51 protein-coding genes and 1 riboswitch (2 of these 52 cut by a window edge) are annotated in these 57,671 nt (G+C 53.8%); of the genes, 21 read left to right on the forward strand and 30 right to left on the reverse strand.

The annotated features are described in order from the left end of the window. From C1N59_RS19245 to soxR, 3 genes are all read right to left on the reverse strand, one after another. A protein-coding gene (locus C1N59_RS19245; protein ID WP_033738992.1) for an NCS2 family permease crosses the window boundary here: on the reverse strand, positions 1-962 show its 5' portion. It extends 388 nt beyond the left edge of the window; the window shows 962 of its 1,350 coding nt (coding positions 1-962); its start codon is at positions 960-962; its stop codon lies off the left edge, out of view. Positions 963-1,307: 345 nt separating this feature from the next. Continuing rightward, entirely contained in the window at positions 1,308-1,973 is a 666-nt protein-coding gene (locus tag C1N59_RS19250; RefSeq protein WP_033738991.1) for a glutathione S-transferase family protein, read from the reverse strand. Positions 1,974-2,012: 39 nt separating this feature from the next. Beyond that, positions 2,013-2,498: a redox-sensitive transcriptional activator SoxR gene (soxR, locus tag C1N59_RS19255; RefSeq protein WP_006121571.1), complete on the reverse strand. Its 486-nt coding sequence runs from the start codon at positions 2,496-2,498 to the stop codon at positions 2,013-2,015. Between the two features lie 155 nt (positions 2,499-2,653). On the opposite strand from soxR, the gene soxS reads away from it, so the two are divergent. After that, positions 2,654-3,079, forward strand: a complete 426-nt coding sequence (soxS, locus tag C1N59_RS19260; protein WP_006121570.1) for a superoxide response transcriptional regulator SoxS — start codon at positions 2,654-2,656, stop codon at positions 3,077-3,079. Positions 3,080-3,322: 243 nt separating this feature from the next. Further along, the gene (locus C1N59_RS19265; protein ID WP_006121568.1) at positions 3,323-3,604 is read left to right on the forward strand and encodes a YjcB family protein; all 282 of its coding nucleotides are present in this window, start codon (positions 3,323-3,325) and stop codon (positions 3,602-3,604) included. 52 nt (positions 3,605-3,656) lie between these two features. On the opposite strand, the gene C1N59_RS19270 is transcribed toward C1N59_RS19265, so the two are convergent. Both C1N59_RS19270 and C1N59_RS19275 read right to left on the reverse strand, forming a co-directional pair. Beyond that, positions 3,657-4,607, reverse strand: coding sequence for an ATP-grasp fold amidoligase family protein (locus tag C1N59_RS19270; protein WP_039339061.1), 951 nt, complete (start codon positions 4,605-4,607; stop codon positions 3,657-3,659). Between the two features lie 8 nt (positions 4,608-4,615). After that, positions 4,616-5,872: an oligosaccharide flippase family protein gene (locus tag C1N59_RS19275; RefSeq protein WP_033738990.1), complete on the reverse strand. Its 1,257-nt coding sequence runs from the start codon at positions 5,870-5,872 to the stop codon at positions 4,616-4,618. Positions 5,873-6,395: 523 nt separating this feature from the next. Here C1N59_RS19275 and C1N59_RS19280 point away from each other — a divergent pair. Further along, positions 6,396-6,791, forward strand: a complete 396-nt coding sequence (locus tag C1N59_RS19280; protein ID WP_033738988.1) for a transposase — start codon at positions 6,396-6,398, stop codon at positions 6,789-6,791. 902 nt (positions 6,792-7,693) lie between these two features. Here the strand turns inward: C1N59_RS19280 and C1N59_RS19285 are convergent. Next, positions 7,694-8,674 (reverse strand): DMT family transporter, encoded by a 981-nt coding sequence (locus C1N59_RS19285; protein ID WP_039339063.1) that lies wholly within the window; start codon positions 8,672-8,674, stop codon positions 7,694-7,696. A gap of 71 nt (positions 8,675-8,745) precedes the next feature. Continuing rightward, positions 8,746-9,579, reverse strand: a complete 834-nt coding sequence (locus tag C1N59_RS19290) for an AraC family transcriptional regulator (protein ID WP_054634663.1) — start codon at positions 9,577-9,579, stop codon at positions 8,746-8,748. Between the two features lie 126 nt (positions 9,580-9,705). Here C1N59_RS19290 and C1N59_RS19295 point away from each other — a divergent pair, with 126 nt between their 5' ends. Together C1N59_RS19295 and C1N59_RS19300 are read left to right on the forward strand one after the other, a co-directional pair. After that, on the forward strand, positions 9,706-10,224 hold the full coding sequence (locus C1N59_RS19295) for an isochorismatase family protein (RefSeq protein WP_039339066.1): 519 nt from the start codon (positions 9,706-9,708) through the stop codon (positions 10,222-10,224). Between the two features lie 93 nt (positions 10,225-10,317). Next, positions 10,318-10,890 (forward strand): DUF1349 domain-containing protein, encoded by a 573-nt coding sequence (locus C1N59_RS19300; protein WP_054634664.1) that lies wholly within the window; start codon positions 10,318-10,320, stop codon positions 10,888-10,890. A gap of 261 nt (positions 10,891-11,151) precedes the next feature. Here C1N59_RS19300 and ssb1 read toward each other — a convergent pair whose 3' ends face one another. Further along, the gene (ssb1, locus tag C1N59_RS19305) at positions 11,152-11,694 is read right to left on the reverse strand and encodes a single-stranded DNA-binding protein SSB1 (protein WP_006121517.1); all 543 of its coding nucleotides are present in this window, start codon (positions 11,692-11,694) and stop codon (positions 11,152-11,154) included. Positions 11,695-11,918: 224 nt separating this feature from the next. Here ssb1 and uvrA point away from each other — a divergent pair, with 224 nt between their 5' ends. Further along, positions 11,919-14,747 (forward strand): excinuclease ABC subunit UvrA, encoded by a 2,829-nt coding sequence (gene uvrA, locus C1N59_RS19310; RefSeq protein WP_033738980.1) that lies wholly within the window; start codon positions 11,919-11,921, stop codon positions 14,745-14,747. A 227-nt stretch (positions 14,748-14,974) separates the two neighbouring features. Then, complete coding sequence (locus C1N59_RS19315) at positions 14,975-16,039, forward strand: NAD(P)-dependent alcohol dehydrogenase (protein ID WP_033738979.1); 1,065 nt, start codon at positions 14,975-14,977, stop codon at positions 16,037-16,039. A 38-nt stretch (positions 16,040-16,077) separates the two neighbouring features. On the opposite strand, the gene C1N59_RS19320 is transcribed toward C1N59_RS19315, so the two are convergent. From C1N59_RS19320 to dnaB, 6 genes are all read right to left on the reverse strand, one after another. After that, positions 16,078-16,401 carry an MmcQ/YjbR family DNA-binding protein gene (locus C1N59_RS19320; RefSeq protein ID WP_006121520.1) on the reverse strand — a complete coding sequence of 108 codons (324 nt, stop codon included), beginning with the start codon at positions 16,399-16,401 and terminating at the stop codon, positions 16,078-16,080. A 2-nt stretch (positions 16,402-16,403) separates the two neighbouring features. After that, entirely contained in the window at positions 16,404-16,820 is a 417-nt protein-coding gene (locus C1N59_RS19325) for a secondary thiamine-phosphate synthase enzyme YjbQ (RefSeq protein WP_033738976.1), read from the reverse strand. Positions 16,821-16,944: 124 nt separating this feature from the next. Beyond that, complete coding sequence (locus C1N59_RS19330; RefSeq protein ID WP_133745551.1) at positions 16,945-18,138, reverse strand: amino acid aminotransferase; 1,194 nt, start codon at positions 18,136-18,138, stop codon at positions 16,945-16,947. Between the two features lie 42 nt (positions 18,139-18,180). Then, the gene (locus C1N59_RS19335; RefSeq protein WP_006121564.1) at positions 18,181-18,795 is read right to left on the reverse strand and encodes a YitT family protein; all 615 of its coding nucleotides are present in this window, start codon (positions 18,793-18,795) and stop codon (positions 18,181-18,183) included. Between the two features lie 183 nt (positions 18,796-18,978). Continuing rightward, a complete protein-coding gene (locus tag C1N59_RS19340; RefSeq protein ID WP_058702337.1) occupies positions 18,979-19,470 on the reverse strand; it encodes an Lrp/AsnC family transcriptional regulator in 492 nt (163 codons plus the stop codon). A gap of 126 nt (positions 19,471-19,596) precedes the next feature. Then, the gene (gene dnaB / locus C1N59_RS19345; RefSeq protein ID WP_006121562.1) at positions 19,597-21,003 is read right to left on the reverse strand and encodes a replicative DNA helicase; all 1,407 of its coding nucleotides are present in this window, start codon (positions 21,001-21,003) and stop codon (positions 19,597-19,599) included. Positions 21,004-21,099: 96 nt separating this feature from the next. On the opposite strand from dnaB, the gene C1N59_RS19350 reads away from it, so the two are divergent. After that, positions 21,100-22,083, forward strand: coding sequence for a quinone oxidoreductase (locus tag C1N59_RS19350; RefSeq protein WP_394550098.1), 984 nt, complete (start codon positions 21,100-21,102; stop codon positions 22,081-22,083). Positions 22,084-22,264: 181 nt separating this feature from the next. On the opposite strand, the gene pspG is transcribed toward C1N59_RS19350, so the two are convergent. The 3 genes from pspG to C1N59_RS19365 form a co-directional block, all read right to left on the reverse strand. After that, positions 22,265-22,531: an envelope stress response protein PspG gene (pspG, locus tag C1N59_RS19355; RefSeq protein WP_006121560.1), complete on the reverse strand. Its 267-nt coding sequence runs from the start codon at positions 22,529-22,531 to the stop codon at positions 22,265-22,267. A gap of 161 nt (positions 22,532-22,692) precedes the next feature. Beyond that, positions 22,693-23,688, reverse strand: a complete 996-nt coding sequence (dusA, locus tag C1N59_RS19360; protein WP_394550099.1) for a tRNA dihydrouridine(20/20a) synthase DusA — start codon at positions 23,686-23,688, stop codon at positions 22,693-22,695. Between the two features lie 99 nt (positions 23,689-23,787). Next, on the reverse strand, positions 23,788-25,059 hold the full coding sequence (locus tag C1N59_RS19365) for a conjugal transfer protein TraF (RefSeq protein ID WP_033738961.1): 1,272 nt from the start codon (positions 25,057-25,059) through the stop codon (positions 23,788-23,790). Positions 25,060-25,482: 423 nt separating this feature from the next. Between C1N59_RS19365 and zur the strand changes: the two genes are divergently transcribed. Further along, a complete protein-coding gene (gene zur, locus C1N59_RS19370; protein WP_033738958.1) occupies positions 25,483-26,004 on the forward strand; it encodes a zinc uptake transcriptional repressor Zur in 522 nt (173 codons plus the stop codon). 71 nt (positions 26,005-26,075) lie between these two features. Here the strand turns inward: zur and C1N59_RS19375 are convergent, their stop codons facing one another. The 4 genes from C1N59_RS19375 to C1N59_RS19390 form a co-directional block, all read right to left on the reverse strand. Continuing rightward, positions 26,076-26,288: a CsbD family protein gene (locus C1N59_RS19375; protein ID WP_006121556.1), complete on the reverse strand. Its 213-nt coding sequence runs from the start codon at positions 26,286-26,288 to the stop codon at positions 26,076-26,078. 171 nt (positions 26,289-26,459) lie between these two features. Beyond that, positions 26,460-27,782: an MATE family efflux transporter DinF gene (gene dinF / locus C1N59_RS19380; protein WP_394550100.1), complete on the reverse strand. Its 1,323-nt coding sequence runs from the start codon at positions 27,780-27,782 to the stop codon at positions 26,460-26,462. A gap of 109 nt (positions 27,783-27,891) precedes the next feature. Next, positions 27,892-28,506 (reverse strand): transcriptional repressor LexA, encoded by a 615-nt coding sequence (gene lexA, locus C1N59_RS19385; protein WP_006121554.1) that lies wholly within the window; start codon positions 28,504-28,506, stop codon positions 27,892-27,894. A gap of 106 nt (positions 28,507-28,612) precedes the next feature. Continuing rightward, positions 28,613-28,981 (reverse strand): diacylglycerol kinase, encoded by a 369-nt coding sequence (locus C1N59_RS19390; protein WP_006121553.1) that lies wholly within the window; start codon positions 28,979-28,981, stop codon positions 28,613-28,615. A 128-nt stretch (positions 28,982-29,109) separates the two neighbouring features. On the opposite strand from C1N59_RS19390, the gene plsB reads away from it, so the two are divergent. Further along, positions 29,110-31,536: a glycerol-3-phosphate 1-O-acyltransferase PlsB gene (gene plsB, locus C1N59_RS19395; protein ID WP_394550927.1), complete on the forward strand. Its 2,427-nt coding sequence runs from the start codon at positions 29,110-29,112 to the stop codon at positions 31,534-31,536. Between the two features lie 102 nt (positions 31,537-31,638). On the opposite strand, the gene ubiA is transcribed toward plsB, so the two are convergent. From ubiA to psiE, 3 genes are all read right to left on the reverse strand, one after another. After that, positions 31,639-32,505 carry a 4-hydroxybenzoate octaprenyltransferase gene (gene ubiA, locus C1N59_RS19400; protein ID WP_191091184.1) on the reverse strand — a complete coding sequence of 289 codons (867 nt, stop codon included), beginning with the start codon at positions 32,503-32,505 and terminating at the stop codon, positions 31,639-31,641. Between the two features lie 29 nt (positions 32,506-32,534). Next, on the reverse strand, positions 32,535-33,047 hold the full coding sequence (ubiC, locus tag C1N59_RS19405) for a chorismate lyase (protein ID WP_006121550.1): 513 nt from the start codon (positions 33,045-33,047) through the stop codon (positions 32,535-32,537). A gap of 83 nt (positions 33,048-33,130) precedes the next feature. Then, positions 33,131-33,541 carry a phosphate-starvation-inducible protein PsiE gene (gene psiE / locus C1N59_RS19410; protein ID WP_006121549.1) on the reverse strand — a complete coding sequence of 137 codons (411 nt, stop codon included), beginning with the start codon at positions 33,539-33,541 and terminating at the stop codon, positions 33,131-33,133. 574 nt (positions 33,542-34,115) lie between these two features. Between psiE and C1N59_RS19415 the strand changes: the two genes are divergently transcribed. Next, positions 34,116-34,928, forward strand: a complete 813-nt coding sequence (locus C1N59_RS19415; RefSeq protein ID WP_172913015.1) for an alkaline phosphatase family protein — start codon at positions 34,116-34,118, stop codon at positions 34,926-34,928. Positions 34,929-35,308: 380 nt separating this feature from the next. After that, positions 35,309-36,934: a Na/Pi cotransporter family protein gene (locus C1N59_RS19420; protein ID WP_006121547.1), complete on the forward strand. Its 1,626-nt coding sequence runs from the start codon at positions 35,309-35,311 to the stop codon at positions 36,932-36,934. Between the two features lie 39 nt (positions 36,935-36,973). On the opposite strand, the gene panS is transcribed toward C1N59_RS19420, so the two are convergent. Together panS and lysC are read right to left on the reverse strand one after the other, a co-directional pair. After that, positions 36,974-37,906 carry a ketopantoate/pantoate/pantothenate transporter PanS gene (gene panS / locus C1N59_RS19425; RefSeq protein WP_039339079.1) on the reverse strand — a complete coding sequence of 311 codons (933 nt, stop codon included), beginning with the start codon at positions 37,904-37,906 and terminating at the stop codon, positions 36,974-36,976. A gap of 115 nt (positions 37,907-38,021) precedes the next feature. Continuing rightward, positions 38,022-39,374 (reverse strand): lysine-sensitive aspartokinase 3, encoded by a 1,353-nt coding sequence (gene lysC, locus C1N59_RS19430; protein ID WP_006121545.1) that lies wholly within the window; start codon positions 39,372-39,374, stop codon positions 38,022-38,024. A gap of 110 nt (positions 39,375-39,484) precedes the next feature. Further along, positions 39,485-39,678: riboswitch (Lysine riboswitch) on the reverse strand. A gap of 399 nt (positions 39,679-40,077) precedes the next feature. On the opposite strand from lysC, the gene pgi reads away from it, so the two are divergent. The 6 genes from pgi to iclR all read left to right on the forward strand — a co-directional run bounded on the left by pgi (position 40,078) and on the right by iclR (position 47,388). Then, positions 40,078-41,724: a glucose-6-phosphate isomerase gene (gene pgi / locus C1N59_RS19435; protein WP_006121544.1), complete on the forward strand. Its 1,647-nt coding sequence runs from the start codon at positions 40,078-40,080 to the stop codon at positions 41,722-41,724. A gap of 558 nt (positions 41,725-42,282) precedes the next feature. Continuing rightward, a complete protein-coding gene (gene yjbE, locus C1N59_RS19440; RefSeq protein ID WP_006121543.1) occupies positions 42,283-42,528 on the forward strand; it encodes an exopolysaccharide production protein YjbE in 246 nt (81 codons plus the stop codon). 192 nt (positions 42,529-42,720) lie between these two features. Next, on the forward strand, positions 42,721-43,368 hold the full coding sequence (locus tag C1N59_RS19445; RefSeq protein ID WP_006121542.1) for a YjbF family lipoprotein: 648 nt from the start codon (positions 42,721-42,723) through the stop codon (positions 43,366-43,368). Beyond that, positions 43,365-44,108 (forward strand): capsule biosynthesis GfcC family protein, encoded by a 744-nt coding sequence (locus C1N59_RS19450; RefSeq protein ID WP_058707819.1) that lies wholly within the window; start codon positions 43,365-43,367, stop codon positions 44,106-44,108. Before C1N59_RS19445 ends, C1N59_RS19450 begins: the two co-directional genes overlap by 4 nt. Then, positions 44,108-46,198: a YjbH domain-containing protein gene (locus tag C1N59_RS19455; protein ID WP_110268085.1), complete on the forward strand. Its 2,091-nt coding sequence runs from the start codon at positions 44,108-44,110 to the stop codon at positions 46,196-46,198. Before C1N59_RS19450 ends, C1N59_RS19455 begins: the two co-directional genes overlap by 1 nt. 359 nt (positions 46,199-46,557) lie before the next feature. Beyond that, on the forward strand, positions 46,558-47,388 hold the full coding sequence (gene iclR, locus C1N59_RS19460) for a glyoxylate bypass operon transcriptional repressor IclR (RefSeq protein WP_039339083.1): 831 nt from the start codon (positions 46,558-46,560) through the stop codon (positions 47,386-47,388). Positions 47,389-47,478: 90 nt separating this feature from the next. Here the strand turns inward: iclR and C1N59_RS19465 are convergent, their stop codons facing one another. Next, entirely contained in the window at positions 47,479-48,657 is a 1,179-nt protein-coding gene (locus C1N59_RS19465) for a serine hydrolase domain-containing protein (RefSeq protein WP_394550101.1), read from the reverse strand. Between the two features lie 586 nt (positions 48,658-49,243). On the opposite strand from C1N59_RS19465, the gene C1N59_RS19470 reads away from it, so the two are divergent. From C1N59_RS19470 to uxuR, 3 genes are all read left to right on the forward strand, one after another. After that, positions 49,244-50,773 (forward strand): MFS transporter, encoded by a 1,530-nt coding sequence (locus C1N59_RS19470; protein ID WP_394550102.1) that lies wholly within the window; start codon positions 49,244-49,246, stop codon positions 50,771-50,773. 104 nt (positions 50,774-50,877) lie between these two features. Beyond that, positions 50,878-52,140 carry a glucuronide uptake porin UidC gene (uidC, locus tag C1N59_RS19475; protein WP_394550103.1) on the forward strand — a complete coding sequence of 421 codons (1,263 nt, stop codon included), beginning with the start codon at positions 50,878-50,880 and terminating at the stop codon, positions 52,138-52,140. Between the two features lie 207 nt (positions 52,141-52,347). Beyond that, positions 52,348-53,118: a Uxu operon transcriptional regulator gene (gene uxuR / locus C1N59_RS19480; RefSeq protein WP_054634681.1), complete on the forward strand. Its 771-nt coding sequence runs from the start codon at positions 52,348-52,350 to the stop codon at positions 53,116-53,118. Here the strand turns inward: uxuR and aceK are convergent. The 3 genes in view from aceK to aceB are tightly spaced (at most 58 nt apart) and all read right to left on the reverse strand, a layout consistent with a single transcriptional unit that may run on beyond the window. Beyond that, complete coding sequence (gene aceK, locus C1N59_RS19485) at positions 53,076-54,896, reverse strand: bifunctional isocitrate dehydrogenase kinase/phosphatase (protein ID WP_394550104.1); 1,821 nt, start codon at positions 54,894-54,896, stop codon at positions 53,076-53,078. The genes uxuR and aceK overlap by 43 nt on opposite strands. A 58-nt stretch (positions 54,897-54,954) precedes the next feature. Further along, complete coding sequence (aceA, locus tag C1N59_RS19490) at positions 54,955-56,256, reverse strand: isocitrate lyase (RefSeq protein WP_394550105.1); 1,302 nt, start codon at positions 56,254-56,256, stop codon at positions 54,955-54,957. A 17-nt stretch (positions 56,257-56,273) separates the two neighbouring features. Further along, on the reverse strand, positions 56,274-57,671 hold the 3' portion of the coding sequence (gene aceB, locus C1N59_RS19495) for a malate synthase A (protein WP_394550106.1). Its footprint extends 201 nt past the window's final position; only the last 1,398 of its 1,599 coding nucleotides appear in the window; its start codon lies off the right edge, out of view; the stop codon is at positions 56,274-56,276.

A 57,671-nucleotide genomic window follows, 5' to 3' on the forward strand; every position in this document is an offset into this window, starting at 1 on the left:
ATATATACCGCGGCGGGCGACGCGCCCACCAGTCCGGCAAACAGGCTGCTCAGCGAATCCGTGGTCAGTGCCCGTCCGCCGTTAATAATCTGCCCGTCTTTATCGAGTAAATTGGCCTGTCCGGCCACGGCGCGAATCGTGCCGGTCGCATCAAATACCGCCGTCATCACTAACGCCAGTACGGTGGGCAAGACGGCAGGCTGCAACGCGCCCATAATGTCGAGGCTGAAAAACAGCGATGTCCCCTGCGCATCACGCAGGCTCGGCAGCGCAAACAGCCCTTGCCAGCGGACGGCGGGATCGAAGGCCAGGCCGAGAGCAGAGATCACGATGACCGTCAGCAAAATACCGCCAGGCACCCGGCGCTTCTCCAGACCAAAAATCGCCGCCAGCCCCAGCAAAGACATGAGGACGGGGAAGGAGGTAAAGTGCCCCAACGCCACCGGTAAACCTGAGCCAGGGTTTCTGACCACCAGCCCCACGTTGTCAGCGGCAATCAGCAGTAAAAACAGGCCAATCCCGATGCCCGTACCGTGTGCGACGCCCATCGGCAAATTACGTAAGATCCAGGCCCGAATCCCGGTGGTGGAAATCAGCGTAAACAGCAGCCCCATGAGGAACACAGCGCCAAGCGCGACCGGCACGCTGATGTGCTGACCCAGTACAAGACTGAACGCTGTAAAGGCCGTCAACGAGATTGCACAGCCAATCGCCATGGGTAAATTGGCCCACAGCCCTATCAGGATTGACCCGAAGCTTGCCACCAGGCAGGTGGCAACAAACACCGCCGTAGGAGAGAACCCCGCTTTACCCAGCATACCGGGAACCACGATCACCGAATAGACCATGGCAAGAAAGGTCGTCAGCCCGGCCAGGATTTCCTGTCGCACGCTGCTGCCACGGGCCGAAATGGCGAACCAGGCATCCAGTCTTCCACTGGTCGGGCGTGATTCAATTGACATAGTTAAGCCTCAAAAATTTTTATTGTGTAATTCACGCGGTCACCGTTCTGCATTCCCTGAATATGTCTTTACCCACGGGCAACCGACAAAAGGCAAACGTTTACTTCGCCACGCAGAACGGGTGTAACAAGCACCACCAGACTGAAGGGGGCAGATTATCCGGTCTTTAACCGCCGCTTTTCAACCGTTCAGAGGGAATTACTGCGTATAAAGATCAGGTTAGTAACATCAGGAACGTGCTGGAAACCTGCCAGTAACATTCTTGCAGGCAGCGTGGCCGGTCGATGAAAGAGGATGTTGGTGGAAGAGAGATGACGCCGGACGGCGTCATCAGAGCGCATCGCCTCAGCCCGGCAGAGTGAGTTCACCGCCCTGTTGAATGGCCCGTTGCCATGCGGCGCGCTGCTGAACGGTGGTTAACCATTTTTGCGTGGCGGGCGCATTGTGCAAGCCGGCGCGCTGGCTCAGCGCCAGAACAGGAAAACTCATTTGCACATCGGCGATGCTGAATCGTTGACCGGCAAACCAGGGATTGGCCGAGAGATGATCTTCGATCATTTGCCTGTGGACGTGGAGCTGTTTGTCCAGCCAGGCTTTTTGTACGCCTTTCCCCAGCGCGGCACCCACGGGACGCAGCAACCAGGGCACGGGCGCGCTGCCCAGCCGGCCAAACACCAGCTTCATGACCAGCAGCGGCATCAGGGAACCTTCAGCGTAATGTAACCAGTAACGCGCCTGGAGGCGCGCCTCTTCGTCGGTAAGCTGTAATCGCTTCTCGCTGTCGTACTTTTCTTCGAGGTATTCCAGTATGGCCCCGGACTCCGCCACCACCCGATTGCCATCTGTGATAACCGGCGATTTGCCTAAGGGATGCACTTTTTTCAGTGCTTCCGGTGCCAGCATGGAGGCTTCACGCTGATAACGTTTAACCTGATAAGGCACTTCCAGCTCTTCCAGCATCCACAGCACGCGGTGCGAACGAGATTGTTCCAGATGGTGAACAGTAATCATCATGATTCCCTGCGAATGAATATGCAGACAGTATAGACGTCACTTCACCTTGTGCAGAGAACCATCCTGCTCGGGATCCAGCAGGACCGCACCTGATCCCTGCTGTCCCAGCCGATCGCCGGGGTTACGGAGCGGACAGTCACGCATGGATAAACAGCCGCAGCCAATGCAGCCATCCAGGTCGTTACGCAGGCGCGTCAGGGTTTCGATGCGCTTATCCAGTTCATCCCGCCAGTGCTGCGTCAGATTGCCCCAGTCCTGCGCAGACATGCGTTTATCCGCAGGCATGTTTTCCAGACTGTCGCTGACGCTGGCGAGCGGAATGCCGATGCGCTGGGCGATTTTAATGATCGCCACACGGCGCAGGACATCACGGCTGTAGCGCCGCTGATTGCCGGGATTGCGCGTGCTGGAAATCAGCCCTTTGCTTTCATAAAAATGCAGCGCTGATACGGCCACGCCGCTTCGCCGCGCGACTTCCCCCGGTGTCAGCACCGGTTTTGGATAATTGCGATCTTTTTTCATCTGGCACTTTACCTCAAGTTAACTTGAGGAATTATACTCCTTTCCCATCAGAACAACACCCGCCCTGACGACGTCACGCCCCCTGCAGGCTGATTATCAGCCTCACAAACTGCGGCATGCACGGTGACGGGGACATTCACCAGAAGGATGAGGCCATGATACAAGAAGAGATCATTCATTCACTGACCCACTGGATTGACCAGAACCTGGATAAAAGCCTGTCAATCGATGAGGTGGCCGCGAAGTCCGGTTATTCGAAATGGCACCTGCAACGTATGTTCCGTAGCGTAACGAAACAGACGTTGGGTGGTTATATCCGCGAACGCCGGCTGACGCTGGCCGCAGAAGCGCTGCGTCAGACGCAGCGTCCGGTATTCGATATTGCGATGCAGTATGGCTACGATTCGCAGCAGACCTTCTCACGGGTCTTTCGCCGCCAGTTTTCCCAGACGCCTACGGCGTATCGTCACTATATGCGTCGCCAGGCGGTTCAGCGTCCACGCCTGCTGAGCTTTGACTGTGGGGAAACGATGAGCAGCTTTACGCAGCGTACAACGGGTGAATGTTGTCCGCTTAATTAACAGCCCGCGTGCGCCCGATCGGGCGCACGGCTTTATCCCTCTTTTTTACCCTTCCGCTGGCTTGACACTGCGCTGACAAATCAAACAAATTCTGTACAAAAATTGAGAACCAGATGATATAATGTGACCCACATCACATTATGACGTTTGTTGCCGACGAAAGAGCCCCACCTGACAGACTTTTCCGCCGACGTGATGTTCGCAGACAGTCAGGCGTCCTTTCCGATTTTGAGGTCAAAATTGATGGCTACCCTAACCACCAGTTTTCTTGTTATGCGCTGGGAATTGCTGAGCGCTGTAATGATGTTTTTCGCCAGTACACTGAAAACCCGCCTTCGCCAGGACAGCCATCATGTCATGGCCTTTCTCTGTGGCGGCGTGGGCGTTGGTCTGTCGTGCTGGTTTGTGACCGGTTTAATGGGCATCACGCTAAGCATGGAAAACGTGCACCATTTTTTGAGCGTCTCTAAAGAAGTGTTCATTGACATGATGAGCCGTGCGCCTGCGAACTGGCCAATGCCCTGAATGACCAATAAAAAACCCCGCTTTGCGGGGTTTTTTATATTGCTGTGTAAAGTCAAATTTTCTTCAACATGACAGGAATGGCGACATCCTGTACGTCAACGTCCGGTCTCTGCGTTCCGCGACGTTCCTGAATCCACATTTCACCCATCATTTTGTCTAAGCCACGATCCAGTCCGGTTACCATGCCTGCGCCAGGCGTAAACGTCAGTTCACCAAAATAGATGTGCTGGTCGTGGATATACCAGTCGACTCGCACGTAGTCAAAGTCACTGGCCAGCGTTTTGCTCAGGGCTAGTGCCCGCTCCAGTGAGGGCATGATCGGGGAAACATCCAGGCCGGTATCGCGAATTTTATGGTAAGCCTCGGAGAGGTTATTAACGTAAAAATTCATCGAAAGCTGAGGCTGACAGCGGTTGTAGATGACCTGAAGAACATACTCAAAATTGCCATCGCGCTTATTGAACATATGAAACTTGTAATCAACCGGCGCGCTTTTACCGTCACCAATATACTGCTCAACCAGAATACGTGGCTTGATATAGCGATAGTGGATCTCACGCGCTTCGTTGGCGAAATCGGTTTTTAACCACGAATAGCAGTTATGAATGATTTGCTGCTTACGAAGCGCATCCGGTTCTTCCAGCACGATCTCTACCATGTTTGAAGCATGATTCGGTTTGATAACCGTGCCCTGCCAGCGCGTAAGATCATTCAACGTGGTGGGATCGGTGGTGTCGTGGAGCAACGGAATCAGATAGTCATTACCAATCTTTTCCGCAATATAGTCGCGCACCGAATACTTATCGGACAGGCGCGCATACAGCTGGTAATCACCATGGATAAACTTGCGATACAGCACTTTTTCGTTGAAGACCTTGGGCTCACGCAGATTCGGGAGCTTTCTGAACTTGCGGAAGTAATAAATACGATCCTGATAAGTCCAGGGCATCTTCTTAATAAAGTACTGCAAACTTCTTCTGAGCTCTTGCTTCAACCTGAGCATATTTGACCTCATTTGTAGGTTTTGTAGTTAAGTGAGGAAACCTGAATTTTTTGAATCACGCCGCGTTTAAAGAAGTAATTCATGACGGTGAGGGACAGGAGCTCAGACAGAAAAACGCTCCAGGCGGCCCCCATGATGCCGTAGCCCTGAATTAGCCACCAGGAAAGCGGGATGCTGATGAGCACCAGACAAATGATTTTCTTCAGTAAATAATCAAAGCCCCCTTCTTTCACCATAAAACGGTACGCGACGGTTCCCATTGCCGAAAAACTGGTCGCCAGGGATAACAGCGTGATGAGGTTGCCTGACTGCCTGTAGGCCGGGCCATATAACGCCACAATAATGTGCTCACCCCACAACGCGACGATAAACAACATCAACAGCGACACGGCCATCACGTAGCCATTGAGCCGGGCCGTCAGCCTGACGGCTTCGTCTCCACGCGCACGAAAAATCTCGCTGAAACAGGAGGTAATCAGCGCCACGGGAATAAAAATCCAGGACGCGGCAATCGTATTGGCAGCAGCGAATAAACCCAGCTCGCGCGCCGAGGCGATGCCGGCCAAAAACATCTGCGCGGTTTTGACCTGGACAGAAATAAAAATGCTGGAAATGGCCAATGGCAAGCCCGCATACAGCAGATAACGCAAATACAGGGTGCGTGTTTCCCGCGGGGGAAATTGCTCCTGATGCTGTTGGTAAAAGCAGTAGCGTTTAATGACATACGGCACCAGCGTTACCGTGATAACTGACAATGTCAGCCACAGCGGATTCAGGCGTAGCCAGGCAATAGTGAAACTCAACGCAAAACTCACCAGCATGCCGACGGCATTCGCCACGGTATTCAGCTTTGATGCCAGACGTGCATTGTTATAAACGCTAAACGTATCCTGCGTGACAAAAACAGAGGCAACAAATGAAGCCAGCGCAAATGCCAGGAAATTTTCCTGCATGTTGTACCAGACCCAAATTAACACTGGTGCCGAGGTAATAAGTAATAAAACCATACGCAAAGTACGTGCAATACGCATTAAGCGCAAACCTTTGGTGGCATTTTTGCTGACACGTTTAAACAAAATAGTTTCAGTGCCAAATAGGGCTATGGTTTGCACCATGGCAAATAACGATGTTGAAAACGCCATCTGCCCAAATAGGGTTGGGCCAAAGGATTTAGCCACGTAAGACGTCACGAAAATGACGCCAAAGACGGAGATAATCTTTTCAGACATCATCCAGGCGGCATTAGACATTACGCTAAATTTCATCGACTGTTCCTTAGTAATACTCAACATCTACCGCTTCGGCACGCCCATCCGTGGGCGAATTAATAAGCGCTTAAATTTCAAAGCGAAATGATAATCATCAAGCCAACCCGGCTCGAAAATGAGAATCCGATTATATTTTAATGAAAGAATTCAGGAGAATTCTGATTATATCTGGCACGAATGCCGACTACTGGAAACGATTTCAAAATGAAATCATTAATGTTAACAAAAACCGTCATTCCTGAATAAAACGGATGCGGAGGCGTCAACCAGCCAAATTACAGTCATTTTTTATCTTTGGGGTGCGATGAATTTATATCAAAAAACCCATACCAGGAAGGCGCGGCATCCCGATCAGAATAAAATAAGATTTATCCCATGATGATATTTATTCTAAATATCTTAATTTAACCCACGTGATTTAACGTCCGTATTTAAACACGGCATTCCACACACTTTTACAGTACCAAAGGTTAATAAAGTAATCCTCATCCATTAATTGATAAGAAAGGTAAGAGCATTTATGAGAAAGTCACGATATAGCGAAGATCAAATCACAAATGCCATTAAAGCTTCTGAATCGGGCGTTAAGGTTAAAGAGATTTGTGAAGAGCTTGGCATCTCTGAGGCAACCTTCTATAGCTGGAAGAAGAAGTTTTCTGGGTTAGCCTCGGAAGAAGGTAGAAAAATCAAGGAGCTGGAAGAAAAGGTACAGTTACTGACGCGCGAACTGCATGCACTTCATTCCGATAAGGAGATGCTGCAAAGCGTTCTGAAGAACTTCTTTACTACGCACGAGAAGCGTCAGGCCGTCAACTTCCTGCAGGACACATTCGATGTCGGCACGCGCCGCAGCTGCCGTTTGCTGGATATTAGCCGTAGTGTTTACCATTACCCAACGGGATCAGAAAACCGTTAATACTGAGAGCATTGCTTTTGATAGCTACCTCGCTGAGATTTGTTCTTACCAGAAGAGATGAAGAGCATTTAACAGGACATTAGGATGGCGCGCCTCGCCCAGTCCGTAATTAATGAATGGATTTGCGGTTACGCTTCCTTTTTTGCGGTAAAATTGATTTACAACAGCAAAAGTCTCTCAATCTACACCACTTTTATCCCCCCAGTCTCATTTCGGTGAGACTGGACCTTCCTTTTTTTTCATTAGCTCGTCTAAAAGAAACTGCCGCTGTTCCACTTTTTCGTTTAATCCCAGTAATCATATTTTGATTTCTCCGTACATTTCCTTAGCACCGACTGGTCCTGAGAAATGTTTTGCCGATCGTCAGATTATGCGTAATCGCATAAAAAGATAAAAATGGCCCAGAATAATCTCAGATTAACAGTTTATTGATACTTAACACTTTCATCCGGTAGCGCACAATTGATAACTATTTCTGCCTGCTATTGATGTCTGCTGTTAAACAGTAAATATAAGCGAAGCGCAGTCTGATTCTGCTGAAATTAAGGCTGCCTGAAGTAAAAGGTGGTTTCTGATAAGGATTTCTCTTAGCCAAACGGTATGTTTTCACCGTTTTTTAAACATAAAAGCTGGGTGCGGGTTAGCGCTTTACCTTCATCTGTCCGCTTTTTGAGGAATAAACGCGCTTTACCCGGCCGTTTTCTGGCTATTTATTGAACAATATGTGCGATTATCTTGCTGTTAAGGGGGCGGAAGCCGCCTGTGTGGATAAATACGGCATGGCTGAGTGGCGGTTTTGAGGAAGATTTAAACCCGGCAGATTACCGAGGCGGCTTTATTTCGCCGTTTTACACCTCGGTATAATCCGAAAAAGCGTGAATATCACTCCCAGTAATTATTCATTATCCGGGACGTTCAGATGATTTCCTGTTCAGGGCGGTCACGCGGGGTTGTGGCTTGATGCGCATCGCCCAAATCACGCCAACGATCAGGCAAACAATACCGATCATTGTCAGAACAGGTGGCCAGTGTTGATACCAGATAAACGTCCATAGCAAGCCAAAGAGAATCTCAAAGACGATGAGTGGCCCCATCAATACGGTAGGCAGTCGCTGGCTGGCCGCATTCCAGCATAACGTTCCGGCCCATGAGCACAGCAGGCCAATCGTCAGCATTAATGCAATAAACACCAAAGGCCGGGGGCCGAAAGGCAGCGCAAAATCAGGCTGTTGCCACGCCAGCTGTATGCTGACCAGCGCATACATGATAAGTGCCAGCGGTAAGGTCACAATGCCCTGCGCGGTGGCCCAGGTCGCGGCCTTAAGCTGAGGATGGTTGCGTAACCAGCGCGCATTGCGCAACGGATACCAGGTCCAGCACACCACCGCCATCACCGCCAGGGCAATGCCGGTCAGATAACGCTGGCCGTTGAGCGTTGCCCCCTGGAGTTGCCATTCCGCCGCATTAACGCAAACCAGGCCTGCGCCCGTCACCAGCAGTGCCGGGATAAGCCGTCGCCATGAGAGCCGTCCTTCAAGATGGCCATAACAGAGGTTTGCAGTGACAGCGATGACGATCGGTAAGGTACCAATGATCATCGTGGAGACCGGAGCCCCCGTTCGCTGAATCGCATTGGCGAGAAACGCGTAATAGAAGAGATTGCCAACCAGCGACAGCTTTAATGCTTCCCGCCAGTGGGCGGCGCTCAGTTGGCGCAGTCGGAAACGATCGTGCCAGGCAAGCGGCAACGCAACCAGGCCAAACGCGACATAGCGCCCGGCTGACTGCAACGCGCCCGGATAATCCGGGACGATGACCGGTCCAACAAAAATCAGCCCCCACATCATGCCTGCGGCAAGGGCAAACATTATTCCTGTCAACATGGCTTTTTCCTGTCTGTCTTTTTGCTTCAGTGTGAACCAAACAGGTAAGCATGCCTTGTAGCAAATTGCGGTCAGGACCTGTGTGGCGCGATCTGCTTTTGATAGCGGCCCGGTGTAATGCCGTAACGTTGGGTAAACGCACGGGTCAGATGCGCCTGATCGGTCAAGCCTACCGCTGCCGCGACGCTGGCTATGGCCTCACCCCTGGCAAGCATCTGTTTGGCTTCATAAAGCCGGTAAGCCATTAACATTTGCTGGGGCGTGACATGGAAATGATCGCGGAAGGCGCGTAAAAAATGCCACGGTGATAACGACGCTAATGCCGCCAGCGTGTCCAGCCTGACCGGCTCCCCAAGATGGGCGCGCAGGTAGTCGCGCACATCATCAAAACGGTGTCTGGCATCGACTTTACGCGCTGAGGCCATACGGGCCTGTGGACGGATGCGCACCAGCAGGTCTGACAGCAGACTATAACGCGCCAGGGCCGTATCGGCCTGCCACAGCGCCGCCAGACACTGCGACACAGGCTGCGCAAGTCGCACGTCCGTTCGCAGCGCATCCCCGAACCACCAGCCACGGTCGCCACTCAGCTCATCCATACAGTCGGGCTGGATGTAGATCATTTGATAACGCCAGCCCGTTTCGCAGGCCGATTCCCCAGTGTGCAGCTCATCAGGATTCATCATGACCAGAGAATGGACAGGGGCAGTGTAGTGCGTACCGCGGTAACGGAAGCGCTGTGCCCCGGCCTCGATGGTGCCGATGCCAAAGGCTTCGTGCGTATGCGGAGCAAAGGCATAACGGGAAATATGCGCCTGGTAAAGTTCCACGCCCGGCAGTTCAGGCAACTGCCGAAACAGCGCACGATCTTTTTCACAAGGAAAAACAGCTGGAACGCCTTCCACGTTATCGCTCCTTATCCGGTTGGCAGAATCTGCAAGCATGCCGTTAAAAGGGGATGAAATGCAAAGATTGTCATCCCCGGTTGAATACATGACACTGCGTAACAGGTGTATTGACGAGGAAACATCATGCAGCGTGTTGTAATGGTAGTTGATATGCAAAATGGCGTATTTACCACGCCGCGTTTCGATCGGGCTGGCCGGGTCAGGCAGATTAACCGCCTCATCGAACAGGCTGATCTTACGCTGTTTATTCAGCACAGCGAAGGCGACATGGTGCCAGGCAGCCAGGCCTTTGCGCTGTTACCCGAGATGGCTCAATCCCGGAATGCGCACTTTATTACCAAGACAGCCTGCGACAGTTTCTGGCGGACGTCCCTGGCCTCACTGCTGAGTGAACTGGCTATTCATGAGTTTGTTATTTGTGGGTGTGCCACTGATTACTGCGTCGACACCACCATCAAGGTCGGCGCAGGACTGGGCTATCGCATCACCGTCGCCGCTGACGCCCATACCACCGCCGACCGGACCTGTGCCAGTGCGGAACAGTTAATTGGCCAGCATAATGAAGTCTGGGCGGGCTTAAGTCTTCCGGGTAACGTACCACGCGTGATCGATACCGATACCGTGCTGGCCGGGTGGCGTTAAGCGATCACGCTTTCATCCGTATCAGACCATCTGCCTCTTTCTTCATCCTGAGTCGCATCAGCCCGGCCAGTTATGGCCAATTTTGGAGGCGCTATGTTTGAGTCGTTTGCCTGGATCAATGAGCCTGCAACGTGGCAGTGCCAGAACGGTACGCTACAGGTCACCACCGATGATAAGACCGATTTCTGGCACAAGACCTGGTACGGGTTTGAGCGCTTTTCCGGCCATGTCTTTGCCACGGAGGTGGACGGCGACATGACTTTTCAGCTCAAAATCTGCGCAGACTTTACCACGCTGTACGATCAGGCCGGACTGATGCTGATACGCGACGCACAGCACTGGCTAAAAGCAGGAATTGAATATAACGATGGTGCGCCCGCCATTGGCAGCGTGCTGACGCTCGGCCATTCCGACTGGGCAACGGGGATATTTCCTGGCGATCCGCGAGCGTTCTGGCTCCGGCTGACGCGCAAAGGTGACAGCCTGAGACTGCAGTATTCGGCAGACGGACAGACGTGGCCTTTATTACGTCTGAGCTATTTTCCACCCGGTCCGCTCAGGATAGGTGCTATGTGTTGCACGCCGGAGCGTGCCGGCCTGGCGGTCACCTTCCGCGACATGCTTCTGACGCCGCCGCTGGATAAAGCACTGCATGATTTAAGTTAACGGCGGACGCGTCGTCCAGAGATGTGATGACATGTTTTTTGTCGCCCGTGCCCGATCTTGCCCGGGCTTTCAGGATACAGGCCATGTATTTCGGCCAGGTCATGCCCGCCGGGTCATCGCGCCTCCAGTGTCGGCGCTGGATAAACCACGCCAGGGTGTGCGTGAAAGGCGGGATAGTGGTGCAGAGTTAAACCAGACATCCCCAACAAAACAAAAAAGCCCCGGTAATGGGGCTTTCTGCAACAGAGACTGACAGACGGCTTAGAACGGAATGTCGTCGTCAAAATCCATCGGCGGTTCGTTATTGTTGCTGGCCGGAGCGCTGGGCTGCTGCTGCGGACGAGACTGTGCGCCGCCGCTGAACTGGTTGTTATTGCCCTGCTGCGGTTGCTGAGGCTGGCCCCAACCGTTGTTGTTGCCCTGACCGCCGCCTGCTGGCGCGTTACCGCCCTGCTGACGTCCACCCAGCATCTGCATGGTGCCGCCCACGTTGACAACCACCTCCGTGGTGTAACGTTCCTGACCGCCCTGATCCTGCCATTTACGGGTGCGCAGCTGGCCTTCAATATACACCTGAGAACCTTTACGCAGGTATTCGCCCGCCACTTCTGCCAGTTTGCCAAACAGCACGACACGGTGCCATTCGGTAATCTCTTTGTTCTCACCGGTCTGCTTGTCGCGCCAGCTCTCAGAGGTAGCCAGCGTAATGTTGGCGACAGCGCCACCATTTGGCATGTAACGTACTTCCGGATCCTGACCCAGATTCCCGACAAGAATCACTTTGTTAACGCCACGACTGGCCATGTTGCTGTCTCCCGATGAATGATTACGTCAACTCTAAACAATCAATTCTAACACGTCCCGCGCCTGGTTTCCCACTTTCGAGCGGTGTTCCATTTTTAATCATCTGCCGGAAAAAAGCAAAAAACTACTGGATATTTATTCAGTCTATTTTTTGTGCCATAATGATGCGTTTATTCTGGCCGTGTCACAGGGCGCGGTGAGTGCAGCTAATCCGGGAAAGGTGAATGGATAAGATCGAAGTTCGTGGTGCCCGCACCCATAATTTGAAAAACATCAACCTGACCATCCCTCGCGACAAACTCATTGTGGTTACTGGCCTTTCCGGGTCCGGTAAATCCTCTTTGGCGTTTGATACGCTGTATGCGGAAGGTCAACGCCGCTATGTGGAGTCGCTCTCTGCCTATGCGCGCCAGTTTCTGTCTTTGATGGAGAAGCCTGACGTCGATCATATTGAGGGTTTGTCGCCGGCCATCTCCATTGAGCAAAAGTCGACCTCGCATAACCCGCGATCGACGGTAGGCACGATTACGGAGATTCACGATTATCTGCGCCTGCTGTTTGCCCGCGTGGGTGAACCGCGCTGCCCGGATCATGATGTCCCGCTGGCTGCTCAGACAGTGAGCCAGATGGTCGATCAGGTGCTTGAACAGCCCGAAGGTCGCCGTCTGATGCTGCTGGCACCGGTCGTGAAAGATCGCAAAGGTGAACATACCAAAACGCTGGAAAACCTGGCGACGCAGGGCTACATCCGCGCCCGGATCGACGGCGAAGTGTGCGATCTTTCCGATCCTCCTAAGCTGGAACTGCAGAAAAAACACACCATTGAAGTGGTTATCGATCGCTTTAAAGTCCGCGATGATCTGGCGACACGCCTGGCGGAATCCTTTGAAACGGCGCTGGAACTCTCTGGCGGTACCGCGATTGTGGCCGATATGGACGACAGCGCGGCAGAAGAGTTGCTCTTCTCCGCGAACTTTGCCTGTCCGGTTTGCGGATACAGCATGAGTGAGCTGGAACCGCGCCTGTTTTCGTTTAACAACCCCGCCGGTGCCTGCCCGACCTGTGACGGTCTGGGTGTGCAGCAATATTTCGATCCCGATCGCGTAGTGCAAAATGCAGAGCTGTCGCTGGCAGGCGGCGCCATCCGTGGCTGGGACCGTCGTAACTTCTATTACTTCCAGATGCTGCGCTCACTCGCCGATCATCTCGACTTCGATATAGAAGCGCCGTTTAACAGCCTCAAGGACAGCGTGCAGAAAGTCATTCTGTACGGTTCCGGCAAAGAAACGATTGAATTTAAATATATTAATGACCGTGGCGACACGTCTGTGCGCCGCCATCCGTTCGAAGGCGTGCTGAACAATATGGAGCGCCGTTATAAAGAGACGGAATCCTCAGCGGTACGCGAAGAACTGGCGAAATTTATCAGCAATCGCGCCTGCGCCAGCTGTGAAGGCACGCGTCTGCGTCGTGAAGCGCGCCACGTCTATGTCGAAAACACCACGCTGCCGACCATTTCAGACATGAGCATCGGTCATGCCATGGCGTTTTTTGAAAATCTGAAACTCAGTGGTCAGCGGGCTAAAATCGCGGAAAAAGTGCTGAAAGAGATCGGCGATCGCCTGAGTTTTCTGGTCAATGTTGGCCTGAACTACCTGTCGATGTCGCGTTCTGCAGAAACATTGTCGGGCGGTGAAGCCCAGCGCATCCGTCTGGCAAGCCAGATTGGCGCCGGTCTGGTCGGCGTGATGTACGTACTGGATGAACCGTCAATCGGCCTGCACCAGCGCGATAACGAGCGCCTGCTGGGCACGCTGATTCACCTGCGCGATCTGGGTAATACCGTGATTGTGGTCGAGCACGATGAAGACGCGATTCGCGCCGCCGACCACGTGATCGATATCGGTCCCGGCGCGGGCGTGCACGGCGGCGCTATCGTCGCGGAAGGTACGGTTGAGCAGATTATGGCGGAAGAGGCTTCGCTGACCGGCCAGTTCCTCAGCGGCAAACGCGCAATCGCCGTGCCTGAAACGCGCGTGAAGGGCGATCCCTCGAAGGTCCTGAAAATTACGGGCGCGCGCGGTAACAACCTGAAGGACGTCACCTTAACGCTGCCTGTTGGCCTGTTTACTTGCATCACCGGCGTCTCCGGGTCAGGGAAGTCGACGCTGATCAACGATACGCTGTTCCCTATTGCCCAGCGCGCGCTGAACGGGGCCACCATTGCTGAGCCAGCACCGTATCGCGATGTCGCCGGTCTGGAGCACTTCGATAAAGTCATCGATATCGACCAGAGCCCCATCGGCCGCACGCCGCGCTCTAACCCGGCCACCTACACCGGTATTTTTACGCCGGTTCGTGAACTGTTTGCCGGCGTGCCTGAATCACGTTCACGTGGTTATAACCCAGGCCGTTTCAGCTTTAACGTGCGTGGCGGACGTTGTGAGGCCTGTCAGGGCGACGGCGTGCTGAAAGTGGAAATGCACTTCCTGCCGGATATTTATGTGCCGTGCGATCAGTGCAAAGGCAAACGCTATAACCGTGAAACGCTGGAGATTAAATACAAAGGCAAAAGCATTCACGAAGTGCTGGAAATGACGATTGAGGAAGCACGTGAGTTCTTTGATGCCGTTCCTGCCCTGGCGCGTAAGCTGCAAACGCTGATGGACGTTGGATTGTCCTATATCCGCCTGGGTCAGTCGGCCACCACCCTGTCCGGTGGTGAAGCGCAGCGCGTCAAGCTGGCGCGTGAGCTGTCGAAGCGCGGCACGGGACAGACGTTGTATATTCTGGATGAGCCCACCACCGGGTTACATTTTGCCGATATCCAGCAACTGCTCGAAGTGCTGCATCAACTGCGCGATCAGGGCAACACCATCGTGGTCATTGAGCACAACCTCGACGTCGTGAAAACGGCGGACTGGATTGTCGACCTGGGGCCGGAAGGCGGCAGTGGCGGCGGTGAAATTCTGGTGGCAGGCACGCCAGAAACCGTGTCCGAATGTGAAAAATCACATACGGCCCGCTTCCTTAAGCCCTTGTTGAAAAAATAAAATTGCAGGCCCGCATCACGCGGGCCTTCTTACAGGGATTGCACAATTTACCCTGAAAAATGCAGGATCAGGCAAGATTCAGACACATATAGGCATATACGCTTTTCTCTCCCCTGACTATCCTTAATTCGTTCCCCTTTGGTACGCCCCTGGCGTCACCTTCTTGCTGCGCGCGTTATGCTGCGGCGTTGATCGAAAAATCACGACACACTTTAACTGGAGACACCATGAACATTACCCATGCGTATGCTGCTCAGGATGCAAAGTCCAAACTGGCACCGTTTGATTTCAAACCGCGTGAGCTTCGTGCTCATGACGTACAGCTTGACGTGCTGTTTTGTGGCGTTTGTCATTCTGACTTGCATCAGGCGCGCAATGAGTGGAAAAACACCATTTTTCCTGTGGTTCCGGGACACGAGATTGTTGGCCGCGTGACCGCAGTCGGCCCCGAGACGCAGAAGTACAAAGTCGGCGACCTGGTCGGCGTTGGCTGTATGGTTGATTCCTGCCGCAGCTGTCCAAGTTGTCAGGAAGGCCTGGAGCAGTACTGTGAAAATGGCTTTGTCGGCACGTATAACGGTCAGGATCGCCAGACAGGGGCTATCACCTACGGTGGTTACTCCACCTCTATGGTAGTGGATGAAAGCTTTGTGCTGCGTGTTCCAGAAAACCTGGAGCTGGCCGGTGTGGCACCGCTGCTGTGTGCCGGTATCACCACCTATTCACCGCTGCGTCACTGGAATGTCGGCCCGGGTAAAAAAGTCGGGATCGTGGGGCTGGGTGGACTGGGGCACATGGGCGTAAAAATTGCTCACGCGATGGGCGCGCATGTCGTGTTATTCACCACCTCACCGTCAAAAATCGAAGACGGAAAACGTCTGGGCGCAGACGAAGTGGTCATTTCGAAAGATGCCGACCAGATGGCGCAACATGCCAACAGTTTTGACTTCATTCTTAACACAGTGGCGGCGCAACACGACCTTAATCCGTTTATCACCTTGCTGAAGCGTGACGGCAATATGACTCTGGTCGGCGCGCCTGAACACGATCATCCCGCGCCACAGGTTTTCAATTTGATCTTTAAACGCCGCAGCATCGCTGGCTCGCTGATTGGCGGTATCGCTGAAACCCAGGAGATGCTGGATTTCTGTGGCAAACACGGCATCACGTCAGATATTGAGCTGATCGCCATGGATCAGATCAACGAGGCTTACGAACGTATGCTGAAGAGCGATGTAAAATATCGCTTTGTCATTGATATCGATACGCTGCGTAAAAACGCGGCGGCGTAATCCTGTCCTGTGCCCTTTCCCACGCCGGGAAAGGGCCGTTACCGCCCGGTATCTGCCTGCTGAAAAGAGGCATCCACCAGATAGTAAATTTGCGAATCTTTCAGCGTGCCGTCTAAAAACAGCGTGTTCCAGTGTGATTTATTCAGATGTTCACTGGGAAACACATCGCTGTGCTCATCCCGCATCAGTTCAGCCAGCGCGGGCGAGGATTTGAGCGACACCGCCGGACGCCCTTTGACTTCATGCACCATGGCAAACAGCACGCCGTTGCTCTTGATCTGCGTAGCTTTCCAGTCGCTGTGAACGCTCTGCTCTGCGCCGGGTTTGCTCATGCAGTACGTCAGTAAGTCCGAATTATTCATACTCATTCCCCTTGTAAGGTCGCCACAATACGTCGGGCTCCGCCATGAATACGATGTTCCCCCAGCCAAATGCCCTGCCAGGTGCCCAGTACCAGCTGTCCACGCTGCACCGGTAGCATCAGTGAAACGCCCAGCGTGGACGACTTAATGTGGGCGGGCATGTCGTCACGGCCTTCGTAATCGTGTTGATAAGGAGCCGCTTCCGGGACATGGCGCATAAAGTGTTGTTCCATGTCGCTCCGCACTGTCGGATCGCAGTTTTCATTCAGCGTCAGTGAAGCCGACGTATGCTGCAACAGCAAATGGAGTAATCCGGTGTGGATATCACGGAGTGCGGGCAACTGTTGCACAATCTCTTCCGTTACGAGGTGAAAACCCCGCGATTTTGCGCTTAAGGTCAACGTTTGTTGATACCACATACTTTTTTCCTGAATCTGTGAGACACAGTTAAGTGTGCAGAATGTGGCGCAAAGGTAAACCCGATCCGTAAAAATAAAAAAGCCGCCAACAAGGTTGGCGGCCCGGGGAAGATTGTGTGCGGAATTACATTACTGCCGCAAAGGCTTCCGCGACCTGATGCACGTTTTTGCTGTTCAGACCTGCCACACACATACGGCCGCTGCCGACGAGGTAGATCCCAAACTCTTCACGCAGGCGGTCCACCTGCTGCGCACTCAGGCCGGTGTAGCTGAACATCCCGCGCTGCTTCAACAGGTAGTCGACGTTCTTACCGGGTAGCGCCGTACTCATCACCTGTACCAGCGCCTGGCGCATGTCGATAATGCGCAACCGCATGGCTTCGACCTCGGCCAGCCAGTTAGCTTTCAGCGTAGCGTCGTTTAACACGCGGGCCACAACCTGTGCGCCGAAGTTTGGCGGGCTGGAATAGTTACGGCGGACGGTCGCTTTGAGCTGACCTAATACGCGGCTGGCCTCTTCAGCGCTGTCACATACCACAGACAGGCCGCCGACGCGCTCGCCATACAGCGAGAAGATTTTTGAAAAGGAGTTGCTGACCAGCGCAGGCAGACCTGCCGCAGCAACCGCACGCATCGCGTACGCATCCTCTTCCATGCCAGCACCAAAGCCCTGATAAGCGATATCCAGGAACGGGATCAGCTCCTGTGCTTTCAGCACGGCAACAGTTTCGTCCCACTGCGCATTGGTCAGGTCGGCCCCGGTTGGGTTATGACAGCACGGATGCAGCAGCACGATGCTTTGCTTTGGCAGGGTTTTAAGCGTGCTCAGGAAGGCATCAAAACGTACGCCGTTGGTTTCCGGGTCATACCACGGATAGGTCTTCACCTCGAAACCGGCACCGTTAAAGATGGCGATATGGTTTTCCCAGGTCGGATCGCTGACCCAGACGTTGGACTGCGGGAAATAACGCTTCAGGAAATCCGCACCGACTTTCAACGCACCTGAGCCGCCCAGGGTCTGAATCGAGGCGATCTGGCCCGCTTTTAATACGGGATGATCGGCTCCGAACAGCAGTGGCGCTATCGCGTTGCGGTAGGTATTTAATCCTTCCATAGGCAGATAGAGCGAAGCCTGCTGCGGTTCGGCACGTAACTGCTCTTCAGCATCAGCCACCGCCTGCAGCTGAGGGATGATGCCTTGCTCATTGTAATAAAGCCCAATACTCAGGTTCACTTTATGCTCGCGCGGATCCTGTTTAAAGGCTTCCATTAGCGACAAAATCGGGTCGCCAGCATAGGCATCAACGTTCTGGAACACGGTGCAGATCTCCATGATTGTTCTTGAAATAAAAAAGGGCGATTAAACCCTGTACCGCCCGGGACGATGGTTCATTGCGATGATCATATTCAGTATCACCGCGCCCGCAATGGACGCAAGCAACATCGGCAGGCTGACGACAAACAGCGAGGCCAGCACCACGCAGGTATCGACCGCCATTTGCAGTTTACCGGCGCGAATGCCGAAACGGTCTTGCAGCCAGAGCGCCAGGATATTGATCCCGCCCAGGCTGGCTTTATGGCGAAACAACACTATAAACCCAATCCCCATGATGACGTTACCGAACAATGCCGCATAAAAAGGATTCAGTGTGGAAAAATGCATAAACAGGGGATGAAGATGGGTAAAAAGCGACACCAGCCCCACGGCACAAAAGGTTTTTAGCGTAAATTCCCAGCCCATTCGCTTCACGGCCAGCCAGTAGAACGGCAGGTTGATTACAAAGAAAACGCTGCCAAATGACAGGGGCGACAGATAGCTGATGAGGAATGCCAGTCCAGCCGTGCTGCCGGTCAATGCGCCTGCCTGCTTCAGCATGAGCACACCAAACGAGACCATTAAGGTGCCGAGCAGGATAGCCAGCGCATCTTCAAGGCGAGAGTGAGGAATATCGGCGGGTTGTACAATGTTGTCCATAAAGCAGTCTCAGTGCGAATGATGCAGCACCAATGCAATAACTGCGCCAGCCTGTGCAGGCGCTCAGGCATAAGCGTCTTACCGGATTTTACTGCCCCGCCGGGGAGGTCGATTGTGCATTGCCCGACTCAAATACGCATAAAAAACGCATCATTCCGCCACATCATGCACCACCTGCGCGCATTATGCTCTTTTTTGGCGCACAGCCTGCTGCTCGCCCATCATTAATCCGTTCTCTTTGAGTCTGCCCAGTACCACCGATGTTTTGACATGGGAAACGCTCTGGTGACCGGCTAACAGCTGGCTGATTACCGCGCTCAGTGAGGCCAAATCGGCCACGGCGACTTTCAGCAGGTAGTCGGCATCACCGGTGGTTTTATAGGCATCAATAATTGCGTCTTCATGTTCCACCATGCGATGGAAGCTGTCGACATAGTCAGCGGTATGGTTAATGAGCCGCACTTCAATGAGTCCGACAATGCCCAGCCCCACCGCGTCCGGCGACAGCCGTGCGTGATAGCCAAGAATCAGGTTGGCCTGTTCAAGATTGATACGCCGACGTGAACATTGTGAAGCAGAAAGACCGACCAAATCGCTGAGTTCCTGATTGGTCAAACGGCCATTAGACTGGAGCAGAGTAAGGATTTTTAGATCGTAATCGTCTACGTGCGTCATGCTGTTTCCGTCGCGTGTCAGTGTCGCTTTGCTACAGATAACCCGATTCACTGCGACGTTGTCCAACACTATTTTGCACGGTCCTGCCCGCCATGCACAGATCGTGCATGGCGGGCCAGTGACGGATTATTCGTCGTCGTACTGCGGGCCTGCATAGTTATCAAAGCGTGACCACTGACCGTTAAATGTCAGGCGTACGGTACCGATCGGGCCGTTACGCTGCTTACCCAGAATGATCTCTGCGATCCCTTTCAGGTCGCTGTTTTCGTGATAAACCTCGTCACGGTAAATAAACATGATCAGGTCAGCATCCTGCTCGATCGAACCCGATTCACGCAGATCCGAGTTTACGGGACGTTTATCGGCACGTTGCTCCAGTGAGCGGTTCAGCTGAGATAACGCCACCACGGGCACGTTAAGCTCTTTTGCCAGCGCTTTTAATGAACGGGAAATCTCGGCAATCTCCAGCGTACGGTTATCTGACAATGCGGGCACGCGCATCAACTGCAGGTAGTCGATCATGATCAGACTGAGGCCACCGTTTTCACGATAGATGCGACGCGCGCGGGAACGGACCTCGGTCGGCGTCAGGCCAGAAGAATCATCGATATACATATTCTTCTTTTCCAGCAAAATGCCCATCGTGCCGGAAATGCGCGCCCAGTCTTCATCGTCAAGTTGACCGGTACGAATACGGGTTTGGTCAACCCGCGACAAGGAGGCCAGCATACGCATCATGATCTGTTCGCTGGGCATCTCCAGACTGAAAATCAGTACCGGTTTGTCCTGCAGCATCGCCGCGTTTTCACACAGGTTCATGGCGAACGTGGTTTTCCCCATTGAGGGACGTGCGGCCACGATAATTAAGTCTGAGCGTTGCAGCCCGGCCGTTTTCTTATTCAGATCCTGATAACCGGTATCAATGCCCGTGACGCCATCGTGCGGCGTCTGAAACAGCGACTCAATCCGTGAAACCGTCGCTTCCAGAATTTGTTCGATGTTTTTGGGGCCATCGTCTTTGTTAGCCCGCGCCTCAGCGATTTTAAATACGTTCGACTCGGCAAAATCCAGCAGGTCTTCACTGCTGCGCCCCTGGGGATCATAACCGGCATCGGCTATCTGATTCGCCACGGCGATCATTTCGCGCACGACCGCACGTTCACGCACGATATCCGCGTAAGCGCCGATGTTCGCCGCACTGGGCGTGTTTTTCGCCAGCTCAGCCAGGTAAGCAAATCCGCCGGCCATCTCCAGTTCGCCGCGCGTTTCCAGCGATTCTGACAGCGTAATCAGGTCGATAGGTTTGCTGTTTTCCAGCAGACGCTGCATCTCGGAGAAAATAAGACGGTGCGAGCGATTGAAAAAATCATTTGCCACGACGCGTTCGGACACGTTGTCCCAGCGCTCGTTATCCAGCATTAACCCACCCAGCACCGACTGCTCCGCTTCCAGCGAATGCGGGGGCATTTTCACGCCTTCTAACTGGCGATCCTGCGTTTCGTTCGATTTGTTGGTGGGTTTATTTCCTGCCATAGTGAATGCATTACCGATCTTCTGTGGGGACGCGCAAGTATACCTCAGTTAAGGGGCGTGCCTCACCTTCATGATGAAACAATCACAGGAGTAAGCATGGCAAAGCGTATTCAGTTCAACGCACACGGCGGCCCGGATGTCCTGACCTGGGTTGATTTTGAGCCTGCCGATCCCGCCGATGATGAAATCCAGGTCGAAAACCGCGCGATTGGCATTAACTATATTGATACTTACGTGCGCAGCGGGCTGTATCCGACAGGTCATTTTCCCTCTGGTCTGGGCACCGAGGCGGCGGGCGTGGTCACCCGCGTGGGATCGGCGGTCACGCGTTTCAAACCCGGCGATCGCGTCGTGTACTGTCAGGCCGCACTCGGGGCTTACAGCGAGCTGCATAACGTGGCGGAAGATCGTCTGATGCGGTTACCCGACGCCATCAGTTTTGAGCAGGCTGCCGCCAGTTTTTTGAAAGGCCTGACGACGCAGTACCTGTTACGACAGACCTATAAGCTCAAAGCCGACGAAATTTTTCTGTTTCATGCCGCGGCGGGTGGCGTGGGGTTGATTGCCTGCCAGTGGGCAAAAGCGCTCGGCGCCCATCTGATCGGCACCGTCGGCTCCGCCGAAAAGGCGACACTGGCCAAAAACGCGGGAGCCTGGGCCACCATTAATTATCAGCAAGAGGACATTGCACAACGGGTCAGTGAGCTGACCGGCGGCAACAAGGTTGGCGTGGTGTACGACTCTGTGGGGAAAGCGACCTGGGAAGCCTCGCTGGACTGCCTGCGTCGTCAGGGGCTGATGGTGAGCTTCGGGAATGCTTCAGGGCCGGTGACCAATGTTGATCTCAGCATTTTAAATAAGAAAGGCTCACTGTTTGTTACCCGTCCTTCCCTGTTCGGCTACATCACCAATCGTCAGGAGCTGGAAACGGCCAGTGCAGAATTGTTCTCTTTACTGGCAAGTGGCGCCATTAAGGTCGATGTGCCCGAGCAGCAAAAATTTGCACTGAAAGAGGCCAGCCGCGCTCACCAGTTACTGGAGAGCCGCGCGACACAGGGATCGAGCCTGCTGATTCCCTGATGTAAAAAGGGCTTCCCGCAGGAAGCCCTTCTTTTATTTTTCATTCGCACTGATGTAGGGGCAGAAGCGATGAATATGTTATGAATCAACGACAGCTATCCTGACAGAAAACATAAGTAAAAAGTATGATTGTTGTTAATATTCTGAGCACCAATTTTTCACTGTGTGATCACGCACACATTTATCCCCTGCCATTCCGCTCCAGCCTGCGGATCCTGCGCCTGTACAGGACGCGCTGGCGAGTGTCTTCGTCAGTGAAAAAGCGCCGATAGAGCCATACTGCGGCCACGGCCAGCAGTAGCCAGGGCAGCACCTTCACAATCAGCATCACCATACCGCCGACAAACATCACGATCGTGGCCACGACCAGGGCAGCAATGACGCCGATTAAGGACACGCCAGTCAGCAACAGCATCAGGAAGAAACCGAATACAAAAATAATGTCCATTTGTTCACTCCTCACGATGAATACGTTACGTATTACAAGAACCATGCCAACAAGTAACCTGTTGATAGTGATGAGTTAAGTATGAAGTATGCAAAATCAACGTGGCGAGATTCACCAGATTATGGTGAAAAAAAACCAGCCGGCTGGCTGGTTTAACTGTATCAGGCTTCCTGAGGGATCTTATCGGCGACCAGCGCTAATGCAGCCTCCAGTACCCGCACATCGGCACCGGGCTTATGGGCATTCTCGCTAAGGTGACGACGCCACTGGCGCGCGCCAGGGATCCCCTGGAACAGCCCCAGCATATGGCGCGTCACATGGCCAAGGTACGTGCCTTTTACCAGCTCGGCTTCAATATAAGGGTACATGGCGCGCACCACCGCCACCGGATCAGCGGCAGGCTGTTGCCGGCCAAACACTTCCCGATCGACATGCGCCAGGATGCCGGGGTTTTGATAGGCCTCACGGCCCATCATGACACCATCCAGGTGCTGAAGATGCGTTTTAGCCTCCTCCAGCGTTTTCACGCCGCCGTTAATGGCAATCGTCAGTTGTGGAAAATCACGCTTTAACTGATAAACCCGGGGGTAATCAAGCGGTGGAATCTCGCGGTTTTCTTTCGGACTCAGACCCGAAAGCCATGCCTTGCGCGCATGAATGATAAAGGTGTCGCAGCCACCGCGCTCTGCCACAGTGCCGATAAAATCGGTCAGGAAGGCATAGCTGTCCTGTTCATCGATACCGATACGGGTTTTGACCGTGACCGGAATATCCACCACATCACGCATCGCTTTAATGCCGTCAGCGACCAGCCCGGCTTCCGCCATCAGGCAGGCACCAAAGCGGCCATTCTGAACACGATCTGACGGGCAACCCACATTGAGGTTAACTTCATCGTAACCGCGCTGTTCAGCCAGCGCTGCACACTGCGCCAGTGCAGCCGGATCGCTGCCGCCCAGTTGTAACGCGACCGGGTGCTCCTCTTCACTAAAGGCCAGATAATCGCCTTTACCGTGAATAATGGCACCCGTGGTGACCATTTCGGTATACAGAAGCGTATCGCCGGTCAGCAGACGATGGAAATAGCGACAGTGACGATCCGTCCAGTCGAGCATGGGGGCAACAGAGAAGCGTTGGGAGGAAAAAGTATCGGTCATGAAGCGCAGTCGATCCGGTGGTTAACAGTGATGATATTCTGCGCAAGGATAGCATAAGGGCGGGCGACAAGGTATCGCCCGCCCGTTAATGGCACGGAATCAGAAGTTAAATCCGAGTTGCGCCATGGCACCCCAGGTATTGTTTTGCCCCACCGAGCCTGCCAGATCCAGATGCACAGAATTGTTGAACGGTGACAGCCCAAAGCCTGCGGTCGCCACATTTTCGTCGTTGGAACGCATATCTGCGCGATAACCGGCGCGTAACTGTAACCAGTCCAGTACGCGATATTCCGCGCCCACGCCTGCATACTGACTGTTTTCCTGAGATTTGAAACGGTGCGTTTCGGTCAGGTCAACATCGCCTGTCAGCGTGACCGGCCCTTTATCCCAGGCTAAACCCGCCGTCACTAATGGACGGATTTCATAGGTATCCTGATAGCCATTAACCTCTTTGGTTTGCAGGTCACGTGATACCAGGTTCTGTCCGGTCACGCCTAATGTCCAGTTTTCTGCGAATACCGTCGCCAGGCCGGCGTCAACGTTGAACCCGCTTTCGGTGCTGCGGTAGCGGCCATCCCGTAAATCGTTTTTATCGTAGTTATAAACGCTGGCGGAGTAGTTATACAGCCAGGTCTTTTGCAGCTTAGGCGTCACACCAATCGACACCGGATGGCCGGCAATCGTGAACTCATGGGCAACGGCGATACCATAATCGGTATTTAGCGCAGCCAGCCCGTTCGCGCTGGAGCCCAGCAAGTTTTGTACATTAGGCAGACCAAATACACCGCCAGGAATACCGGCAAACGTTCCGTCAGCCACGCCTTGTAAAATAACGATATCGCCTTCTTTTACATTCGCGCGGACATGCGCCGTACCATAGGCTTTGGTGACAAAGGCAAAAGGCAGCGTTTCATTCGGAACGGTGACTGCAATCGCGACACCTGCTGTCGCGTTGGCTTTGTTACCGCGTAAATCTCTGAGCGTATTGGCCAGATCCCCTGACGCAGCCTGTATCTCAGGAATACGGCGCAGCAGCTCTAACGTCGAGGCATTATCAAACAGATCCTGATAGCGATTTACCGTGTCAGTAATGTTATCGATCTTATCGACCATTTTGTCTTTATCAGTAATTTGCGCGCCCGCACTGGGAAAAATGATGCTGACGTTGTCATCGGGCTTCGCTTTGGTCATTAACGCCGGGTTAGCTAAAACGGCAGACCCGTAGGTAGAGGACGCCACGCCCGTTCCCCCCATTGCATCGTTACGGGCATCGTACCAGGTTCCCGCGGCCAGCGCGGATGATGAAAAAACCAGAGCATTAAACACTGCAGGGAAAACCAGAACGGAACGTGGGACGGTTAATTTTGCCATTTGCTTATCATCACCTGAAAAATTGCCGTTAAAACATTAACGACCGAATAGTTTGTTAGCCCCATTGTGGAGGATGGCTAACGCTTTATTGCTGTGAATTCAGAGTAAATAGTGGCGCAATTCCATTGATTGATTATTTTTCGATCCGTTATGTCTGGTTACCGTCCAAAAAGCGTTAACAGAAGGAGGCCGGGACCAGCACTTTATTAAGAACTTTTAAACATTAGTTCTTAACTCAGTGAGATGTAAAGCAAAAGGAAAAAATATTTACAAACATTCTGACATATATTGGCCTCGCAGACGGGCGCAAAGTCGTAAGGAACAGATAAGCACGGACAAAGGGAGGAGGTGCAGACAGGCAAGGTGCATCGTACGTATCATTAATGTGATAAGATAACATCACCTGTCAAACGGAGAAATTCCATGTCAACCATGACGCCAGAGCAAATCATGACCCAGGCTGAGAAACTGTGTTTACAGCGCGGTGTACGCCTGACGACCCAGCGCGCAGAGGTCCTGCGGTTGATGGCCGGACAGCCAGGATCGATCAGTGCTTATGACCTGCTTGATCAGTTGCGTGTCAGTGAGCCCCAGGCCAAGCCTCCTACCGTCTACCGTGCGCTGGATTTTCTTCTTGAGCAGGGTTTTATCCACCGCGTCGAGTCCAATAACAGCTATGTGATGTGTCACCATTTCGACGCACCCGCCCATACATCGGTGATGCTGGTCTGCGATCGCTGTGCAGTGGTCACGGAAAAGCAGGCGCAGGGCGCAGAAAAAATCATCGCATCGCTGGCGCAGGAGGCAAGCTTCGTCCTACGGCATAGCGTGATAGAGGCGCACGGGTTATGTGAAAACTGTGCGGAAGTTGAAGCCTGTGAACAGCATGAACATTGTGATCATGACCATCAGGCTGACGGGAAGAAACGCAGTAAACGAAGTTAATTGCACATCCTTGTGCGGTCTGGCCGGCATGAGCGTACCGGCCCGGGTAGGAGCATCCCTGAATAACGTGATTACCAGCGGTAATCCTTGTTGTGACCTTCCCAGTCCGTTACTTCTTTCTCCGCCTGATCTTTCGCGTAGCCGTAACGTTCCTGAATTTTGCCGACCAGCTGATCGCGTTTACCTTCAATGACTTGCATGTCATCATCGGTCAGCTTGCCCCATTTCTCTTTCATTTTTCCTTTGAACTGTTTCCAGTTACCACTCGCTTCGTCTTTATTCATTGCAGACCTCCACGTCATCCTTCGATTTCGTTTTATTTTGCCATCAGGCAAAATTACGATATAAAGCGCTGCTTAATAGCGCCATTCAAAGATAATTGTAGTAGCTAATTTCAGTTTTGCCGGAAAAAATGAAAATTTTATGTATCCTGCGTCATATTTCAGGCAAGTTGCTCAGGCGCTAAACCAGGTGCCATTGCGCCAGTGCCTGCGCCAGACCAGCCAAAGTGACAGGCCGCGAAGCGCCAGAAAAACGGCTATCGCCAGCCATAGACCGTGATTACCGACAAAAGGCACGGTTAACAGCGTCAGGAAATAGCCCAGTGCGGCAATCGCCATACTGTTGCGCATTTCTCTTCCGCGGGTCGCACCAATAAACATGCCATCCAGCAGATAGCACCAGACGCCAACCAGCGGCATGACAACCTGCCACGGCAGAAAACGGTCAGCCGCCTGTTGAAGTGCGGGAATCGATGTCAGGAGAGCCACGATCTGATAGCCACAAACAGCATAGACCAGGGAGAAAAACAGCGCGACTGACAGTGCCTGACGGCAGGCAGCAATCCATACCAGTTGCAACCTGCTGCCGTCCTTTGCGCCGTGTGCCTCACCAGCAAAGGCTTCGACGGCGTAAGCAAAGCCATCCAGCGCATAGGCGGTAAACGTCATGAACATCAGCAGGATGGCATTTACCGCCACCACATCAGGTCCGATACGCGTTCCCAGCACGGTCAGAGAGGCAAAGCAAAGCTGTAACAGTAAGGTACGCAGCAGGATATCGCGATTCAGGCGAAGCAGGCGGTGGATATCGCCACGCCAGCTATGGACCAGACTGTGCAGCGTGATGCCGCGCAGCGCCAGCACGCGCCAGACCATAAGTGCCCCGACCAGCAACGTCGCATATTCCGCGATAGCCGTCGCGGCTGCAGCCCCGGCTACGCCCCAGTGCAGCCCCAGCACCAGCCAGAGGTCCAGCAGAATATTGATAACGTTGCCCACCACCAGCAGGATGACCGGCGCTCTGGCATACTGTACGCCCAGCAGCCAGCCCAGAATCACCAGGTTAGCCAGCATGGCGGGCGCACTGAGCCAGCGAATATGGATAAACAGCGCAGCCTGCTCAAGCACGGCGGCCTCTCCGCCGATAAAGCGGATTGCTAATGCCGTAACAGGATGACGCAGGGCAATAAACAGGCTGCCGGCCAGTAAGGCAATGATCAGGGGCTGTGCCAATGCGCGCGCCAGCGCCGTTTTATCGCCCGCGCCAAACGCCTGAGCCGTCAGGCCTGTCGTACTCATCCGCAGAAAAAGCAGCAGCATGAAGATGAAACTGGTAACGGTCGTCCCGACCGCAACGCCGCCCAGATAAACCGGGCTGTCGAGATGGCCAATAACGGCTGTATCGACTAAGCCGAGCAGAGGAACGGTGATATTTGACAGGATCATGGGCAGCGCCAGCCGCCACAGTTTTTTATCGGTAGCTGTCAGGAAGCGCATGTAACGTCCGTGCAATGCGCCGCTGGTGTTGCAGATGAACCCACAGCGGCAAAACAGGGGCAGACTGGGTAACGTCAAGGTTGACGTAAAGAGCCAACCTTAAGAAGAGTTACAACCACTCACCGTTACGTACGATGCCAACCGCCAGACCTTCAACCGTCAGCGACTGCGCACGTGTATCGACAATGATAGGCTCAAAATCCGTATTTTCAGGTAACAGATGCACCACTGATCCCTGCTTTTTCCAGCGCTTCACGGTGACTTCGTCATCAATGCGCGCTACCACCACCTGACCATTACGCACTTCCTGCGTTTTATGCACGGCCAGCAGATCGCCATCCATGATGCCAATGTCTTTCATTGACATGCCGCTAACGCGCAGCAGGAAATCGGCAGAGGGCTTGAACATGTCTGGATCCACTTTGTAGTGGGTTTCGATATGTTCCTGGGCCAGCAACGGCTCACCCGCCGCAACGCGCCCAATGAGTGGCAGACCGTCTGAAGGTTCTTCTTCCATTAACAAACGGATACCGCGGGACGCACCAGAGACGATTTCAATCACGCCTTTACGCGACAGCGCTTTCAGATGCTCTTCTGCCGCGTTAGGTGAGCGGAAGCCCAGTTGCGCAGCAATTTCTGCACGCGTAGGCGGCATGCCCGTTTGATTAATGTGGTCGCGAATCAAGTCGTAGACCTGTTGCTGCCTGCTGGTTAATGCTTTCATCCCGCCCCCTGGTTGTTTATACAGTCGCTGTGAGTATATACAGGTATTGGTGAAATGGAAACCAAAAGTCAGGCCAAAATCAGTAATTTGACGGGAGATGGAATGCTTATCGCAAATGCGACCAAAGTAGCGTTCCCCAAACGAACAGGGCCAGTACTATTGCCAGCAAAACAGCGGCCGATCCCATATCTTTGGCTCGGCCGGCAAGAGGATGACGTTCCTGCCCTGTGCGGTCCACCACCGCTTCGATGGCGCTGTTCAGAACTTCAACAATCATCACCAGCATGACCGCGCCAATCATCAGGATGCGCGAAATAGTATCGACATCCAGCCAGCAGGCCAGGATAATTGCCGCCAGTGAAATTACGGCTTCCTGGCGGAAGGCAGCTTCATGCTGCCAGGCGGCGCGAAGACCTTGCCATGAGTAGCCAGCCGCTTTCACAATCCGGGTAATGCCGGTGACATTATTTGTCATGATAAAGGAACTCTTTTCAAAGGATTGACGTCAATACCGGGCAGCGCACAATTGTCGCTGTCACAGATTTTTGCTGCGCGTTCTGATATGCTTGCGCCGCTTTGCTAACAAGAGGCTTCATGTTGTCTATGTCAGGTTGGCGTAAAATTTTTTATAAATTGCTGAACTTACCCCTTTCATTTCTGGTAAAGAGTAAGGCCATTCCGGCTGATCCCGTCTCCGAACATGGGCTGGATCCTACCCGGCCTATTATGTATGTCCTGCCTTATGATTCAAAGGCCGATCTCCTGACTTTACGCGCGCAGTGCATCCGGCACGATCTGCCTGATCCGCTTATTCCGCTGGAGATAGACGGCGCCCTGTTGCCGCGTCATGTCTTTATTAATGACGGTCCGCGTGTGTTCCCCTATTTCGTGCCCAGCCTTGAATCGGTCAAAATCTTCCACGAGTATCTTGATCTGCACCGCAGCAACCCTGAACTTGATGTTCAGATGTTACCGGTTTCAGTCATGTTTGGCCGTGCGCCAGGTCGGGAAGTCCAGGGCGACGATCATCCGCCTCATTTGCGGCTCCTTAACGGCATTCAAAAATTCTTTGCCGTTCTCTGGCATGGCCGCGACAGTTTTGTGCGTTTTTCGCCCACGGTCTCCCTGCGTCGTATGGCGACCGAACACGGTACCGACAAGTCGATTGCGCAGAAGCTGGCTCGCGTAGCGCGCATCCATTTTGCCCGTCAGCGCCTGGCTGCGGTGGGACCGCGCCTGCCGGCTCGCCAGGATTTATTCAATCGCCTGTTGCAGTCGAAGGCGATTGAAAAAGCTGTGGAAGACGAGGCGCGTAGCAAGAAAATCTCCCATGAGAAAGCGCAGCAAAACGCCATTGAAATGATGGAAGAAATTGCGGCCAACTTTTCCTACGAAGCGATTCGTATCACCGACCGCGTGATGGGCTGGCTCTGGAGCCGACTCTATCAGGGGATCAACGTTAACGGCGGTGAGCGGGTACGTCAGCTGGCGCAGGACGGGCATGAAATTGTTTATGTGCCTTGCCACCGCAGCCATATGGACTACCTGCTACTGTCTTATGTGCTGTATCACCAGGGCCTGGTTCCGCCGCATATTGCCGCAGGGATTAACCTGAACTTCTGGCCTGCCGGGCCGATTTTCCGTCGTCTGGGTGCCTTCTTTATTCGTCGTACCTTTAAAGGCAACAAGCTCTATTCAACCGTGTTCCGTGAATACCTTGGCGAGCTCTTTACCCGCGGCTATTCCGTCGAGTATTTCGTGGAAGGTGGACGCTCACGTACCGGCCGACTGCTGGATCCGAAAACCGGCACCCTCTCTATGACGCTGCAGGCCATGCTGCGCGGCGGCACGCGACCTATCACGTTAGTGCCCATTTACATCGGTTATGAACATGTAATGGAAGTGGGTACTTACGCTAAAGAGCTACGCGGTGCGGCAAAAGAGAAAGAAGGCTTTATGCAGATGGTGCGCGGCCTGCGTAAGCTGCGCAACCTGGGCCAGGGTTATGTGAACTTTGGTGAGCCGTTGCCGCTGATCAACTATCTGAACAAGCGCGTACCGGAATGGCGTGAGTCTATCGATCCCATTGAAGCGCAACGTCCGGGCTGGTTAACGCCAACGGCCAATGATATCGCCGCCACCATCATGGTACATATTAATGAAGCCGGTGCCGCGAACGCCATGAACCTGTGCGTAACGGCACTGCTCGCTTCCCGCCAGCGTTCGCTGACCCGTGAACAGCTGATTGAGCAGCTGGAGTGCTATACCCAGTTATTACGTAATGTGCCCTACTCGCCGGATGCCACTTTGCCTGACATGTCTGCGGAAGCGTTGCTGGATCACGCGCTGAGTATGAACAAGTTTGAGAGTGAGAAGGACAGCATTGGCGACATCATTATTCTGCCGCGCGAGCAGGCGGTACTGATGACCTATTACCGGAATAACATCCACCATATGTTGGTGATGCCCTCTCTGATTGCGGCCATCATCCAGCAGCACCGTAACCTGAGCGAAGCCGAACTGCTGCGCCAGGTCAGCCTGATTTACCCCATGCTGAAGAGCGAGCTGTTCCTGCGCTGGGGCAACGACCAGCTGCCGCAGTTGCTGGCTGACTTATGCCAGGAGCTGGCGCGCCAGGGACTGATTACCGTTGAGGCAGGTCTGCTGTCGTTCAATACGGCACGTTACCGTACGCTGCAGCTGCTGGCTGCCGGTGTACGTGAAACGCTGCAACGTTACGCCATCACCTTCTCGATTCTCAGCGCCAAACCCACCATCAACCGCGGCACGCTGGAAAAAGAGAGCCGCACGCTGGCCCAGCGCCTGAGCGTACTGCATGGCATCAATGCGCCTGAGTTTTTCGATAAAGCGGTGTTCTCTACACTGGTACTGACCCTGCGCGATGAAGGCTATATCAGCGACAGTGGCGATGCGGATGTGGCGCAGACGCTGGCGACCTGGCACATTCTGGCAGAACTGGTCACCAGCGATGTCCGTATGACCATCGAGAGCGCCGTTGCACACAGCTAACGTGCTGGCATGACAAAAAAAGGCGACCTGACTGGTCGCCTTTTTTATTGCTTACTGAACCTCACACTGTGCATCGCACTGGCGCTACGTTCGGTGCCTGCCCTACAACAGGTTTGAGAACGGCGGAGTATTCATTAACACGCCGAGAAACAGCACCAGCCCTACATAATTGTTATTCAGAAACGCCTGGAAACAGGCCTGACGCGCGCGCTTTGCGATCAGTTTTTGCTGATAAACAAATAAACCGCCCGCCAGTAACAGCGTCCAGTAAAACGCCCCATTCAGATGCAGCCGTGTCCCTACCAGCGCCATCAGCCCCAGCGTCGCCAGTTGCAGCAGGCCGATAATCAATTTGTCGTACTGGCCAAACAGAATGGCTGTGGACTTCACGCCAATCTTCAGGTCGTCCTCGCGATCCACCATGGCATATTGCGTATCGTAGGCCACCGTCCAGCAAATGTTGGCGAGAAATACCAGCCAGCAAACCAGAGGTAAGGACTCACTAACAGCAGCCCAGGCCATGGGAATTGCCCAGCCAAATGCGGCGCCCAGGACCACCTGCGGCAAATGCGTATAGCGCTTCATAAAAGGATAAACCCAGGCGAGCGCCAGCCCGACAACAGAAAGCATAATCGTCATCAGGTTCATGCTTAGTACCAGGCCAAACGCGATCAGCCCCAGTACCACAAACAGCATTTTAGCCTCTTTCGCCGTGACAGCACCGCTGGCCAGTGGCCGGAGCTTTGTGCGTTCCACATGGCCGTCGACTTTACGGTCAGCATAATCGTTGATCACACAGCCGGCTGCACGCATGACAAATACGCCCGCGACAAACACGATCAGTACCGGTAACGGCGGCATCGCCCTGTTAGCCAGCCACAGCGCCCACAACGTCGGCCACAGCAGCAGCAGCGTGCCAATAGGTTTATCAATTCGCATGAGGCGGCTGTAAGCCTGCCATTTGGTCATTTGTTGTCTGTTTTGCACAGGTCAAATCCTTAACCCTGGTAACGGTAAACCGGCGACGCCGGTAAAAATAATTCGGTTAGTAGCAGGGGCTTCCCCGATAAACGCAGGCGCGACCGACGTCCCCACAGCGATTCAACGTTACCGGGCTCGATAAAATCGCGGGTCAGGGTTGAAGAGGAGAACAGGTAACGTCCCAGCGGTCGCGTTCCGAGCTGCTGCAACATCGCTTCGGGACCGTTCAGGGTGCTTTCAGGCACCAGCGTGCGTCCCGCCAGCCAGGGTTGTTCGTCGCCATACAGGATCACTTCACGCAGCCAGAAGCGCTGATCAGCGGGTAACAGCGCACCTTCGTCACCTAATTCGTCAGCGTGGATAAACCCTTCACGAACGGGCTCCACCCTGACCTTCTGGCAATGCTGTTCGAAGCGCCTGGTCATAGAGTCCTCCTCCATCAGCCAGTCACGAAGTGATGGCGACAGAGCAGCACCGTCCAGCGCCAGCCAGTTGAGTGAACGTAATAAACGGAGCGGGTCTTGCGTCATGACACTTTCCCCCAAAAATTTTCAGGCAGGTAGTTTAGCGCAGAGCGATTCACGGCACACCCGTCCGTCATGCAAACGCGAGGTTATTCGCGCTTAAGCCGGTTACTGTTTGCCAGCCACAGGGTGATAACCAGCAGCAGAATAGCAGCCGAGTAGCACAGCGTATCAAAGGGATTTTTGTGGTCGACGATAATCAGCCTGATGATAGCCGTGATGCCGATATAGACGAAATAGCGTAACGGGAAATGGTAACCCGACTGGAAGTACTTCACGATGAGGGCAATAAACTCAAAGTAAAGGAAGTAAATCACGATGCCTTCGATCAGAAGATAGGAGGACGCCTGCTCGCCCGTGCTGAACAGGACGTTGGCTAAATGGACCGTCTCTTTGCCCAGGAAGACCATTAAAATGAACGCCAGAATCAGCAATCCTGCATTCAGCACCCATTGCATCAGGCGCGCTATCTTTTGTGCTATCGGGTTTTTATCACTCATTTCACGCCTCGAAAATAAAGGGATGTTTTCTGGCATTATCATGCTTTAGTGTGACGTAAATCACAATATAGCCGTCAGGCTTACTTAACAGCGTCTTTCAAATCACCAGACTGCGCGATGGAATGCCAGCCCCGGCACCCTGGGTTATACCGCCGGGACCGTACGAACCTGTCTTTTAATGAAAGCCAACCGGACAGACCGATCATATCGGCTGGCAGACCCACTCCGTCGTGCCGTCCTGTCATACGGTTTTCACATCCGACATTTACATTGGCTCGGTTTTTCAACCCCGGCAGTCAGCTAGCGCCCGCTTCCATACCCGACTCAATGGATAAGCGCCCTGAGGTAACACGCTGCGTTGCTCTCCGCGCAGCTAACAGCGGCGTTCAGGCCCGGCCAGGCTTAATCTGTCCCGCATTAACGGTTACGGGATTACGTCAGGTTAGTGTGCACTTACTCAACTATTAAGATGCGGCCGGACGGCGTTGCGCTGGCGGCGTTAAAACAGCCCGACGTCAGAGACGCAGACAAACGCCCCCTGTGGCGTGAAGACGCCGCAGCAAGAGAGGACAACATGAAAACAATTCTGGTGATTCTGGACGGCCTGAGCCATCACGTTGCCCATCATGCGATGGGTTATCTGCACGCAGAATGTGCGCAAGGTAAAGGGCATTATTATCATCTCACCTGTGCACTACCTTCTCTGTCGCGTCCGCTGTATGAATGCATTCTGACCGGTGTTGCGCCTGTGCAAAGTGGAATCATCCACAACGGGGTAAACCGCCTGAGTCACGAACAGAGCGTATTTCACTATGCGCGTGATGCGGGCCTGACCACCGCCGCAGCGGCTTATCACTGGATCAGTGAACTTTACAACCGCAGTCCTTTCGAGCCCGCGCGTGATCGTCATACCGAAGCGCCGGCCCTGCCTGTCCAGTTCGGGCACTTTTACGTTGACGACAGTTACCCCGATTCGCACCTGTTTGAAGATGCCGAGAGCCTGAGGTTGCGGCACAACCCGGACTTCCTCCTCATCCATCCGATGAATATCGATTATGCCGGTCATCAACATGGCCTGTCCTCGCCCCAGTATCGTAACCGGGCACGCATGGCGGATGGTTACCTGTCGCAATGGATGCCTGGCTGGCTGGCAGAAGGCTATCAGGTGATGGTGACCGCTGACCATGGCATGAACGACGACCGCTCACATGGTGGCATGCTGCCGGAGGAAACGACCGTTCCCCTGTTTGTCTTTGGTGACGGATTCTCGCTAAAGCCTGGGCTGGAACTGCAACAAACCGATCTCTGCGGCACGCTGTGTACACTGCTCGGCGTTCCTCATGACAAGCCGGTGCATCACGATCTGCTGGCACAGGTTTCGTTCTGACCCTCTTCCCGTTTCTGGCGGCAGAAATACAGTAAACTGCCGCCCCGGGTCTGGCGGGTTGGGCGAACGGCACAACCCGTACTTCTGTTGCCGTTATTCCGCTGATCACCTGCCGTACTGACTTTGTCGCCACGCCCTTCACTGACCACAGAAAAAAGCGCACCGGCCGCGCGCGGCGGGAAAGGTCCGCCTGAGGCCAGCCGGATTTGTCGTGAGGTATCCGCAGAGTGGTCTACATTTAAAGGGGCCGACGCTGCGCAGGTCATTTAAAACACTGGAAAAAAGTTCGCAACGTCCGGCAGCCATGTTCGCAGATTGCGCTCTCCATCAGGCTGGCAATCTGTCATGCCGTAAGCCTGATGGTTGAGGAGCAACGTTACGTGTTAACCCTGCTTAACTTACTGTCTGCCGTTGCGCTTCTGGTCTGGGGCACGCACATTACGCGCTCCGGCATTATGCGCGTTTACGGGGCCGATTTGCGCCGGGTGCTCAGTCGCAGCGTGGAAAAGAAGCCGATGGCGTTTCTTGCCGGTATCGGCGTAACGATGCTGGTGCAAAGCAGTAATGCCACCACGCTGCTGGTTACCTCGTTTGTGGCTCAAAATCTTGTCAGCCTGACACCCGCTCTGGTAGTGATACTGGGCGCTGACGTCGGTACGGCCATTATGGCGCGCGTCCTGACATTCGATCTCTCCTGGCTTTCCCCGCTGTTTATCTTTTTTGGCGTGGTTTTCTTCCTGAGTCGCAAACAAAGCCGGGCAGGTCAGCTTGGCCGGACCAGCATAGGTCTGGGGTTAATTCTGCTGGCGCTACAGCTGATTGTTGAAGCCGCCCGACCGATTACCCAGGCGGCTGGCGTGCAGGTTCTGTTTTCCAGTTTAACCGGTGACGTAATGCTGGACGCTCTGCTCGGAGCGGTCTTTGCTATTATCAGCTACTCCAGTCTCGCCGCTGTGCTGATTACCGCCACACTGACCGCCACAGGCGTGATCGCCTTCAAGGTGGCCCTGTGCCTGGTAATCGGCGCGAACCTGGGCAGCGGCTTACTGGCGGTTATTAACGGCAGCGGATCCAATGCGGCCGGTAAACGCGTTGCAATGGGCAGCTTTCTGTTTAAGCTGACGGGCTGTGTAATAATTCTGCCCTTTGTTGAAACCGTAGCGGGCTGGCTGGATAAACTGCCCGTTAATGACGAAGAGCTGGTGATCTTCTTTCACGTTTTCTACAACCTGTTTCGCTGCATTATCATGGTGCCCTTTGCCGATGCGATGGCACGCCTGTGCCGTCGACTGATTGCGGACGATGCCGAAAGTGACGTCACGCTAAAACCCAGACACCTTGACAGCAGCGCGCTGGATACGCCCGCTCTGGCGCTGGTGAATGCTGCGCGCGAAGCGTTGCGTATGGGCGACGTGCTGGAGCAGATGCTGGATACGTTTCTGCAGGTGGTGCGCGGCGAGTCGCGGGCAGAACGCACGGTACGGCGGCTGGATGATGATGTGGATGTCCTGTATACCGCCATCAAACTCTATCTGGCGCGCATGCCGAAAGAGGATTTATCAGAGGAGGATTCCCGCCGCTGGGGGCAAATCATAGAAATGTCGCTGAATCTGGAGCAGGCCGGTGACATTATCGAGCGCATGAGCGGGGACGTCGCCGATAAATCTCTGGCTGCCCGGCGAACCTTTTCGCCCGAGGGCCTGAAAGAGCTGGAAGCCTTGCATGAGCAGCTTATCGCGAATCTACGGCTGAGCCTGTCGGTATTTTTATCTCACGATGTTACCAGCGCTAAGCGGCTACGCCGCGCCAAACACCGCTTTCGCCTGAAAATACGCCGCTATTCACACTCGCATGTTGATCGGTTACATCAGCAGAACATTCAGAGCATTGAAACCAGTTCGCTGCACCTGGGCTTGCTGGGCGATATGAAGCGTCTGAACTCGCTGTTTTGCGCGGTCGCTTACACGGTTCTGGAGCAGCCTGACGATGAGCGGGATTATGACTAAAGAAAGTGCGAAGGCCGTTTGGCCTTCGCACTGTGTCTCTCAGGGACGGGATGACGGCTTTTTATCTGTGGGCTTACCGGACCAGTAGCCCGCCAGCAGGGAACCGGAAAGGTTGTGCCAGACGGAAAACAACGCCCCCGGCAGTGCAGCCAGTGGCGAGAAATACAGTTTACCCAGCGTCGCCGCCAGCCCTGAATTCTGCATGCCCACTTCCAGCGCCAGCGTGCGGCAGGTGGATTCATCAAAGCCAAACAGCTTGCCGCCCCAGTAACCGCCGAGCAGACCAATGGCGTTATGTAACATGACGGCGGCGATCACCATCACGCCAACCGAGGCAATAAAGCTCTGGCTACCGGCGACCACAGCACTGATGATCAGCAGAATACACACCATTGAAAAAGCGGGAAGATAAGGCTCTACCCGACGAACCAGACCGTTAAACGTGTGGTGAATGATCAACCCTAACCCGATAGGGATCACGACGATCCTGATGATGCTCAGCAGCATACCGGCAACATCAACCTGAATATGCGTATCCACATAAAAACGGGTCAGCAGCGGCGTGGCAAATACCCCGACCAGCGCGGACACCGAGGAGATGGTCACCGAGAGCGCCACATCGCCTTTTGCCAGATAAATCATCACGTTCGAGGCGGTTCCACTGGCAACGCTGCCCACCAGAATCATCCCGGCAGCCAGATCGGGCGGCATGTTAAACAGTTTTGCCAGCGCCCATGCCGCCAGGGGCATCACCAGATAGTGCAGGAATGTACCTGCAAGCACCGGTGCCGGACGGGTTAAGACGCGTTTGAAATCATTGATATTCAGCGTGACTCCCATACCGAACATAATCAGCATCAGCAGATACGCGACCCACGGGCCAATGCCAAGAAAGGTGGTGGGCGAGTAGTAAGCCGCGACAGACAACAGGACGGCCCACAGGGGGAACAGACGGGTTAAGGTGGCAAGCATCAACAAACATCCTTTTAGCAAAATCAGCGACGTGCGTGGAATGATGTCCGGCGGCATCACAGCCGGTCAGTAAAAAGCCGGACAGGGTCCGGCTTTCTTTTGATGTCAGCGGCGCTTATTCAAACAAGTTGTGGTGCAGCGTACGCACCACACTTTCCGCATCGTCACCTGGCACCAGGAAGCAGAGGTTATAGCTGCTGGCTCCGTAGCAAATCATGCGCAGGTTAAAGGGCTCAAGTACGCCAAACACCTCTTTACCTACCCCACAGGCTTTCGACAGTTCATTGCCGATTATGGCCACCAGCGCCAGGTTTTCCTCTACTTCCACCCGACACAGGGATGAGAGCTCGGTTAACAACGCCTGGCTCAGCAGATGGTCGCCGGTTGAAGTCGAGCCGGTCGTATCCAGCGTCAACGCGACGCTGACTTCCGAGGTGGTAATCAGATCCACCGACACGTTGTGACGCACCAGGATATTGAACACTTCAGACAGGAAGCCCGGCGTATGCAACATATTCAGGCTGTGCAACGTGACCAGGGTTTGCTTGCGACGTAGCGCCAGCGCTCTGAACAGCGGCGGATTCGCCGTCTCATTGCACACGCGCGTACCGCCTGCTGCAGGATCTTTACTGGAGCCGACGAACACCGGAATGTCGCTACGGACAGCGGGCAGCAGCGTGGCAGGATGCAGAACTTTGGCACCAAAAGTGGCCATTTCAGCCGCTTCTTCAAAAGTGATTTCATCAATACGTTTAGCCGCCGGGACTACACGCGGATCGGTGGTGTAAATGCCCGGCACGTCTGTCCAGATATCCACGCGCGCAGCGTTTAATGCTTCACCCAGCAGGGCGGCCGTATAATCACTGCCGCCGCGGCCCAGCGTGGTGGTACGTCCTTTTTCTTCGCTGCCGATAAAGCCCTGCGTGACCACCAGAGCGGCGGCAATGCGCGGCTGCAACTGCACACTGACCTGCTCGGCCAGTACGGCGACATCAGGCTCCGCACGGCCAAAGCGATCGTTCGTGCGCATGACTTTACGCACGTCAAACCATTCCGCATTGACCCCGCGCTCACGCAGGATCTCGACAAACAGCAGAGTCGACATGAGTTCGCCGTGGCTGACCAGTTCGTCGGTTAAGGCGCTGGAGGTGGCGAGAGCGGCGGCGTCAGACAGCATGCCGATATTGTCGATAATGCGGTCGATTTCATCGCGGATAACGTCTGGATTGTTCAGGCGATCGATGATGGCATATTGAATGCGGCGGATATCATCGAGCTGCGCCGCGCGTTGCGATGTCTCCTGACCTTCGGCAAGGGAGACCAGCAGATTGGTGATGCCTGCAGAGGCAGAAAGCACCACCAGCCGGGTATTGCTGTCCTGCAACACCACATCGGCGCTACGGTTCATGGCATCGAAATCGGCAACGCTGGTACCGCCAAATTTCGCTACATTCAGATTCAGAGACATTGTATGACCTCGTGTCAGGATACGTTGCCCTCACCCGTTAAGAGATGAGAAACAGTAATTCAGCCTAAGCACAAGGAAAGAGCAGAAACGGGTAAAATCGAATAGACGAGTCACCCAGAAGCGCTCCACCTTGCGAAACGTCCGACTGTGGACGTTTCTGGTGACAACCCAGGGGATTCAGCCCCTGTAGCCGACAGCCAACACACCGTGATGTTGACCACCTCGGCGTCGCTCCCCCTGATGTGTTATCTCTGGATACGGTTCCTCCAACACACTGCCTGGTCGACGCGCCTCTTCTGGCTTGCGCACAGGTGCGCAAGTAGCGCGCATAGATTTAGCGATTTCTGGCCCTGCTGTCAATGACCGTCACGGGACAATTTTTCATGCAGAGCGCACCGGATAACAAATTTTGCCTAATCTCTGCGACTACAGTGCTAAATGGCTTCAGCAACGTCGTCACATTCTGATGCGGCACAATGTTCGTGGGCTGCCGTTGCGCCATACTTTTCAGCCTTTCGCCCATGGAAACAGTCCGAATGATTGCCGCATCATCCACTGCGAAACGGGCTGTATTCGTGCGCTGACACCATCGCACTGACAAAGTTTTTCCTTTCAGTTGCAACTGTGGTCATACTGAAATGCTAACCGGGTACGATGCGACCCCGATGGAATGACGGTTCTTAATATCAACAAGAGTGTTGCCATGAAAAATATCAATCCGACCCAAACCGCAGCCTGGAAAGCGCTGCAAGAGCATTATGAACAGATGAAAACGGCGAAAATCGCCGACCTGTTTGCCCAGGATGCCGATCGTTTTGCTAAATTCTCAGCCACCTTTGACGACCAGATGCTGGTAGATTTCTCCAAAAACCGAATCACGCAGGAGACGCTCGATAAACTGCTGGCCCTGGCAAAAGAAACCGATTTAAGCGGCGCGATTGCGTCCATGTTCTCGGGCGAAAAAATTAACCGGACGGAGGATCGCGCCGTCCTGCACGTCGCCCTGCGCAACCGCAGCAATACGCCAATCAAGGTGGATGGCAAAGATGTGATGCCTGAAGTCAACGCGGTGCTGGCGAAAATGAAAAGCTTCTCCGAGCGCATTATTGGCGGTGACTGGAAAGGTTACACCGGCAAACCGATCACCGATGTGGTGAACATTGGTATCGGCGGTTCCGATCTGGGGCCGTTTATGGTGACTGAGGCACTGCGCCCGTACAAAAACCACCTGAACATGCATTTTGTGTCCAACGTTGACGGCACGCACATCGCCGAAACGCTGAAAGACCTCAGCCCCGAAACCACGCTGTTTCTGGTGGCGTCAAAAACCTTTACCACCCAGGAAACCATGACCAATGCGCACAGCGCACGCGACTGGTTCCTGAAAACGGCCGGCGATCAACAACACGTTGCGAAGCACTTTGCTGCGCTCTCCACCAATGCTAAAGCCGTGGGCGAATTTGGCATCGATACCGACAATATGTTCGAGTTCTGGGACTGGGTCGGCGGCCGCTATTCGCTGTGGTCGGCCATTGGCCTGTCCATTATTCTGTCGATTGGTTTTGAGAACTTTGAGCAGTTGCTGAGTGGCGCGCATGCCATGGATAAGCACTTCTCTACCACGCCAGCCGAAAAGAATATCCCCGTTCTGCTGGCGCTGATTGGTATCTGGTATAACAACTTCTTTGGCGCGGAAACCGAAGCTATCCTGCCTTACGATCAGTACATGCACCGTTTTGCAGCCTATTTCCAACAGGGAAATATGGAGTCGAACGGGAAGTACGTTGATCGCGCAGGCCAGCCGGTGACCTATCAGACGGGCCCGATTATCTGGGGTGAACCCGGCACCAACGGCCAGCATGCGTTTTATCAGTTGATTCACCAGGGCACCAAACTGGTACCTTGCGATTTTATTGCACCTGCCATCAGCCACAATGCCCTGGCCGATCACCATCCTAAGCTGCTGTCGAATTTCTTTGCTCAGACCGAAGCGCTGGCATTTGGTAAGTCACGCGAAGTGGTGCAGAAAGAATTTACTGATGCGGGTAAATCGGCGGAATCTGTCGCGCACATCGTGCCGTTTAAAGTGTTTGAAGGGAACCGCCCGACCAACTCAATTCTGTTGCGCGAAATCACGCCATTCAGCCTGGGCGCGCTGATTGCGCTCTACGAGCATAAGATCTTCACCCAGGGGGCAATTCTGAATATCTTCACTTTTGACCAGTGGGGCGTGGAATTAGGCAAACAGCTGGCTAACCGTATTCTGCCGGAGCTGGAAGATGACAGTAATATTACTAGTCATGACAGTTCGACTAACGCCTTAATTAACTGCTACAAGAAATGGCGCTAATCGTATAGTGACAGAGGCGGCCTGCCGGCCGCCTTTTTTTTGTCATCACGATCGGGCACGCTGCTTTTTATCTGAAAAGCCTGCTGGCAGACTGGAAAATTCTTAAAATGCACTGCGGCAATTCTGAACCTCGCGCTGCGCAGAGCGCATCACCCTACTAAAAACCGGATCTAAAACGGTAAGCCAATGCTTCTTACCTGTTGTTTTATAAGGTGATTGGATTTTACGCTTATTCAGGTAATTCCGATTATTCTCATTCCGTACCAAAAGATACTAAATAAGTAGAAACCGCTTTGCTTTCCTCTTACTCACAGACAAATATCCGGCCTTTCACGGTAAATCCACCAATTTAAAATAAGTTAACGCTGAATCCGCTTAATTTGCCCCGTTTTTTTACGCGTCATTTACCAGGTTTTAAGACTACTCAACTCTGGTATTTTGTTGCCCTATACTGGACGCGCCCATAATGGGTCTGTCCTTCGGTTTGCGATAACCGTTTATTCTGTTTCGCGAATGTGTTGGATAGCAATCCTTCATTCAACCAATGTAGGTGTTGTTATGAAAAAACGCATGATTGCCGGTCTGGCATTACTCGTCGCCGTCTCTTCCAGCGCTTATGCGGCACCGGAAGAAGCTGGTGCCGCAGCAGGCGCACAGGCGGGGACAATCTCCGCAGGTACGACTACCGCTGTAGGTATCGGCGTGCTCGGCGCGTTAGTAGGACTCGGCGTTGCCGCTTCTGGCGGTGGTGACGGGGCAAATACGGGTACAACTACCACGACCACAACGGGCACCACACGTTGATGGGTACCCTGATTCTTTAGGCTGCAGCAAGGCCGCGAACGTGTGAGTCGTGATGCATTTACGCAGGTGAGTGTGTTGCGACGAGGATGCCAGCGTGTCGGCAGCTGAAAGAACAGAGGTATGGGAGCATTAATCATAACCACACATTCGTGTGGTTATTTTTACTTTGGCATCATTTATCAGGGACACATTGTGCGCCAACTTCCGCTGCTGCTCGTTTGCCTGCTGCTGCAGGCCTGTACACAAACGCAAAAAGGACTCGAACAGACGGTGATAATGGCCATCGAAGGGCCAAAAGATGTCACTGTCACGCCTCAGGAAATTGATGCGCTGCCCTACGCCAGCCTGTATGCACGTATTAATGACGGCCCACGCATTTTTGTCGTGCTGGGTTACAACGAAAACGGCCAGCAAAAATGGATTACGCGCGACCAGTCGATGCTGGTAACGGCCCACGGCAGGCTGATTAAAACGCTGGGCCTGCCCGACAACCTGATGAACGTCAGTAACCTGCAACAGGATCCGCTGGCGAAAGGCCTGTCGCTGACCAACGGCCAGCACTGGACGCGGATTGTGCAGTGGACCGGGCAGGGCAAATTCCAGAGCGCCACCGTCAGTTCCACTTTCGAGCGTGGCGATGATGAAGTTCTGACGATTGCCGGAAATCGCATCCCCTGCCGCGTCTGGCATGAGGCGTTACGTATCGACAGCCTTGGCCGTGAGTGGCAAAACACGTTCTGGATCGATAACAGCAGCGGTCAGGTCGTGCAATCCCGACAGATGCTTGCTGCCGATACCTTCCCTGTTGAAATCACCATTCTGAAGCCGGCGAAATCATGAAAAAAATAACGCTATTGTTGGCAGGCGTGAGCCTGCTTACCAGTCTGGGTGCCCGTGCCGCAGGTCAGGTTACCGTCCATGCCCCGCAGGACACCGCCAGCGTGCAGCTCAATCAGGTCGAAAATCTGGCGCAGTTGGTGACGCAGCCCGCATTAATGGCCCAAACCGACTGGCGACGGGCCGTGATTGCTGAGCAGGGAGCGACAGCCCAGGCCCGGCAGCAGTATCAGCAGGCCCTGGCCGCGCTGCGTACCTGGCGGGCCGACAGCAGTGGTGAACAAGCCGCCGCCATTGACGCGGTGATTCGGCAGTTCAGCAACATGAAGGTGACGGGCCGTCAGTTCGTCACGCTGGATCCTGATCGCATCCGGCTGCATTCAGCAGACAACCGCCGCCTGGACGGGCGTTATGATCTCTATCTCACTCAGCCCAGTCATCATGTGCTGCTGCTGGGCGCGATTGCCGGAGCCGGACGCGAAGCCTGGCAACCGGGCAAGTCCGTGCGGGAATACCTGCGTGACCATCCACGGCTGGCCGGCGCAGAACGCAATTTCGCGGTTGTGATTGCGCCAGACGGAACGACGCAGAACGTCCCGATTGCTTACTGGAACCATCGCCATGTCGAACCTGAACCTGGCAGCATTATTTTTGTGGGCTTTTCCTCATGGAGCCTGCCAGACGCCTTTGACGATCTGAATAGCCGCCTTGTTTCTGTTCTGACTCACCGGATACCAGACTGATGAAAAAACGTTATCTTCTCAGCCTGTTGGCTGTTTCAGTAGCAAGCGCCTGCCAGGCGCAGGCGGAAATGTATGAGGCGCCCGTCACGCCGTCGCAGTCTGATTTCGGCGGCGTAGGGCTGATGCAGGTACCGACTGCGCGAATGGCAAGAGAAGGCGAATTCAGCCTTAACTTCCGCGATAATGACCAGTATCGCTACTATTCCGCCTCATTACAGCTTTTCCCCTGGCTGGAAACGACTGTGCGCTACACGGATGTGCGGACACGACGTTACAGTGCGGTAGAGAGTTTCAGTGGTAATCAAAGCTATAAAGATAAAGCCTTCGATCTGAAACTGCGGTTGTGGCAGGAAGGATACTGGTTACCTGAAGTCTCGTTCGGTACGCGCGATCTTGGCGGTACCGGCTTATTTGACAGTGAATATCTGGTCGCCACCAAAGCCTGGGGGCCCTTTGACTTTACGCTGGGCTTTGGCTGGGGCTATCTGGGTAACAGCGGAACCGTTTCCAACCCCTTCTGCTCTTACAGCGACAGCTTCTGTCAGCGCCCGGGCGTGGGACAGGCTGGCTCGATTAACGGTTCTCAGATGTTTCACGGCCCTTCTGCCGTGTTCGGCGGTATTGAATACCAAACGCCGTGGCAGCCGCTGCGCCTGAAAGTGGAATATGAAGGCAATGATTATAAAGATGATTTTGCCGGACGCCTGCCGCAGCGCAGTAAAGTTAACGTCGGTGCGATCTACCGCGTAACTGACTGGGCGGATATCAATGCCAGCTATGAGCGCGGCAATACCTTTATGTTCGGCTTTACCATCCGGACTAACTTTAACGATATGCATCAGGATCATATCGACAGCCCTAAACCGGCCTATGATCCGCATCCGCAGCCGAAATTGCTGGAGACCACGGTGACAGGCAATCAGCTGTCTGCGCTGAAGTACGACGCAGGCCTGACGGGCCCGAAAATCCAGACCAAAGGCAATACGCTGTATGTATCGGGCGAGCAGACCAAATATCGCGATACCCGAGAAGGGGTCGACCGCGCCAATCGTATCATCATGAACAACCTGCCGGACGGCATCGATACGATTAACGTCACAGAGTCGCGCTTCAATATGCCGCAGGTGACGACAGAAACGTCCGTTGCCAGCCTGCGTAATGATCTGACTGGCTACCCGTTAGGACATGAGCAGTCTCTGCAGCAGGTACGCAAAAATCCGGTCGATCCGGGTCAGACCGAGCAGGGGATGTTTATTCGCAAAGATCGCCTGGATTACGGTCTGTCTCCGGTACTCAATCAGTCTGTCGGCGGCCCGGAGAGCTTTTATCTGTATCAGGTCGGCGTCATGGGCAACGTCGATTACTGGCTGACCAATCATCTGCTGGTCAGTGGCAGCCTGTTTGCTAACGTGGCAAATAACTATAACAAATTCAATTACAACGGTGCCCCCGCCGATTCCACCCTGCCCCGCGTGCGTACGCATATTCGTGACTACGTTGAGAACAACGTTTACGTCAACGATCTGCAGGCTAACTACATGGATTATCTGGGCAATGGTTTCTACGGCCAGGTCTATGGCGGCTATCTGGAAACCATGTACGGTGGTGTCGGGGGCGAAGTGCTTTATCGTCCGGTGGACAGCAACTGGGCGGTGGGCGTAGACGCCAACTATGTGCGCCAGCGTGACTGGAACGACATGATGCGGTTTACGCATTACGAAGCCCCGACCGGCAACCTGACAGGTTACTGGCGGCCGTGGTTTGCGGAAGATGTGTTGGTTAAGGCCAGTATCGGCCAGTATCTGGCGAAGGATAAAGGCGTCACGCTGGATGTCTCTAAACGCTTCGACAGCGGCGTCATGGTCGGCGTCTATGCGACCAAAACCAATGTCTCCTCTCAGCAGTACGGCGAAGGCGACTTTACGAAAGGTTTCTACATTTCCATCCCAATGGATCTGTTTACCGTGACGCCAACGCGTGGCCGTGCGCAGATTAACTGGGTTCCGCTCACCCGCGATGGCGGTCAGATGCTGGGACGCAAGTACCAGCTGTATGACATGACCTCGGATCGCGATGCGCGGTTCAACTGATAAAGAGGGCAGCCTGCGGGCTGCCTTCTTTTTTGTCTGCGTCGTCCTCAGCTGAAAGGCCCGCGCGCCACGCCGCTCACCGACGTGTTTTTACAGCCGCATAATCTTCCACCCGATCGCGCTGGCTTTGCGCCACCGCAACATAGCGGCTGGCAGGATGACTAAAATATCTGCCTCACCTTGACGCGCCTGACCACATCACAAATTACCCCCACAGGTTTCATTCCAGCGTGTGCCTTCACATCCGGCCAGGCCCGGCGGATTGCGGAGACGGAGAGCAGGTCTGACCAGCGCACCAGCGTTTGCATTTACGGTGATTAAAACGAAAATGGTTTCCACTATGTGAAAGGAGAGACTCTATGGCTACGCCTGTTGCCGCCAAACGCGGTAAAAAACCTCGCAGCACGTCGGCACCTCCCGCTCCGGCTGGCGGTCAGGTTCAGTCACTGACACGGGGGCTGACGTTGCTGGAGTTGATCGCCAGTTCACAGGGTAGCGTGGCACTTACCGAACTGGCACAACAGGCGGGTTTACCAAACTCGACCACCCATCGTCTGCTGACCACAATGCAGCAGCAGGGCTTTGTACGCCAGGTGGGCGATCTGGGTTTCTGGACAATCGGCGCGCATGCGTTTGTGGTTGGAAGCAGTTTTTTGCAGAGCCGCAACCTGCTGGCGCTGGTGCATCCGGTGTTACGTTCACTGATGGAGAGTTCGGGCGAAACGGTCAATCTGGCGGTGCTGGACCTGAGCGACTTCCAGGCGGTCATTATTGACCAGGTACAGTGCACGCAGCTCATGCGCATGTCCGCACCGATCGGCGGCAAGCTGCCCATGCATGCTTCCGGAGCGGGCAAAGCCTTTCTTGCCCATCTCAGCGACGACAAAGTGACCGCGCTGCTGCACCAGAAGGGCCTGCATTACTACACACCCAATACGCTGATGTCTCCGCAGAGCCTGAAAACTAACCTGGCACAAATACGTACCCGTGGATTTTCTTTCGATGACGAAGAGCATGCGCTCGGCTTGCGTTGCGTGGCGGCACCCATTTATGACGAACACGGCGAGCCTTTTGCCGCGCTGTCGATTTCGGGTCCAATTGCCCGCATGACTGACGATCGCATTACCGAACTGGGCGCGCTGGTCATTCGGGAAGCGCGCCAGGTTACCCAGGCCTACAGTGGTCGTTAAGGAACGGGCTTTGCACCGTGCGCGAGTCCGGAAATCGACGCGTAGATCACTGGCGCGATCCAGCGCGCCAGTGGCTGATGGCCTGTCATATCAGGTGTTTAGTAAACCTTTATAAACGGCATCACGCACCATCACAGGAAACTGCCCATTCACCCCCTCCGGTGTGGTATTGGTCATGGCGACCACGCACAGCGCGTTTTGACGATCCACGAACCAGGTGTGTCCATACGCTCCACTCCACGACAGCGTACCGGCTGACTGAGGCGACAGGGCAGCATCCGGATCCACCAGCAGTGCCCAGCCCACACCAAATCCCCATCCCGGCCCCTGCGTAGCCCAGTTTGCCGTCACGTGTTCCTGCGTCATGTAGTCAAAACTTTCACGCGTGATTAGCGGCGCGCCTTCACGCCGGACGGTTTCCAGCACTTGCATAAAATCGAGGGCCGTTCCTGCCATACCGCCGCCGCCGCACGGCCAGGCATCGGGTTTGAGAATACGGCCGGGGCTAAAAATCGCGGCGCCTTCACCGAAAGGGATCTGCTGATTATCACGCATGACTGAAGGCACCGGGTTGTCGTCCGTGTAGACCGTGGTTAATCGCGACGCGTCTCTGACGCTAAACAGCGTGTCTGCCATCCCCAGTGGGCTCGTTATATGGTGATTCACCAGTTCTGGCAGGCTTTTACCGGTCGCCCGCACCATGATTTCACCGAGGACATCGATGCCCAGGGAATAACGCCAGCCGGTGCCGGGACGGAACTGTAACCGGGTGCCCGCAAGGCGCTGCAGATTCTCTTCCAGGGTGAGTCCGGGCTGATAGTCGATGCCGTCTGACACATTGCGTGAGTGATAAAGCGAATCCGCCGGGGCGGAATAACGATAGCGTAAACCTGACATATGGCTCAGCAAATGCCGCACCCGGATAGTGGCTGGCTCACCGTTCTCAAGGCAGGGACGGAAATCCGGAAGCCAGCGGGTGATATCGTCGTCCAGTGTGATATCCCCTTGCTCGATCAGGCGCATGGCGGTCAGGCTGACAATGGGTTTGGTGAGTGACGCAAGACGGTATATCGCATCCACAGACATGGCTTTATTTTGCTCTCTGTCCGCCCACCCCGCCGCCCGTTGATAAATCAGTTTTCCCGCCTGAGCCACCATCACTGTGGTACCCACAACACGCTGGCTATTAATCGCATGATCAATAACCGCATCCATTGCGGCTTCGAACTTTGCCGGGGCAGGAGAGAGTCCAGAGGTAAAATAAAACATAATGAAGTCCTTTTTTAATCAGAAGTAGTGAGAAAGATAAAACATCCAATCTCAGGCAATATTTAATCTTTAAAGAATGTATTCACTTAGATAATTTAATAATGAAAAATAAAAACCAAACCACAATGGTTAAACTAGATAACATCTCATCATTAAATAACACACGCCTTACATAATAACTCTCTCCCCTTTTCAACTGGTCAACCAATAGGGAATTTGAGTCTACCTTATCGGCATCCATAGTATTTGTGACCGACCTCTTTTTTTTAAAAGGGCAGAATGATTACCATGCTCTACGCCGAAAATACGCGTATTAACGCATCAGTACAAATAACAGCGCGCCTTTTAGAGAACACAGAGCGGGGCATTATTCTGGTCAACCAAAATTTACCACGCTAAATAACGGCGTTAAAAATTACTATTTATTTAACAAAAAATACTCACCTGCATTAAAGACTGACAACGCAAACACACACCCGCGTTGTTTATTCTTTAGAGCTTTATTTAAAAGTTCGCATTACTTTTTCACTCTTATACGACACCTGAATGCGTCTGAGCGCCACTCCGATTTTATTAAGGGAATATTATGACAACGTTAGCACAGCCCGTGCGCAGAAAAGTGGGGACAGGCACCGCCATTGGCTATGGCATTACTGATATTTTTGGCGGTGGGTCCATGGCTTTAATCGGTACATGGTTACTGTTTTTTTATACGACGTTCTGTGGGCTTTCAATGCTGGAAGCCAGCTCAATTTTTGCTATTGCCCGTATTATTGATGCCATTCTGAGTCCGGTGATGGGATATATCACCGATAAATTCGGCAGTACCCGGCTCGGTAAGCGCTTTGGTCGCCGTCGCTTCTTCCTGCTCATCAGCGCGCCAATGATGTTTGTTTACGCGCTGGTCTGGGTCAGCGACATGAACTACTGGTACTACCTTGGCACCTACCTGGCGGTAGAACTGCTGGTTGCCATGGTGCTGGTACCGTGGGAAACCCTGGCGGCAGAAATGACCAATGATTTTGGTGAAAGAACACGGATGGCCGCCATCCGCCTGACATTTTCTCAGGTAGGAACCTTCCTGACCGCTTCGGTGCCGGGCATTGTGATTCAGTATTTTGGCCAGGATTCGGCGCTGACCTATACCTACACCGGTATTATGTTTTCCTGCCTGTTCTTTATTGTGGTGTTGATTACCTGGTATTGTACCTGGGAGTCAAAAGATATGAACCCGGAAGAGTTTGAACGGCGCAATACGGGTCCCAGCTTCGGATTATTGAGCCACCTGAAAAATATGTTTGTCGAGTTAATGACAACCTTCAAAATAAAAATATTCAGACAACATTTAATTATCTATATCTCTTCATTTACTGCACTGGATATTTTTATTGCTGTCTTCGTTTACTTTGTTGTCTACGGTTTAAATCTGGATGCGGCCAACGCGTCGGCCTATCTTTCCATTGCGACGTCCGTCTCCATTCCTTCCACGCTGCTTTTCATGTTTATGCTGGATAAACTGAATGTCAGGCCCGCCTACGCCATGCGTATTTCCTACCTGTGTATTTTAGGTGTGCTGGGTTATCTGATTTTAATGTTTATCGGCCATTCGGCAGTGTCGTCATGGTGGTTGACCACGCTCATCTTTGTCCTGCTGGGTTTTGGCCGTGCGGGGCTTTACTTTATCCCCTGGAATATTTACAGCTTTATTCCCGATGTGGATGAAATGGTCACGCGTCAGCGGCGCGAAGGCGTTTTTGCTGGCGTCATGACGTTGATGCGAAAAAGTACCGTGGCCGTCGCCATTATGGTGGTGGGTGCGGTACTGGAACACAATCATTTTGTTAAAGGCCAGTTAATTCAACCGGAAAGTGCGCTCAATGCGATTACCGGGCTCCTGGTCTTCGGCACCGGCGGTCTGTTACTGATCAGTTTATATATGACCTTCAAATTTAAACTGACACGCGAAACGCATCGGGTATTGGTGAATGAAATTGATCGCCTCAAGGCAGGCGGCGATAAAGCCGACTGCACACCCGAAACCAAAGACGTCGTGAAAGCCCTGACGGGCTACGACTACGAGCAGGTCTGGCAACAGGATAAATGCACCCGGCCTTAATCTGGTCGGGTTGACGCGGGTCAGGAAAGGTAAAACGCAAGGCATGCGGATAACCGCCCGGCCCGACGTCATCCGGCTCTGTTCACATACGGTATGGATACGTGATGAAAATTGCCCTATTTTGCATTCTGCTTGTCAGCCTGTTTTTCCCGTCCTCTCCGCTTTATGCTGCCGCGATTAATGACGATGAGGACAGCCTGCGCATTCGTCTGAAAAACGATTTTCGGCGGGCCGACAAACCCAGCGCGGGTTCAGATCGTCATATTTACGCCTGGGTACAGGGTGGGCTGATTGATGTGAATACGCGCTATTACAATGACGTCATCGGCGTGAGCGCGGGAGCGTATTATGTGTACAAGCTGGGTGCAAACGCCGGCTGGAGCACCCGCTATTATCTGGACGGCCACGACAGCTTTGGTATGGCCATTGGCGCGGTCAAACTTAAACCGGCAGAGAATCTTCGCCTGACGCTCGGGCGGTTTGGGACGGATTATGGTTACGGCAGCCTGCCCTGGCGCATCCCGTTGATCGCCGATAATTCGTCACGCACGATACAGACAATTTCTGAAGGTGCACTGGCCCACTTTGAGGCGACAGAGAATCTGGAATTTTGGTCAATGTGGCGTAAGCGCGCGTTCTATTATGTCGACTCTGCCACGGGCGTGCGTGATGAAGGCGTGATTAACAGCACAACAGGGAAATACCATCCCCATCGGAGCCGCGGCTATCTGGTGGGATCCTGGCACGATGCTTCTTCGCGGTATTCACTGGGTGCCTCTTATCAACAAGATGTATCGACTCAGGTGCAAAGCATCGTCGAAAAAAACTATGCCTTTGCTGACGATCGCGCACTCAAATGGGAGCTGATGGGTTTTTATGGTCAGGTTGAGGGGATGAGTAAGCCTCTCAGTTATCACCATGAGACGGCGTTGATTTCCGGGCGATTAACCTATTCGTTTGCGAATGCCCGGTTATTTGGTGCCGTGGGTAAGCTTACCCATGATATTGATGGTCGCATTATCTATACGGATATTGGCTATCCCGACTCGCTGAGTATTGATCGCAATAAAGAAGGCATGCTGTCTGTTCAGCTTGGCGGGCAATATTTCTTCACCCCGAACGTCGGCGTTATGCTGGGCCCGATTCTTACTCACGGTTATGAAGACAAACAGCGCCATACCAGAATCAACGGAGTGGGCCTGATGGGCGCGATCCTGTACAACGTTGCAGAGGGCCCGTTTAAAGGCCTGAACATGTATATTGCCGCCGACAGAGCCAGGGAGAAGCGCCCCGGTAGCTCACTGGGTGACCGGCTCAATTACTGGGATGTGAAAGCCGGTATGCAATATGACTTCATGCTGAAGTAACAAATCATCAGATGAAGTAGCCTGTATGTTTCCAAAGTGGCATCTCTTGATGCCGCTTTTAATTATTCTCGCAATTTATTGTTAATTAAAGAATAAAACGGCGCGCCAACGCGTCAGCCTGCTTATCTTAACGTGCGCTGAACCCTGTTATCCCGATCGTGAGGTGGTAAAATTTTTGCCGCAACGGTATCTGACGGGAGCATCACTATGAGATCTGTCTCTCAGCAACGTCCTTATCAGCAAGTCGCCGCAAAAATCCGGCAGCGCATTGTGGAAACGCCCTATCGCCCGGGCGGGCGCCTGCCACCCGAGCGTGAAATGGCTGGCATGCTTAACGTCAGCCGCACCGTCGTTCGCGAGGCGCTCATTATGCTGGAAATCGAAGGGCTGATCGAAGTCAGACGGGGAGCCGGTATTTACGTCACAGCGCACAGCTCTTCATGCCGTATTAGTGAGGCAAATCCCTCCTTTCACAACGATGCCGGCCCGTTTGAGCAGCTTCAGGCGCGACAATTGCTGGAAAGCAATATCGCGGAGTTTGCCGCCCTGCAGGCGACACGGGCGGACATCATCAAAATGCGTCAGGCTTTGCTGCTGGAAGAACGCGAGCTGACCTCGTGTTCGCTGGGAAACCCGGAAAAAGGTGATATGCACTTTCATCTGGCCATCGCTGAAGCCACGCATAACAGTATGCTGGTCGACGTATTTCGCCAGTCATGGCAGTGGCGCGAAAACAACCCTATGTGGATTCAGCTGCACAGTCATCTTGGCGATACCCAATATCGTAAAGCGTGGCTGGTCGATCACCGGCAAATTCTTGCCGCGCTGATCAAAAAAGATGCCCGCGCCGCTAAGCTGGCTATGTGGCAGCATCTGGAAAATGTGAAGCAGCGTTTACTGGAATTTTCCAACGTGGACGATCTCGACTTTGATGGTTATCTGTTTGACTCCTGGCCGCTGGCAAAGAGTGACGGCTGAAGCGGTTCCCGTTCCTGGTCGGGGTGCTCTGGGATTTTATGCCGCGGTGCAAGCCTGCTGCCATAGCGCACACAGAAGCGCTGGGCGGGCTGCCAGGCAATAACATCCTCAATATGCCCCTGCGCAATGCGCCGCTGCTGGGCGCGCCACCAGCCCGCGTCAAAAATTTCCGGATGCCGTTGCTGGAGCAGCGCACCGACTTTCGGCTCACTGCACAGGGCATAACGAAAGGTTTCAGGAAAAACATCATCTGGCCCAACGCTGTACCAGGGCTCGGCGCTTAACTCGTCCTCCTCGTAACGCGCCGCAGGCACGTCACGGAAATGGAGTTCCTGCATCGGGCGAATCTCATCGTAGTCATAAAACACCACGCGTCCATGACGGGTGATGCCAAAATTTTTAAACAGCATATCACCGGGAAAGATATTAGCGGCAGCCAGTTGTTTGATCGCGTTGCCATATTCTTCAATGGCCTGAGCACGTTGGCTGTCGCTGGCCTCAGCCAGAAAAAGGTTAAGCGGCTGCATACGACGTTCCAGCCACAGATGACTGATGATCAGGCGATCGCCTTCAATACGCATTTTTCCGGCAATCGTATTCTGGAATGCCACCAGCAGTGCCGGCGTAATGCGTGCGAGCGGCAGCGCAAACTGTTCAAAGGCCTGCGTGTCAGCCATGCGTCCCACACGGTCATGTTCTTTAACCTGCTGATAGCAGGCCCTTACCTGCTCTTCCGTGACCTCTTTTTGCGGAGCAAAGCGATCTTTGATGACTTTGAACACCCGATCAAAGCCCGGCAGCGTAAAGACCAGCATCACCATGCCAGGGATGCCTGGCGCAATCTCAAAGGCGGCATCCGTTTGCTCCAGCGCCTGCAGATATTCCCGGTAGCTTTCCGTTTTGCCATGTTTCTGGCAGCCGATGGCCATATAACGTTCTGCCAGCGTTTTACCCGGTAAGACAGGCTTCAGCCATGCGACCAGCGCGCCGGGTAATGGGGCATAAACCATGAAGTACGCGCGGGCGAAGCCGAACACGATGCTGGCCTCGTTCACATCCGTCAGGCAGGTATCGATCCACAATTCACCTTGCTCGCTGCGCTGAACCGGCAACAGGCATGGCAGGATAGCGTCGGGCAGATGCAGGCGAGCCACGATCCAGGCGGTTTTGTTGCGGTAAAACAGCTCACAACAGACGTCCAGCCAGCCCTGTGCCAGTTGCGCGGAAGAGAACGCCTCATGCAAATGGCGTACAATCCAGGCTTCATCGCGCGCCTGATCCTGCCAGGGCAGCGTCAAAGGCACATCGCGTAGCACCTCATGCAGCAGTGTTTGCCAGCCCCGATTGGGCCGATAGGTTCGCGCCAGTGGACGCGAAACCTGACGTTGTGGCGCAGGCGGTTGCGAGCTGAAGATAAATAACCGTTCCGGCTGTAATGCATGGTGACCATGCAGCCGGCAGTAAACGGAATTGAAAAAGCTTTCAGCAATTTCATAACGCGGATAACCGGGTAACAGGGTTTCATAGTGGTTTTTGATCTTCAGCCAAAAAGCATCGTCCCAGTGCGCCGCCCCGTTCAGTGCGCGCAGTTGATCGGCAACCAGCGCCACATGGTGGTCATAAAGATGAATTCGTGCCTTCATAGCCTGCTGTACGGCCAGCCACTCAGCCTGTTCAAAACGCTGCTGAGCACCCGCCGTAATATCAAGAAAACGGCCATACTGCGCATCGAAGCCCTGCAGAATGGTGTGCGCGATTAGGGATTCACGTGGCGGCATAATCCACTCCTGAAAAAGCCCGCCCACCGTTACCGGGCGGGAAAGACACAGACTTCACTCAAAACTGATGCTCTTCGGTCGATCCGGTCAGCGCCGTAACGGAGGACTGACCGCCCTGAATAATCGTGGTGACCTGATCGAAATAGCCGGTGCCCACTTCCTGCTGATGCGAGGAAAAACTGTACCCCCGCTCCCGGGCAGCGAACTCTGGTTGCTGGACTTTTTCAACATAGTGACGCATGCCTTCGCCCTGAGCATAAGCCTGTGCCAGGTCGAACATGTTGAACCACATGCTGTGAATACCGGCCAGGGTAATGAACTGGAAGCGATAGCCCATCTCACTGAGCGCCTGCTGAAAGGCCGCGATGGTGCTGTCGTCGAGGTTCTTTTTCCAGTTAAACGAAGGCGAACAGTTGTAAGCCAGCAGTTTACCGGGAAAGCGGGCATGGATGGCTTCGGCGAAGCGCTGCGCCATCGCCAGGTCGGGCGTCGACGTTTCACACCATAGCACGTCAGCATAAGGCGCATAAGCCAGACCGCGGCTGATAGCCTGCTCGATGCCGGCATGAGTGCGGTAGAAGCCTTCCGCGGTACGATCGCCACGGATAAACGGACGGTCATAGTCATCGCAGTCAGAGGTGATCAGGTCAGCGGCATCGGCATCCGTTCGCGCCAGCAGAATGGTGGGAACACCCATCACATCGGCGGCCAGGCGTGCAGCAACCAGTTTCTGTACGGCCTCCTGGGTAGGCACAAGTACCTTGCCTCCCATGTGGCCGCATTTCTTCACGGCCGCAAGTTGATCTTCAAAGTGGACCGCTGCTGCCCCTGCGCTGATCATCGCCTTCATCAGTTCAAAGGCATTCAGCACGCCACCAAAGCCCGCTTCGGCATCCGCCACGATGGGCAGAAAATAGTCGATAAAGCGGCTGTCGCCCGGTTCAATGCCGTTGGCCCATTGAATCTGATCGGCACGTTGAAAGGTCTGATTAATCCGGGTGACAACCTCAGGCACCGAGTTCACCGGATACAGCGACTGATCGGGATACATTTGCCCCGCCAGATTGGCATCGGCGGCTACCTGCCAGCCAGAGAGGTATATGGCTTCTATTCCGGCTTTGGCCTGCTGCAATGCCTGACCGCCGGTTAAAGCGCCGAGGCTATTGACGTAACCTTTGCGCGCGCTGCCATTAAGTAATGACCAGAGTTTACCGGCACCCCGCTCGGCCAGCGTACAGGCTGGCAGAACTGAACCGCGCAGCGAGATAACATCTTGTGCGCTGTAAGGGCGGGTAATTCCCTGCCAGCGTGTTTCCTGCCAGTCTTGTTCGAGTTGCTGAATCTGTTGTGTACGTGTCATGGCAACCACTCCTTATGTCAGGGAAGCAGGCGATAGCCCGGCAGAGTAAGAAAAGGAACCAGTTCGTTTTCGGTAGTGATTTGCGCCATTAATCGCGCTGCTTCCTCATAACGACCTGAACTGAACGTCTTATCACCCAGATTCATCTGCAGCGTGTGCAACTCATCGTTGAGCAACTGCTGAAACAGCGACGCCGTGACCTGCTGCCCATCGCGCAGGGTTTTCTTGTGATGGATCCATTGCCAGATAGAGGTACGGGCGATTTCGGCGGTGGCGGCATCTTCCATCAGGCCGTCAATAGGAACGCAGCCGTTGCCGCTAATCCAGGCTTCGAGGTATTGCAATGCCACACGGATATTGGCGCGCATCCCTGCTTCCGTTCGATCGCCTTCGCAGGGCGCCAGAAGCTGTTCGGCCTGCACCGGAGCGTCTTCGTGGCGCAGAACATGAAGCTGATTGGGGTGATCGCCCAGCGCCTGGTTAAACACCGCCATTGCGGTATCGGCCAGGCCTGGATGTGCGATCCAGGTGCCATCATGTCCGTTACTGGCTTCGCGCTGCTTGTCTTCCCTGACGCGCTGCAACACCCACTGATTACGTGCGCTGTCTTTACTTGGAATAAGCGCTGACATACCGCCCATAGCAAAGGCACCGCGGCGATGACACGTTTTAACCAGCAACCGCGAGTAAGCATCCAGAAAAGGCTGAGCCATGGTCACGGACTGACGATCAGGGAGAACCCGATCTTCATGTTCCCGTAATGTTTTGATGTAGCTGAAAATGTAATCCCAGCGCCCGCAGTTCAGGCCTACGATATGATCGCGCAGATTCCACAGAATCTCGTCCATCTGAAACACGGCGGGCAGCGTTTCAATTAAGACTGTGGCTTTAATTGTGCCTCGCGCCAGATCAAAACGATCCTCAGCGAAGCTAAAGATCTCTCGCCACCAGGCCGCTTCCTGCCAGCTTTCCGTTTTAGGCAGATAAAAATAGGGACCGCTACCTTTCGCCAGGAGATTCGTGACGTTATGAAAAAAGTAGAGTGCAAAATCAAACAGTCCGCCAGGAATGGCATTGCCCTGCCAGCTGACATGTTTCTCTGACAGATGCAGTCCGCGTACCCGACACATCAGGACAGCCGGATCGGCGCGAAGCTGGTAGATCTTGCCTGTCTCGCTGGTATGAGACAATGTGCCAGCCACGGCTTCACGCAGGGTTTGCTGCCCTTCCATCAGCTTTTCCCAGGTCGGTGCCAGGGAGTCCTCAAAGTCAGCCATAAATACTTTTACGTTCGCATTCAGGGCATTAATTACCATTTTGCGATCCGGCGGTCCGGTAATCTCCACGCGACGATCCCGTAAATCCGAGGGAATACCGCGAATCGTCCATTCTCGCTCTCTGATGGAAGCCGTTTC

Source organism: Pantoea sp. SGAir0183 (assembly GCF_043545505.1).

Bases quoted from the DNA above. Each gene is read 5' to 3' on its own strand.
- C1N59_RS19455 (WP_110268085.1), top strand. From the start codon at position 44,108: ATGAAAAAACGTTATCTTCTCAGCCTGTTGGCTGTTTCAGTAGCAAGC.
- uidC (WP_394550103.1), top strand. From the start codon at position 50,878: ATGAAAATTGCCCTATTTTGCATTCTGCTTGTCAGCCTGTTTTTCCCG.
- panS (WP_039339079.1), bottom strand. From the start codon at position 37,906: ATGCTTGCCACCTTAACCCGTCTGTTCCCCCTGTGGGCCGTCCTGTTG.
- soxS (WP_006121570.1), top strand. From the start codon at position 2,654: ATGATACAAGAAGAGATCATTCATTCACTGACCCACTGGATTGACCAG.
- psiE (WP_006121549.1), bottom strand. From the start codon at position 33,541: ATGAGTGATAAAAACCCGATAGCACAAAAGATAGCGCGCCTGATGCAA.
- C1N59_RS19265 (WP_006121568.1), top strand. From the start codon at position 3,323: ATGGCTACCCTAACCACCAGTTTTCTTGTTATGCGCTGGGAATTGCTG.
- lysC (WP_006121545.1), bottom strand. From the start codon at position 39,374: ATGTCTCTGAATCTGAATGTAGCGAAATTTGGCGGTACCAGCGTTGCC.
- C1N59_RS19415 (WP_172913015.1), top strand. From the start codon at position 34,116: ATGAAAACAATTCTGGTGATTCTGGACGGCCTGAGCCATCACGTTGCC.
- pspG (WP_006121560.1), bottom strand. From the start codon at position 22,531: ATGGACATTATTTTTGTATTCGGTTTCTTCCTGATGCTGTTGCTGACT.
- C1N59_RS19300 (WP_054634664.1), top strand. From the start codon at position 10,318: ATGTTTGAGTCGTTTGCCTGGATCAATGAGCCTGCAACGTGGCAGTGC.
- C1N59_RS19295 (WP_039339066.1), top strand. From the start codon at position 9,706: ATGCAGCGTGTTGTAATGGTAGTTGATATGCAAAATGGCGTATTTACC.
- zur (WP_033738958.1), top strand. From the start codon at position 25,483: ATGTCAACCATGACGCCAGAGCAAATCATGACCCAGGCTGAGAAACTG.
- dinF (WP_394550100.1), bottom strand. From the start codon at position 27,782: ATGCGCTTCCTGACAGCTACCGATAAAAAACTGTGGCGGCTGGCGCTG.
- C1N59_RS19350 (WP_394550098.1), top strand. From the start codon at position 21,100: ATGGCAAAGCGTATTCAGTTCAACGCACACGGCGGCCCGGATGTCCTG.
- C1N59_RS19250 (WP_033738991.1), bottom strand. From the start codon at position 1,973: ATGATTACTGTTCACCATCTGGAACAATCTCGTTCGCACCGCGTGCTG.
- C1N59_RS19325 (WP_033738976.1), bottom strand. From the start codon at position 16,820: ATGTGGTATCAACAAACGTTGACCTTAAGCGCAAAATCGCGGGGTTTT.
- C1N59_RS19275 (WP_033738990.1), bottom strand. From the start codon at position 5,872: ATGAAATTTAGCGTAATGTCTAATGCCGCCTGGATGATGTCTGAAAAG.
- C1N59_RS19365 (WP_033738961.1), bottom strand. From the start codon at position 25,059: ATGGCAAAATTAACCGTCCCACGTTCCGTTCTGGTTTTCCCTGCAGTG.
- lexA (WP_006121554.1), bottom strand. From the start codon at position 28,506: ATGAAAGCATTAACCAGCAGGCAGCAACAGGTCTACGACTTGATTCGC.
- C1N59_RS19280 (WP_033738988.1), top strand. From the start codon at position 6,396: ATGAGAAAGTCACGATATAGCGAAGATCAAATCACAAATGCCATTAAA.
- soxR (WP_006121571.1), bottom strand. From the start codon at position 2,498: ATGAAAAAAGATCGCAATTATCCAAAACCGGTGCTGACACCGGGGGAA.
- C1N59_RS19270 (WP_039339061.1), bottom strand. From the start codon at position 4,607: ATGCTCAGGTTGAAGCAAGAGCTCAGAAGAAGTTTGCAGTACTTTATT.
- pgi (WP_006121544.1), top strand. From the start codon at position 40,078: ATGAAAAATATCAATCCGACCCAAACCGCAGCCTGGAAAGCGCTGCAA.
- iclR (WP_039339083.1), top strand. From the start codon at position 46,558: ATGGCTACGCCTGTTGCCGCCAAACGCGGTAAAAAACCTCGCAGCACG.
- plsB (WP_394550927.1), top strand. From the start codon at position 29,110: ATGTCAGGTTGGCGTAAAATTTTTTATAAATTGCTGAACTTACCCCTT.
- C1N59_RS19470 (WP_394550102.1), top strand. From the start codon at position 49,244: ATGACAACGTTAGCACAGCCCGTGCGCAGAAAAGTGGGGACAGGCACC.
- ubiA (WP_191091184.1), bottom strand. From the start codon at position 32,505: ATGACCAAATGGCAGGCTTACAGCCGCCTCATGCGAATTGATAAACCT.
- C1N59_RS19285 (WP_039339063.1), bottom strand. From the start codon at position 8,674: ATGTTGACAGGAATAATGTTTGCCCTTGCCGCAGGCATGATGTGGGGG.
- aceK (WP_394550104.1), bottom strand. From the start codon at position 54,896: ATGCCGCCACGTGAATCCCTAATCGCGCACACCATTCTGCAGGGCTTC.
- C1N59_RS19315 (WP_033738979.1), top strand. From the start codon at position 14,975: ATGAACATTACCCATGCGTATGCTGCTCAGGATGCAAAGTCCAAACTG.
- yjbE (WP_006121543.1), top strand. From the start codon at position 42,283: ATGAAAAAACGCATGATTGCCGGTCTGGCATTACTCGTCGCCGTCTCT.
- dnaB (WP_006121562.1), bottom strand. From the start codon at position 21,003: ATGGCAGGAAATAAACCCACCAACAAATCGAACGAAACGCAGGATCGC.
- uxuR (WP_054634681.1), top strand. From the start codon at position 52,348: ATGAGATCTGTCTCTCAGCAACGTCCTTATCAGCAAGTCGCCGCAAAA.
- C1N59_RS19335 (WP_006121564.1), bottom strand. From the start codon at position 18,795: ATGGACAACATTGTACAACCCGCCGATATTCCTCACTCTCGCCTTGAA.
- uvrA (WP_033738980.1), top strand. From the start codon at position 11,919: ATGGATAAGATCGAAGTTCGTGGTGCCCGCACCCATAATTTGAAAAAC.
- C1N59_RS19375 (WP_006121556.1), bottom strand. From the start codon at position 26,288: ATGAATAAAGACGAAGCGAGTGGTAACTGGAAACAGTTCAAAGGAAAA.
- ssb1 (WP_006121517.1), bottom strand. From the start codon at position 11,694: ATGGCCAGTCGTGGCGTTAACAAAGTGATTCTTGTCGGGAATCTGGGT.
- aceA (WP_394550105.1), bottom strand. From the start codon at position 56,256: ATGACACGTACACAACAGATTCAGCAACTCGAACAAGACTGGCAGGAA.
- C1N59_RS19320 (WP_006121520.1), bottom strand. From the start codon at position 16,401: ATGAATAATTCGGACTTACTGACGTACTGCATGAGCAAACCCGGCGCA.
- C1N59_RS19450 (WP_058707819.1), top strand. From the start codon at position 43,365: ATGAAAAAAATAACGCTATTGTTGGCAGGCGTGAGCCTGCTTACCAGT.
- C1N59_RS19390 (WP_006121553.1), bottom strand. From the start codon at position 28,981: ATGACAAATAATGTCACCGGCATTACCCGGATTGTGAAAGCGGCTGGC.
- ubiC (WP_006121550.1), bottom strand. From the start codon at position 33,047: ATGACGCAAGACCCGCTCCGTTTATTACGTTCACTCAACTGGCTGGCG.
- C1N59_RS19340 (WP_058702337.1), bottom strand. From the start codon at position 19,470: ATGACGCACGTAGACGATTACGATCTAAAAATCCTTACTCTGCTCCAG.
- dusA (WP_394550099.1), bottom strand. From the start codon at position 23,688: ATGACCGATACTTTTTCCTCCCAACGCTTCTCTGTTGCCCCCATGCTC.
- C1N59_RS19465 (WP_394550101.1), bottom strand. From the start codon at position 48,657: ATGTTTTATTTTACCTCTGGACTCTCTCCTGCCCCGGCAAAGTTCGAA.